This is a genomic window from Enterococcus sp. DIV0294 (genome assembly GCF_050558155.1).
In the GTDB taxonomy this organism is placed as follows: Bacteria; Bacillota; Bacilli; order Lactobacillales; family Enterococcaceae; genus Enterococcus; species Enterococcus faecalis.
In genome coordinates, this window is the sequence record NZ_CP187889.1 from 2,263,576 (window position 1) to 2,321,246 (window position 57,671).

Genomic DNA, 57,671 nt, shown 5'->3' on the forward strand with positions numbered 1-57,671 from the left:
GGTTGGTTTTTCTGAACTTTGTTATATTGTTCTTTATGAAAGAGAGGCGTTTATACTATGGGTAAAACATTAACTGGCTTTCATTTGAAAGTCATTGGGGTTATTTCAATGGTCTTTGACCATCTATTGCAATTTTTTAGTTTTTTAGGCGTACCTGGTTGGTTCGGATGGATTGGACGAATTGCTGCACCTATTTTCTTATTTGAAAGTTCTGAAGGCTTCATTCACACAAGCAATCGGCGAAAATACATGTTCCGGTTATTGTTAGGCTTCTGGATTATGGGGATTCTGAACGGCATTTTAAATGCGTATTTTTCAACAGGTGGCTTAATTATCAATAATATTTTTGGGACGTTATTTTTAGGTACGGTCTACATGCAGTCTATGGACTATTTTAAACAAAAACAAATTGGTAAAGGGCTTCTTTGGTTTATTGTGCCTTTATTAATCAGTGCTCTACCTCTCGTTGTTTTTAGTTCTCCAGACATATTAAGCAACCCTGCTATCTTAATTGGTTTCCAACTTTTCAATCTGATTGTGCCATCACTAATGATGACAGAAGGTGGGTTTTTATTTGTTCTCTTGGCCGTGGCTTTTTATTTATTCCATGGCAAAAAGTGGTTACAAATTTCAGCAATTGGCGTTGTTGCGTTGATTTCAGCAGCCAGCTATAATTTCCAAGAACTATTCGGGGTGAACCACCAATGGATGATGATTTTAGCAGCGATTCCAATTGTTCTTTATAATGGTGAAAAAGGCCGTGGCATGCGGAATTTCTTTTATATTTTCTATCCAGCTCACATTGCTATTTTTGCAATTATTAGTTTCTTCATGCAACGTTAATTATTTTCTGCTTGACGATTGCCTAAAAACTGTTTACAATGCAACATGTAAACAAATCGTACAGATAACACGCAAGTTGCGTGTCGAGAGAGAGGCGGTTTCTATTCTTATAGAAACTGCTTCTATTTTTTTACGAAAAAATGAAAACTATAGAGGTGATTAAATGGAACAAAAAAACGTACGATTATTCCCTGCCGTTTTAGCGACAGGAATTATGTCTTTTGCTGGCGTATTAATTGAAACAGCAATGAATGTAACCTTTCCGACATTAACAAAGGAATTTGGTGTTTCCACCGGTACCGTGCAGTGGGTGACAACGATTTATTTATTAGTTATTTCTATCATGGTGCCCTTATCCAATTATTTATTAAAAACCTATTCATTAAGACGCTTATTTATTGTTGCGAATCTTTTCTTTTTGATTGGTTTAGCGATTGATGTCTATTCGCCATCTTTCAGTATCTTGTTATTAGGCCGACTCTTCCAAGGGGCTAGCACTGGGATTGCTTTGCCACTGATGTTTCATATTATTTTGAACTTTACCCCGCTAGAAAAACGAGGAACGATGATGGGGGTAGGCACATTGACCACTTCAATTGCTCCAGCCATTGGTCCAACGTATGGTGGAATCTTAACATCTTCCCTATCTTGGCACGCCATCTTTTTATTCTTAATTCCTATTTTACTGCTTTCTTTGTTTATGGGATTATCTGCTATTCCAGAAATACCTGTTAAAAAAACCACCACTCTTGATTTGGTTAGTTTAATTGGTATTGCCCTGTTATTTAGTGGTTTGTTGATGTTTTTAAGTAAAATTGGTACATTGTTTGGCTGGCTTTCACTTCTGGCAGCCGTTATTGGCTTTGTTATTTTTTATAAACGAGCAACAACCGCTGAACAGCCACTAGTTCGTTTGACAATTTTAAAAAATCCCGCCTTTGTTTTATTTTTATGTGGCTTTTTAGTTTGTCAATTCTTATTGTTAGGTATTTCCTTTGTCTTACCAAACTTTGTTCAAATCGTCCTTGGAAAAAATGCGTTTGTAGCTGGGCTAGTCATGCTGCCAGGTGCTACAGTCGGGGCCATTTTGGCACCACTTTCTGGACGAGTGTTGGATCAATACGGCGCTAAAAAACCTATATTATTTGGCTTAAGTTTGGCGACAATCGGTTGGCTAGCTTTAACAATTTTACTAGAGATGCCTGTTTTATTAGGATTCGTCGCTGGACATGTTACCTATATGATTGGTCTAGGTTTTGCATACAGTAATATGATGACGACTGGTATGAGCTTGTTAGAGGAGAAAGATTTTGGCGACGGCAATACGTTATTTAATACACTTCAACAATTTTCTGGCGCTATTGCGACGGCCATTGTAGCGACGATTATTAATATCGCTCAAGACCACACAGATAATTTTGCTCAGGGGACAACGATGGGCTCCCTCATTTCTCTGATTTTCTTGTTAACCTTATTAGTAATTGTTTTAATTGCTTGCTGGAATTATTTCCGCAAAAAAGCTTAAAAAAAAAGCAGCTGGTCAGTTCCATAGTGTGTAGTGACCCCAAAAAGTTAGACTTTTTATAGAGTGGATTTTTCCACTCTATTTTTATGCAGTTTTTTGATTGAATTGTCGAAATTCTACTGGGCTTTTCCAGTTAAGTTTTTCTTTGATTCGGTGATGATTGTAATAATAAATGTAGTTCTCAATTGCTTCTCTCAATTCATTTTGACTTTGATAGATTTTTCCATAGTACACTTCTTGTTTTAGGATACTGAAGAAATTCTCCATAGGAGAATTATCTAAACAGGTTCCTTTTCGAGACATACTTTGAAAGATATTATTGTCCTTTAATGTTTGTATATAGACATTCATTTGATAAGCCCAGCCTTGATCAGAGTGAAAGGTGCGCCGATAGGGACAATCATTTGTTTGAGAAATTGCTTCTTTCAGACCTTCCATAACTGTTTTACCATTTGGTTGAGTAGAAAGGCTATAGCTTAGAATTTCACTATTATACATATCCATAAATGGATCTAAGTATAGTTTTTTCTGACGAAAGATGCCTGCGTTATCTGCTTCAAAGTACTTAAATTCAGTTGTATCAGTTGTAATTTTTTGATGAGGAACAGAGGTTTTAAATCGGCGACGAATCAAATTTTTAGCGATTTTACCAACGGTTCCTTTATAGGAATTATATTTTCTGGATTTCTTAGTAAAAGCTTTGACTTGTAACTTTAACTTTTGTATTAATCGCTGGACTTTCTTTTTATTCACTTGAAATCCACGTCGTTTCAATTCTTGGGTCATCCTTCTATAGCCATAATGTTGATGTTTTTTACGAATCGCTTGAATTTCTTCTTCGATGATTTGTGTTGAAGCTGTTCTGTCGAGGCGTTTTTGCCAGTACATGTAAGTAGATTTTGGAAACCTTAGGGTTTCCAAAATATCTTTTAATCGAAAGTGTCTTCGGAGACTGTGAATGATTCGTGCGATTCGTTCATTTTTTGTTCGTCCTCTAAACGCAGTCTCCTCAATTCTTTTAAATAGGCATTCTCAATTTTTAACATTCTATTTTCTTTTTCTAGTTTCTCTACTTGAGATCGTTCACTTGGTAGTGGTTGGGGTTCATTTCGTTTCTTTTTAGACATGGTAGGTGGACGTCCTTTCTGTTTAGAGAGTCCCTCTATACCAAACTTCTGATACGTTCTAAGCCAATTCGCAATCAATGATGGATTGTTCATTTTTAGAAGATTAACTGCTTCTTGATAGGACAACTCTGTTGTTAAATATAACTCTATCGCATCTAGCTTAAATTGAACAGAGTAATTCTTATTTTTTCGACTGCGAAGTAGGCCTTCTTCACCAAGTTCTTTATAGGCATTTATCCATTTGCTTATTTGAGAACTATCTTTAAGCCCATACTTCTTTGCGAGAAACCTTAGACCTCCTTGACCAGATAAGTAGTCATGAACAAGTTTAAGTTTAAATTCAAAACTGTATTTTGCCATACAAAAAAACCTCCAAAAGTTAGATTTCTAGGTCTAACTTTTGGGGGTCGGCTCAGTGACCAGCTGCTTTTTTTAGTTTTCTAAAGATAGTTGTTTTTTTGTTCTTCTTGCTTCCGAATATAAAGTACGAACAAGACAGCAATTAGCACGATAAAACCACCAAAAATCGATGTATATGTTACTGATAACTGATCTGTGACCACCCCACCTGTCATTGAGCCGACGGTAATCCCAATATTAAAGGCTGCAATATTAAAAGCTGAGGCCAAAGTGATATCTTCTGGAACATACTTTTCCGCTAATTCTACAACATATAGTTGTAAACCAGGTACATTCATAAAGGCAAATAGACCCAACATCAAACTTGCTAATAAGCCTAGAAGACTGTTATCCATTAAAACAGTAATGAATAAAAAGACTAAGGACAGAATTAATAAGCTAAACATTTTTACTAACGAATCTAAAGGTTTTTTATTTGCCCAGTGACCACCTACTGTATTGCCAATTGCGACCATTACGCCATAAACAACTAAAATAATCACTACCGAGTTGGCTGAAAAGCCTAAATTTTCCAATAACGGTGACAAGTACGTATATGCAGCAAACGTTCCACCATAACCAAAAGCAGTAATTAGAAAAGAGAAAACGAGGGGTTTGTTCGTAAAAATCCGCGTGATTCCTTTTAAGTCAACCTTCCCTGGTATCGGTAAATTTTTGGGAACTAAAAAATAACTAGCAATCAGTCCCACCAAGCCAATACTGGCTATAAAAAGAAATGACATATGCCAAGCTGTTTGTTGCCCAATAAACGTCCCTAAAGGTACGCCAGTCACTGTTGCAACCGTTAAGCCCGTAAACATAATAGCAATAGCGCTAGCTCGACGTGACGGCGGCACAACATCTGCGGCGATGAAAGTCGAAACAGACATGAAAATACCATGCGCCAATGCAGAAAGTATCCGCCCTACCAATAAAATAATAAACGTTGGCGCAAACGCAGCAATTAAATTTCCACTAATGAAAAGAAGCATAATCCCCAGCATTAATGAGCGACGATTCCATTTTCCTGTCAAAATTGTTAATAACGGCGCTCCAATCGTCACACCTAAAGCGTATAAAGAAACAGTCAAACCTGCTTGGGAAAGACTAATATGAAAACTTTTAACAATCATTGGTAATAAACCCACACTAATAAATTCTGTTGAACCGATTGCGAAAGCATTGATAGCTAAGGCAAAGAGCGTTAAATTTGGTGAAATTTTCTTTTCCATTCTCTTCCTCCTAAAAAACATTTGAATTTCAACAAAAATTACTATATACTAAGATTGAAATTTTGATAAGTACCTACTTTTTTGTATCATAGGTACCTTTTAGTAACTTTTGTTTATTATCAACCTATTAAGGAGGAATGTTTTTTGGAAACTCGTACATATGCGATTGGTGTCGAAGCAACGATGGATGTTATTGGCGGCAAATGGAAACCAATTATTCTGTGTAATTTACGGCACGGTGCCATGCGCCCCAGCGATTTAAAACGCGGTATTACTGGCATTAGTCAAAAAATGCTGACACAACAATTACGGGAACTCGAAGAAGACAACATTATCGAGCGGAAAGTTTACAACCAAGTTCCACCAAAAGTCGAATATTATTTAAGCGATTATGGTCAAAGCCTCTCTGCTGTCTTAGATAACTTATGTAATTGGGGAGAGTCCCACGTGGCTCATTTGCAAGAACAAGGCCAAGAAATTTATTTAAAATGTGAAGATTAGTGAATAAAACGTTTATAAACTATATCAAAAAAGAGCTTTAAGCTATTTAAGATCCTGGGGAAAAATCTAAAATGATTTTTCCCCAGGATCTTCTTATGCTTTAATAACTTGAATATCTTGCGTTAATTGGGCCCAATGATTAGTGGGTCCGTGGCCATGTCCAACAGAAATTGCTTGGCTAATGGCCCCTTGTATAAACTGTTTGCCAATCACAATCGCCGCTTCTAACGGCGTACCTTTTGCTAATTCGGCTGCGATACACGCTGAAAAAGTATCTCCTGTTCCATGAGTATTTTTCGTTACAATTCGTGGTGCACTTAGCCAAAAGCTCGAACCGTCTTCCATTAACACATAATCAGCCGCTTGTTGATTTGTGCTATGTCCGCCTTTCATAATAATATTTTTTGTGCCCAATTGTTGTAATTTTTTTGCTGCGGTCTGCATTTCTTGCTCTGTCTTGATGGTCGTCTCTAGTAAAACTTCCGCTTCTGGTAAATTAGGTGTCACGACCGTTGCTAATGGCAACAGTTGCTCTTTAATCGTTTGAACTGCCTCGGCTTCTAACAAATGATGTCCACCTTTAGCCACCATTACAGGATCGACAATCAACGGACCAAAATCAACTTTCTGCAAATTGCGAACAACAGCTTCGACACGCTCACTATCTGCTAACATCCCCGTTTTCGCTGCCCCAATTTTAAAATCAGCCGCCAGTGATTGAAATTGTGCATCAATAAATGAACTAGGAATCGGTAAGCTATCTTGCACGCCATACGTATTTTGTGCCGTCAATGCAATGACAATATTTAAGCCAAATGCCTGCCGTGCTTGAAATGTTTTTAAATCTGCTTGCATGCCAGCTCCCCCACCAGAATCAGAACCAGCAATCGTGACTACTTGTGGGGTCAAATTACATTCGGTCATTTTCTCGCCTCCAACATTCGCTCCGTTACACGCATCAACCCTTGAACTTTCTCGGTTATCTGTTCAGCCAGCATAATTTCACTGACCAGTGAAACACCAGCCACTCCCGTTCCCATAAGTTGTTCTATATTTTCTTCTTTGATCCCACCAATCGCCACAACAGGAATCGTGACTGCTGCAGCAATTTCAGAAAGTGTCTGCAAAGAAGTTAACGGACTGTCCTTAGTCGTTGTGGGAAAAATTGCGCCCACGCCTAAATAATCGGCGCCCTCGTTTTCCGCTTCAACTCCTCGTGCCACCGTTTTGGCTGAAACACCTACGATTTTTGTGGACCCAACCAGTTTTCGCACAAGAGCAACCGGTAATTCATCATCCCCTATATGCACACCTGCTGCATCCACTGCCAAGCAAATATCGACACGATCATTAATAATCAACGGAATCTGATACGCATCTGTTACCACTTTAACTTTCACTGCTAATTCGTAAAAGCGCCGTGTTGACACTTCCTTTTCGCGCAGTTGGACCAATGTCACTCCACTGCGACAAGCAGTTTCAATTCGTTTTAAAAATTCAGTATCACTAAAATCATACCGGCCTGTCACCAAATAAACTTTCAATTGCTCTCTCATAGCACTCGTCCTTTCACCGCCTCAAACCAATCCTTCTCCTTCATTAAAAGAGATAACTGATTTAACGTATTTTGGCGAAAATCGGCCAGCCCTTGGCTCTTAGTCTTGGCTTTTTCTCCGCAAAGATTAAAATAGCTCACTGCGGCTACTGCCGCAGTCATTGGCGCGTTGCCTTCACCTAATAAAGCGGCAACTAATGCGCCGACTAAATCGCCCGTGCCAGTAAAACAATCCAACTCAGGAACACCATTTTGTAAGACAATCACTTGCTCTTGGCTAACCAAAACATCTTGAATCCCTGTTGCTAAAAATACCGTCTGGGGAAACTTTTGTGTTTGTTGACGTAAAGCTTGAATCAGCTCCTCAATTGCTTCTTCACTTTGATCCAAAGGGCTGCCATCCACTCCTCGGCCATGACTCACCAACTGGCAAAAAGTCCGCATTTCTGAAAGATTCCCTTTCACAATGGTTGGCTGATTGTGCACCAGCTTTTCCCCGACTTCACTCCGAATATCACTGGCGCCATAACCGACTAAATCGACTACGGTCGGTTTATTCACTTGCCGAGCATAATCACTAGCTGCTAACAAGCTTTGCTCTCGTTCTTGTGATAAATGGCCTAAATTCAAAACCAAAGCACTGGTTTGCTGAAACAACTGCGGAAATTCCCGTGGATCATCTGCCATAATGGGCTTAGCATCAATATAAAGTAATGCATTCGCCATAGATTCACACGTAATTTCATTCGTAATGCACTGAATTAATGGTGCCGTTGTCAGTGGAAAAATCGTTTCAAACTTAACGCTTGTTTTCATAAAAGTACCCTCCCAAAAATAATTCCTGTGTTTGTTTAAATACCCGAGTTTCTTTCAGTTTTACTAAGACAAGCCAAGCAATCACTGAACCAATCAGTGTGGCACCAATAAATCGTGGTGTATAAATGAACCAATAAAAATTCTGCTTACTGCCAGTAAACCAAACCATTACAGGATAGGACAATAACGAGCCAATGATGCCTGTACCAAAAATTTCTCCTAGCATCGACCAGCCTAATTTTTGTCCCCATTGATAAAATAAACCAGCAAAAAACGCGCCAAAGACGGCACCTGTTAACGCTAATGGCGGAATACCTAAGAACGTCATACGGATTAAGCCGCAGACAAGTGCCATGAGCGTTCCGTAAAGAGGACCTAATAAAACTCCGGCAATAATGTTCATGACACTGGACATAGGGGCCATTCCCTCAATTCGCATTAACGGCGATAATACGACGTCCATCGCAATCATTAAAGCTAGTAACGTAACTCTGTGGATTCGATTTTTTTCCACGTAAAAAAACTCCTTTCTGCGAGAAGCAAAAGGAGGCGCGACTGAAAAAGACAGAAAAACCCAACCACAAATAAACGTAGTTGGGTGCAATAATCGGTCAAAATTTTAAGACATTTCCCTGCGCCAGTCCTAACTGTTTCAGGTTCCATGGGTATAATCTCAGCTAATAGCACCCCAAATGTTTCTCTTCAATTGGCTTTAGTATAGCATATTTTTTTGGAAGCGACTACTAAAATTGCCAAAGAGTTTTCCCACAAAAACAGAAAAAACGTCATGCCCAAAAAGTTCGATTTTTTGGGCATGACGTTTTTCATACTTTCGTTTGTCTTATTTTTTAGAATCCCGGCATTCCTTTGGTGTATTTACCTAAAGTTGCTTCGGTTTCTTTTTCAATTTTTACTAACGCGTCGTTGACAGCCATAATGACTAAATCTTGTAGCATATCAACGTCTTCAGGATCAACCACGTCTTCTTTAATGATCAAATCTTTCATTGTGCGATCACCAGTAAATGTCGCTGTCACAAGTTGATTGGTGGCTTCACCGATAAATTCTTTTTCATTTAGTGCTTCTTGCGCTTTGGCCATTTCTTTTTGCATTTTTTGTACTTGTTTCATCATGCCTTGCATGTTGCCCATTCCTCGCATCATAATTCCTCGACTCCTTCATATTAATCATCTAGTACTTCGACAAGCTCTTCACCAAACATAGCGATTGCTTCATCTACTACTGGATTTTCTTGTGAATGTTCATTTGTTACAGGCGGTTCGTCCGCTAGACGAGCCATTTCATTTTCAGGTTCAGAATGATTCAAACTGCCCTGATTTTGGTTAATAAAACTTTGTCTTAGTTTTGGCCAGCTTTCTCTAGTAATACAGACCATCTCTGGTGTATAGTCCAACAAACGGCTTAAATTATTATTGAAAGCTAACTGCATCTCTTCATCATCTGTTGCACGAGCACAAACAATCTCATAGTCAAATGCCACCACGATGCCCTTAGGACTCGCTGCGACAGGTTCACTAGCCTTTAGCATCGCTCGTTGAGTCACAGATAATGTTTGCAGTAAGTCTTCCCAGACATTTTTCACATTCATTAAATGTGTTCTAGTCGCTTCGTTTAAGACTTGATATACCCGTTCTGTGGGTACACGGAACGAACTTTTTGGCGCTTGTGGTCGTGCTTGTTGACGTGGCGCATCTGCTTCTTTGACAGCTACACCGTGTTTCTTTAATTCAGCCAGTTCTTTCTTCAGTTGCCCGATTTGATTTTGTAAATCTGCTAATTCTGGATTTCCCTCTGCACTACCACCTTGATTAGTTGTTTCTGGCGTGTTGTGTTTATTGGGTTGCACCGTTTTAGCTAATTTGACAGTGGCTACTTCCAGATAGATATTCGCATTGTTGGTAAAGCGGATCTCATTTTGTGTGTCACTTAAAATTTGGATTAGTTGGCAGATTTTTTCAGCTGGTGTTTGTGTAGCTAGTTCCTTAAATGCTTCTGTCAAAGTGCCTGCTTTTTCTGCTAATAACTTCGGTGCTTGCTGATACATCAGCAAATCTCGACAATATAATAACAAATCTTCTAAGAAACGGCGCGCTTCTTTGCCTTCGCCTAAAATACTTTCCAAGCCTTCTAATGCTCGTTCAACATCACCGGCGACACAACACTGAATATAATGATCCATCATTTCATAGGTTAGGCTGCCTGTCACTTGCATTGCATCTTCCAGTGTTACTTTTTCATCACTAAAGGAAATCGTTTGATCCAAGATACTCAAGGCATCTCGCATCCCACCTTCCGCAGCACGTCCAATCACATAAAGGGCTTGTTCCTCATAATCGAGAGCCATTTCCTGCATGATATGGGCCATATGATCGACGATATCTTGCGTACTAATTCGCTTAAAATCAAAGCGTTGCGTCCGTGAGATAATCGTTAACGGAATCTTGTGTGGTTCAGTCGTTGCTAAGATAAAAATAACATTTTGTGGCGGTTCTTCCAAGGTTTTTAAAAGTGCATTGAACGCGCCTGTTGATAGCATATGAACTTCATCAATAATATAAACTTTGTACTCGGCTTGTGTCGGTGCATACTTTGCTTTATCACGAATATCACGGATTTCTTCCACGCCATTATTACTCGCCGCATCAATTTCAATGACATCATTTAAACGACCTTCCGTAATGGCTACACAGGTTTCACAAACATTACAAGGTTCACCATCTTGACTATGTTTACAGTTAATCGCTTTAGCGAAAATTTTTGCGGCACTGGTTTTACCTGTACCACGAGGGCCAGTAAATAAATAGGCATGAGATGTTTTCTTTTGCACTATCGCATTTTTCAGTGTCTGAGTAATTGCTTTTTGTCCTACTACGTCATCGAAACGTTGTGAACGCCAGACCCGATAAAGTGCTTGATAAGCCATTTTTTACCCTCCCTTATTTTTCATTCTTATCTATTATACGTGATTTTTAGTCATTCGGCATCTTTTTTCTTTTAATGAGTCACTGGCGCAACCATTGCTAAAAAAGCCGCTTTTCCTTCACTTGTTTCTGCAAACGCACTGGCTTCTTTTAATCGCTGTTGATACGCTGAAGCGACAGTTTCAAGTGCCTGCGTTTTCTGGTTGTTCCAAGTCGTTAAACCTTGGACTTCTGCTAACGTTAACGAAGGCTTTGCTTGAGGTCGACTAAAAATTAAGTCCATGACATATAAAAGTTCTTTTCGTCGGGCAACGATTTGTATCTCATCCGTGGGCAGTTTTAGCATTTGCCATTGCTCAAAAATATCATTTGCGGCTTGGGCAACTTCTGACGCATTCGGTCCCTCTAGGCGAAATGTCGCAACTGGCCAATTCACCATTCCTGCGTTGATTAAAGAATAGTTAGCTAACTCAACATATTCTGAAATGCTCGCTTCGGCTAATGGAAATTGTTGCAAACCCGTTTGATAATAGACATGCTCATTTTGTTCAAAGTCAGCATCAATCCCAGCAAAATAATGAGGAAAGACCTCAACAATTTTCAATAATTGCTGAAAGGTCTTAATTGAACGTTTCACTGCCTGATGTTTTTCAAACGCAATCACACCTTGTTGCTGATATTGTGCCTGTTTTACAAAGGAAAACCCCCAGCTTTCTCCATCTAAGTTCATTCGAATCACTCGATGGTTCGTAGTCGCAGGAAATTGCTGACTTCCCTGGTAGCCTTCTGTTGCCATGCACCATTCACAGCGGGGATAGCTTTGTGCAGAGAGCGTTGCTTTTGGCGCCTCACTGTGGACCTTATTTGCTAAAAAATCACCATAGACTGTTGAAAAAACAACAGGTTTTTCCTGTTCAATGACCGTACCGTTTTTTTGACAAAGTTGGTAAAAATACTCGGTAGCCTCTTGTGGCTCTTTGGCATAATGTTGTGCAAAAAAAGCATTAACCACAGAAGGTGGCGGTGTTAACAAATCCATCAATTGCACCATGAACTGTTCTTTTTGTTGCTCTGTTTTTACAAGTTGGTTGGCACTCGCAATTTGACACAATTGTTCCGCCAAATCAGCGGCGGGTGTTGCCACAGGCCGTATGTCTACTTCGCCTAATTCTTGTTCACCAATCATTGATAATAAACGGTTCTGAAGATATAAGCGATCCAATTCCATCCAACCACCTGCTTGAATAGCAAGTGTGGTAAAATCGGCAATCATTTGACTCGTGGTCATCGATTCATTCCTCCTATTACTTTTCTTGATATCCATGTGGATGAGCTTGGTGCCATTGCCAAGCGGTGGCGATAATGTCCTTGACCTCAGTTATTTCTGGTTGCCAGCCTAAAACTCGTTTGGCTTTTTCACTAGAAGCAATTAACGTACTAGGATCCCCTGCTCGGCGTGGCGCGATTCTCGCAGGAATTTCTTGACCTGTCACTTCGCGTGCAGCATCTAACATTTCTTTAACAGAATAACCGTTGTTGCTACCCAGGTTAAAGACGTCACTTTCGCCGCCATTTTTCAAGTATTCTAAAGCCAAAATATGTGCTGCAATCAAGTCTTCAATGTAAACATAATCTCGAATGCACGTGCCATCTGGTGTATCATAATCATCCCCAAAAATACTTAGCTCTGCTCGTTGGCCCAATGCCACTTGTAAAATAATTGGCACAATATGCGTTTCTGGCGTGTGATCCTCACCAATTGAGGCATCTTTTTTTGCTCCCGCAACATTAAAATAACGCAAAGCAACATATTTCATTCCATAAGCGTTGTCGCACCATTTCATGATTTTTTCCATCATTAATTTACTTTCCCCATACGGGTTTTTAGGATTCGTTGGGGTTTCTTCTGTAATAGGCATTGCTTTTGGTTCGCCATAAGTGGCCGCTGTGGAAGAAAAAACAATATGTTTCACTCCGAATTCTTGCATGACTTCCAAGGCAATTTGAGTGCCGTGAACATTGTTATTGAAATACATTAACGGTTTCTCCACGGATTCTCCTACTAAAGAATTGGCCGCAAAGTGCAACACCCCTTCAATTGATTCCTTTTCAAAGACACTACGTAAAAAAGCTTTATCACGAATATCGCCTTCATAGAAAGTCGCTTGTTCATGAACTGCTGAACGATGTCCCGTTAATAAATTATCAACAACCACAACGGCATATCCTTTTGAAATTAATTGATCGACGGCATGTGAGCCAATGTAGCCTGCGCCACCTAATACTAAAATAGACATAAATACGCTCCTTTTTCTCTCTAATTTCTTTTTCTATTGTACCATTAAATAAGGTTTACTTCTGAATTATTTCATTTTGTAAACAGGATTTAATTTGGCCATTTCTCCTTATTCATTTTTCCTATAAAAATATAGAAAAGACTTGGTAAATTTTAACAAATCTCTAAATTAGTCGTAGAGTTTATGAAAAATCATTGTAACTATTGGATTTTTTTGCTTTTTTCCGTCATAATAGAAACAAATACAATTTGAAAGAAGGAATGAACGATGAAAAAATTTGTATCAGGTATGTTAGTCGGTACTGCTATCACAGTTGCTGCTTTAGCCGGTGTGGCTACAACTATTAAAAAAACAGTCATTGATCCAATTGAAGAAAAAGAAGATATGATTGAAGAAAACCGTAAAAAAGCGATGCGTAAACGTATTGCACGTTAAAAATAGCTGTGACGTTGAGATAAAAAATCTAACGGCAAGAAATCAACAGGAGCGCTTCTGGCTTGGTTGATTCTCTTAAGCATAACAAGTGGTCATCCATCAAAGCGATGGATGACCACTTGTTATGCTTTCTTTTTTACCAAAGGAGCTGACTATTTTTCTTAACTATTAAAAATAGTAGCAGCAATCCGATCCATATCACGCATATTCCAAGGATCCACACCAGGACGAGCTGCAGCGGCTGTTAACCAATGAATACCTTCTGTTGGAATACCACAACTAAAAAGGCCTGTCGCCACCTGTCCACCTTTTGTGATGACTTGATTCGTGGCAGGCACAATCAAGAGTGCGCCTGTTTTGACTATTTGACCATCAGCTAATGCCAGTTGATGGAGCGTAGCTAGCTTATCGGCTAACAACTGCCTCGTTAAAGGATTCAAACTTTTTTCATTATTAACTTTGGGAATGCGTGCTTCAATTAAAAAGTGACTATTATACCGATTTTCCGGAAATAAATTAGCATAAGTAATAAATTGACCCGCTTTCATTTCGACACGCATTTCTGGCCCCAGAATCGTAACCAATCCCAGTTCAACTAACGCCTGTAGCTCTTCTGTTCTTTCAACAGAAGGTCCCACTGACAAAAAGGTATTCAACGGGGTAAACCAATGCCACAACCACTTTTGACTCTCGTCATTCGTTAATAACCCTTCATCCAAAACAAAGCGAATCTGATCTCTTAAATCTTTTAAACTGTCTAAAGCAGTGGTCAAAGGACCGCTAAGATTGCCTTTCTCTGCTTCTTGAATATCCCATTTTAAATACTCTAGTAAAAACGAACGAAAACTTTCATGAGTGGTTTTCTTTGTTTCAGGATGTTCTAACGCTTGCCAATCAAACCAATCTTGTTTTTCAAAGTGGGCTAGGCTTTCCGGCGCTCCCTTGGTTTGAATAAACAGCTGTTGAAAGGCCTCTTTAGAAAGATGCGGATATTTTTCTTCGATTAAGCAAGTGTAATACACATATTCCACTTCTTTTTTTAAATACCCAAAAAACTCTGCGCCTGTAACCTGTCCTTTTTTACGACATTCAGCTAAATACGTTTCGGTTAAAAAAACAGGCTGATAGGTTTCCCCGTAGCCTTTTTGATTAATCCCTCGAGGATGAGAAGGAAAACCGCGACCAGAACCAGCAATAATAATAGGCTCTCTTCCAGAAGGTTTATAACGTAAGTGGCCATTTTGACGAGAAAAAACACCCCCGCGGCCAATCGTCAAGGCAGATAAATAGTCAAAAAATGCCAAACCTAAGCCTTTTAACACAACGGGTTGTTTTGCAGGTATATTGGCAAGTGCCAATAAAGCATCCGCCGCATTTTTAGGAGAAGAATAAAACAAACGATGCTCCTTGGCGTAGTCCGCAAGCTCTTGTTCAACAGTCGTTAATTCATTTTCTTGGTGACCCAAAGCTAAAATTACTTTGTCTGCCGTAAACTCAATGGATTGGGTGTACACATAATAGTTATCCTCTCCTACCCGTACAGCAGTTACTGGCTCTTTAAAAAACGTCAGCGATGTTTGTTCGTTACACCGCGTGGCTAAATACGTATAAAACCATTTTTGGTACATGCCATAAAAAGCCCTTGAGCAGTGATCATTCGGTCCAAGGCGATGACATTCTTTCAACAACTCAAGATAATTATAGGGTTGTTGCTGTTGAATGTACTGCGCAGCTTCTGTTTGGGTCCATTCATAGAGAGTGGGTCCCTTGACAATTGGTCCTTCGCCACTAAAAGATTCATCTGTAAATAAAGTGACTTGACTAATCACGGTGTTCATTAATAAATAATTAGGTTGCTCTGCTCGCCAAATTTTCCCACCTGGACCGTATGGATCAAACAACGTGAGCTGAACATTTATTTCCGTTTTACGAGCCCATTCAATGACTCGTTCTGCAGCTGATAAGCCTCTGGGTCCAGCACCTACAATTGCAATTTTCATCCAATCACCTACTCTATTTTTCTAATAATTCTTTTAAGACAACCGCTTGATTATGCACTGTATCTTTCGCCCCATAGACCAGCGTGACTACTGGCTGATTTTTTACAATCGTCTGTAACTGCTTAAACGCTGTGGCAGTTGGCTCATGTTTCAATTCTTCTTGGTATTTTTGTTTAAACTCAGGATATTTATTTGCTTCATGATTAAACCATTTCCGTAGCTCTGTACTTGGGGCCACTTCTTTGAGCCATTCATCTAACTTTTCAGATTCCTTGGATTTTCCTCGTGGCCAAACACGGTCAACTAAAACACGGTAGCCATCTTGCTCTGTCGGTGCTTCATATGCTCGCTTGATTTGAATCATCTGCCTTCACCTCTTCTCTTTATTGTAGCTCAAAAAGTGAGGACTGACAAAAAGCAACATCTCTATTAAGCTTTCCTATACAAAAAGAGTTGGTCTCAATGAAGACCAACTCTTTTTGTTATTAACTATTTCTCTTTTTCACTTTCCCAGTCCAGCCATCATAGCCGCCTTTTAAAATATAAATATCAGTATAGCCATTTTTGCGTAATAAATTAGCTGCTCGGATACTTAAAGCTTTCTTCTGATCATAAAGATAAACAGGTTGATCCTTACGAAGAGAACCAATTGTTGTTTTTAACATGCTGTATGGCATGCTGCGCGCCCCTAAAATATGCCCAGCATCAAATGTATCTTTCTCACGAACGTCAATCACTTGTGCTTTACGCATTGTTTCTTTAAATTCTTCTTCCGTCAGCATTTTTGCTGAACGTTTCACCATAATTTTCAAATATAATTCATTGAATACCATCGCTAGTACAATAACTAGCAAAATGCCATTGATTACCCATAAAATACTCATTCTAAAAAGCCCTCTCTATTTCTCTTTTGAAAATTGTAATGCTAGTGAAGCGGCACCAATGACGCCGGCCTCATTACCTAGCTCTGCTAATTTGATTTTTGTACTATTTCGAACTTGCGGGAAGGTAAATTCTTGGAAATATTTTTCGACACGACTACGTAAAAATTCTCCTGCTGCAGAAACACCTCCACCGATAACCACGCTATCTGGATTTAACGTGTTACCTAAGTTCCCTGTGGCTAAGCCTAAATAGAAACAAACACGATCCACAACCATTAAAGCAAAATGATCGCCTTTTTCAGCAAATTCAAAAACATCTTTACTCGAAACATCTTGTCCATCATCAATCGCTTGTTTCAGTTCAGAGTCACCTGCAAACTCTTCTGATAAATGACGTGCAACACGAACGACACCAGTGGCACTAGAAACAGTTTCTAAACAGCCACGTTTCCCACAGGTACAGTCAAAGCCGTTAGGATCAACCGTCACATGCCCAACTTCACCAGCACAGCCAGCAACACCGTGGAGCAATTCTCCCGCTGCAACAATGCCTCCGCCGACACCTGTTCCTAAAGTAATAAAAATCACGTCGGGATTGTTTTCCCCCGCGCCTTTCCAACGCTCACCTAAAGCGGCAACATTGGCATCATTATCTAAGGCAAACGGAATTCCTAAAGCAGATTCGATTTGTTCTTTGACAGGCTGTACAGTCGTCCAGTTTAAATTATAGGCACCTACAACAGTTCCTTTTTCAATGTCGACACTTCCTGGTGTTCCCATACCAATTCCCACAAAATCTTCTTTTTTCATATTATAAAGATCTATACGGTGACGAATACTTTCAATAATTGATGGCACAATATGCTTGCCATCTTCTAAAATATTCGTTTCAATACTCCATTTTTGTTGAACAACGCCATCGGTTGTTAAAATAGCAAATTTGATGGTCGTTCCACCTAAATCAATCCCAATAATCTTCTTATCCATTTAGTCGATTCCTTTCTGCTTCCCTCTAGATTCTTCTATTCGATGCTCTCTTTGCAAAATATGCCGGGCCTGTAAATACGTATCTCGGTCTACCAATTGACCTTCATACAATTTTTTTAATTCAATCATCATTAACTCAATATCATAAATCCGTGCACCGACATAAATATACATCCCAAACTGTTTAAAAAGTTGTTGTACATCATATAACGTTTCCATACGAAAACACTTCCTTATTATACAGGTAAACCGTATTTTTTAAAACCCAATAACAGACAAATTACGACAAGAAAAATAAAAATTAACGTGGCCATAATTCGCTCGTGCTTATTAAATGCTTCTTCACGATTTGGAACAGCAAAAGTCGTCGCTACTAATAGTCCACCAATTAGACCGCCAACATGACCCATCATATCTACAGAGCTACTAAACAAGTTAAATAACAAATTAATCACAATAAACATTGAATAGCGTTGCACCATATACATAATCGCTGGATTGTCTCTAAAATGGCGTCCTAAAATAACAAATGCGCCAAACAAACCAAAAAGCGCTGTACTAGCACCCGCTGAGACACTGTTGGGTGTCCCAAAGGCAAAACTGGCGATATTTCCAGCAATCCCACTCAATAAATAAATTCCCAAATAGCGCCAATGCCCATAAATTGCCTCAACCTGTGCGCCGATATAATAAAGAGTAACCATATTCAAAATAATATGCATAAACCCAATGTGAAGAAACATTGGCGTGATAAACCGCCAGTATTCATGATTTTGAGCTACCAGTGGACGAACCATTGCTCCCCAATTAACTAAGTTTAAAATATTTTCTGATCCTCCAGTTAATTCCAATCCAAGGAAAACAATGATTGAAATACCTAAAAGGGCATACGTAATGAACGGCTGATTTTTTAGCCGTTTCAATTTCATTTCTGTTTGATAATTCATTCCATTCCTCCTATTGTATAAATAATTGTTCGATTGGCTGATCAAACGCTTCTGGTTGCCATTGCTCATGGAGTTGTTCACTAAAAACTAAACTACATGAATGGCCCGAAAAATGTTCCAAATAACGATCATAAAAACCACCGCCGAAGCCTATTCGATAGCCAGCACGATTGAAAACAATCCCTGGCACAATCAATAAATCAATCGCTGTAGCTGTTATTTCTGCCGCTGTTAACGGAGGTTCTTCCACGCCAAATGCACTGGTGTCATAAACCGTCTCTGGAAAGACTTGATAAAAGTGCATTTTGCCTCCTTTAAATGTTCGCGGCACCGCCACTTGCTTGCCCTCTTGCATGGCCCGTTCGAAAATTGGCTGTGTTGATAATTCTAGCGGTAACGACCGAATCATTCCGATCGTTTGTGCTTGTTGCCATTGCTGACTAGCAAACAACTGTTCATAGAGACTTGATTCTTTATGTTGTTTAATTTCTGGATGTTGTTTTAGCCATTCCAGGGCAGTTAAGCCCACTTTTCTCAACTTGTTTTTCTCCATGTACACCTTCAACCCCTTTTCTGTTAAGTTTATAGAAAGTGTTCTTAAAAAACAAGCTGATTCCCCTTTTCTCTTTGAAAAATCCCGTTATTTTTCTAACGTTTTTGACGCTTCTTTAAAAAAGTCAACAACCAAATCCATTGTTTCTCCTTTCACTAAATGCCGCTCACCGATTTCCGTTATAAATTGCGTATTTCTCGCATACGTTTTCCCAGACACTAATTGTTCAAAATCATCCATGTCTTCATAAGGAATTTTTTCATCTTCCGTTCCATGCCAAAACAGCATCGGTCGTTCTTGTAGTCTTTCTGGCGTTTGTGATAAATCGTATTGATGCACCCAACTTAGCAACAGTGGCAAGTCTTTAGGTACAAAAATAGCAAATTCTTTCGCCCGTTGAATCACTCGCTGAATATAGCGCGCCGGATAGGGTGTTCCCATTAAGCAAGCAGCAGCTTGAATCTCAGGATGTTGGGTCATAAGAGCGCTAGTAGTAATACCGCCCATGGATACACCACCCACGCCAATCCAATTTTCTTTAATCAACCCTAATTTATGAAAATGATGGATAATTACTGGAAATTCAATCAAATTATATTGAATGCTACTCCAAAATGTAATCGATGGAATCGTGGAAATAGGTCCTGTTTTTCTTTCTCCGTGGTTCATGGCATCTGGTAAAATGACCCGAAACCCCTCGTGTGCTAATTTTCTCGCTTGTGTTAAAGATAATTCTTTAGCTGATTGCCAACCATGATAGTAAACAATTAAAGGTAATGCTTCGTTTTTTTGCTCTTCTGTTGTCACTTCTAATGCTGGAATTTTTGCTATGTAGCGATGTCTAATACTGATTTTCATTCATGATTCCTCCATTATAAAATATCTTCTCTTATTTTACCGTTTTTTGATAAAACCTGCTCTTTATATGATTTATCAAAAAAACACAAAATATGCGAATTCGCATTTTCCTATTTTATTACTTTCCGTTATAATCATTTTATTAAATACAAAGGGGTGTTTTTATGGTTAAAATTGAGGAAAAAGGCAAAGTAACATTTGGACAAGCTTTTAAAGATTATTTTCGTGGCTATGTTGATTTTAAAGGTCGGACCACACGTGCTGGTTATTGGTGGATGACATTGGTATTAAGCATTTTAGCACTTATTTTTTATATTGCCATTGTCGGCAAAGCCGTGTCAGCAATTTTAGCAGCTGAATATTTTGAAACCTATGATTTTGGAAACTTATTACCGTTGATGCTTTTTGCACTTGTTTTATGGTTAGCTTTATTATTACCAACGTGGGCAATGTGTGTACGTCGGTATCGTGATGCTGGGATGACAGGTTGGGGCGTGCTTGTTTTATATCTACTTTCTATTGCCTGTAGCTATACACAAGTTTTCTCTGTTATGTCAACACTGAAATATGACGTTCAAACAGATACTGTGATAACAGGTGGCAGTCCCGTCTTCTTATTTTTCACTCTTGTGATTAGTCTGTTTTTCTTCTTACTAACAGTCTTACCGACAGATAAACTAACAACAACTAGCCAAAATAGCGTCTTACGCTTCTTCTTCCGTTACAAAGAAGTGAAGTAAGGAAAAGTTTTAAGCCTTTCTTTTAAAAGAAGGGCTTTTTTCTTATTTTAAAATCTTTATGATAAAATAAGAACTAGTCTAGTTAAAAAAATGGAAGGAGAAAATATGGCTACTTTTAAACGGATTCTGAATCTAGAAAATTATATTTTTACTTTTTTTATTTTATTTGTCTTTTACGGCGCAATTAACTCTCCCTATTCGCTGGTGAAAATTCTTTGGGAAAAGCCTAAGCACTTGCTTGTTTTACTTCCTCTATTAATTATTCTATTGTTGATTATTTATAAAAACAAAAAATTTCTTTACACTAAGATTCAAGCGCTCTGGCACTTAATAAAAACCCATGATCGTGTGGTTATTATTGGTAGTTTGATCAGTTTATTTTTACTGCAACTTTTACTCCTGATGCAGATTACTGTGCCGATTGGCTGGGATGTTTTTGACAACTTTCATAGTATTACCACTGAAAATAAGGATTATTCAAAAATCGTACTTTCTTTAAACCCCAATAACGAATTTTTCTTTTTCATGATGTATTACCTGAATAAATTTTTGCGTTTCATTGATGTAACAGGGAGCTGGAGCAATACTTGGTTTAGTTGGCAAGTGGTTAATTGCTTGTTTATTAATAGCAGTTTATTTCTCTTTTATCATGCCTCTAAACGTGTCTTTAATCCATTAACGGCCTTCGTTGCTTATAGTTTATTTTTTCTTTCTTTCGGATTGTCTCCATGGTTACTCACGCCTTATACAGATACGGCCGTCTTATTGTTCATCAACCTAGTCTTTTTTGCATATAGCCTTTTTGAGCAAGTTTCCCCTCCCTTCGTAAAATATTGTTTATTACTGTTTATTGGGATTGGCTTAGCTTGGTGTTTTTTAATGAAACCTTCGTCTATTATCTTTTTTATTGCATTTAGTTGTATCAAAGTGCTGCAACTTCTTTTAGTAAATCGGAACAAACAGTCTATCGTAAAATTAACCGTGGTTGCTCTCTTTTTACTGACTGGTTTCGCCAGCGCATATTATAGTTTTCAATTTTTTGTGGAAAAACAAACGATTACGGAAATCGATAAAGAACAAGCCAAGCCTTGGACACTTTTTGTAATGATGGGTTTGACGGGAACTGGCGGTTACAATGATGCAGATACACAAGCAGTAAATCAGTTGCCTACACAAGAAGCCAAAAAAGCTTATACCATAAAAATGATTCAAGACCGTTTAAAAAATAAAGGATTCTTCGGTTATCTCCGTTTTCTGGCTCAAAAAAATCGTCATAATACTGCCAATGGTGATTTTGACTGGGGTTGGGATGGCGGTGATTTAATCCCAGAAACACCTTCTAAAAATCGTTGGCAAGAACACTTGCGGTCACTGTATTATCCGCAAAATCAAAAAAGTAACTATCTACGAATTTATATGCATTTTTTCTATTTACTCACATTACTAGGTCTATTGTTCAGTATCCCTCTAAAAGATTCAAAAAATAACTACGCGATTTTAAAATTAGCTTTCATTGGAGCTATTCTGTATTTATTGCTCTTTGAAGGCGGCCGCTCTCGCTATTTAATCCAGTTTATGCCGTTTTGGTACTTGTTATCAGCGAGTGGTTGGCTGGGGTTGAGAGAGATTCGAAGATACAAAAAAATAGTAAAATAGAAAAGAGGATTGAGTTAAAAATGAAAAAAAGTTTACTGGGGTTGATTGTTTTTTTATCCTTACTGACCCTTACTTCTTGCAGAAATAAAGTGACCACAAAAGAGCTAATGGCAAACGAGTGGGCCGTAAACTCCAACGTTGATGAAGTAGTAATGATTGTATCATTCAGCGAAGATACCGCTACTTTCAAAATCAATACAGATGAACACACATCAACTGCAAAAAATGATTTGGAAAAAGCAGGCGAAGAATTAGGTAAACAAATTGCAAATAAAATAGAATACAAAGTCAAATACCATCTAAAAAACAATCAAATTCGTTGGGAAAATGAAGGAAAAGAAGTAGCTTACAAGATAAAAAAAGAAAAGCAAAATCTACTTTTCACTCCTACTAAGACAAACAATTCTGATAACCAAACAAAACTAGTTTTGAAACCTTACACAAAGAAAAGTATTGATTCTTCCACTCAAAAAGATAAAACGGAAGAAACCAGCTCTAATTATCAAAACGTCTCATCTGAAACAAACCAATCTACCTCTTCATCTACTACTAAAGAACCGCTACCACAAGTTAGCTTAGCTGATTTTATAGGCGGTTGGGGTATTCCTCAAAGTGATAACTTATTTTTTATAAATGCTGACGGAACACTCACTAGCATAACTCAATCGAATGTTCCTCTTCAAAATGTAAGTTTTTCTGTGGATGAGAATGGTAATCAAACAATGACGTTTCTTTTGAATAATACGCCCCGAACAGTAACGAAAAATAATGATGGTACTTTAACTGTTAATGGACAAATATACACTTATCTAGGTAATATTACGTTGGAACAATTAATTGAAAGAAATAATCAAACTCAACAAGTTTTTGAACAATCTGAACAGCAACCACCACAAAACTCTGATTCTCGTGAACAAATACAAAATTCTAAATCAGACCAACCTATATACGATACGGTACGAAGTGGTGAAGGTGGGCGACAGTTAGCCGAAAGAAATGGTTTAACCTTAGAAGAATTATTAGCATTAAATCCAGGCATTGAAACTTCTGTTTTTTATCCTGGTCAGTCATTACGAATTAAATAGAAATTTAGGTATACTAATAGATAATAGTCTATAAAAGTAGAACTGGACCATCTACCATTTACTTTGGGATACCAGTTGATGGCAATCAGTTTGACGAAGTGGAACTAGACCTTGTACCGACTGACTCAGCAAAAATTGCGACATTGGATATAGCAGTTGGTCATTGATTAATAGCATATATGGAATATACACAAAAATGTCTAAGGAGCCTAACATTCTTTCAAGAAAGAATGTTAGGCTCCTTTTATTCAGACAATTTCAGCCACTCTTTGCGATTGCAATAGGACATAGTTTTTACAAAGACAAAATGATAAAGCAAACCGTAAGCTAGCCCCAACATATTTAACAAAATTCTTAAGTAAAAACTTGTTTCTAGCCCAAATATCATAGAAGCTGCCATGATAGCACCAACACAATTGAAAATCGTTTTACTTTTATAAGATGTGCATAAGCCTAAACAAAGTCCTCCTAAAATACCAAGTAGGTTCGTTGGTATATAAAATAACAAGATAGCCGATACTAGAGAACCAATAACGACCCCTATTATTCGTTCTTTTGCTCGTTCAGACAATTTAAACGTATCATACCCAGAAAATAATGACGAACTAGCAAATGTTGCCCACATAAAGCGGTCAATCTGAAGGTGCGTTCCTATAAAAAGTAATAAGCTAATGCCTAAAGCGTAATAACCAAACCAAATATTTCTTTGATTAAAAAAACCATTTTCTGTAACCATCTGTATAAAAGTAATCTCTTGATCCAACTTTTTATGTTTCACATGATAAACAAAAGCTAAAAGTAGATAAGCAAACACTAATACAAAGAAAGTTTGTTCTAATTGCTGAAACGATTGATAGTGAACCGTGCCAACTAAATATAAGTAGGAGAACGTATACAAGCCAGGATTACCCATTTTAGGGTTTTTACCAGTTAAGAAAAACAATGCCAGCAAGCAGATAAAATGAAGACCCCATTGTAAAAATGATACAGAAATCAGTGAAATTAGTGGACTAACTCCTAGAATTGTTAACACGATTCCTAAACTAAGCAAGGCCTGTTTTTCCCTGTAGCCATATGAGACGAAGCGGATACTCAACAGCAAACAAAATAATACAATTGAAAAAGGCGCTACAGCTTTTCCAAAGAAAAAAGTAATCGTCGACACCCATAAAATCGCAAACGAAACTAATAAGATATCCCTTATTAACAAGGCGCGCCAAAAATATCTCCGCTGTTTTTTAGTGTCCGCTTGATGAATTTTTTGTTTTAAAATAAATGGATCTAACTGCAATAATTGATAAAAAGTCACCTAAAATCATCTCCTAAAAATCGACTCTTCTCAATTCATTATTCCAACTTTTCCTTCTATGAAATCATAAGAAAAGTAGTTGTGACGAACATTTTACTACAACTTTTTTTCTGAATCAATACATGCTTTATTTCTTAATTCAATACCTCTCCCGATACGATTTGCTTACTTCATAAAAAATAAGCCTAGAAAAAATCAAAACGATTAATTCTAGACTCAAAATTAAATAACTGTTGAACAAAAGCTAGCACTTTTTTACATAAACTTTTCCAACAGATCCATTTCTTTTTCTAATTCTTTTTCATCATACTTATCATACTTACCAGCTTCGTGTGCAATTTTTTTAATCTCATGAATGGCTTTTTTCTCAACAATCCATTTCTTCATACTATGTTTTTTTGTATCCTCATCTAGCGAGCTCAACTCTTCTAAACTTGCATCCAATTTGTTCAAAACGTCGGCAATTTTTGCTAATGCTTGCGCTTCTTTTTCTTCATAGTTTGACATAATAGACACCTCTTCTTAAGTATTTTTCTACTTTAAGTGTACGTCTCTGTCGTTTTATTTGCAACTAATAACTCAACTGCTTCTCGGTACGGAGGATAAGGGATTCGAACCCTTGCACGATGTTACTCGCCTAACGGTTTTCGAGACCGTCCCCTTCAGCCAAACTTGGGTAATCCTCCCTCTACATTCCATCTACAAATGAACATGTAATGAATCAATAGATAAAAAGCCTAGACCCTTACACAACAAGGATTCTAGGCTCTGTCTAACTAAATTATTTAGTTTCACGGTGTAAAGTAACTTTTCTTTCACGTGGGCAATATTTTTGTTTTTCTAAACGATCAGGATTGTTACGTTTATTTTTATTTGTTAAGTAGTTACGTTCTTTACAAGAAGTACACTCTAAAGTAATGTTTACGCGCATGTTTTCCCCTCCTACTAATAATTGATCTTTCCAAGAGATTTCTTAGACTTGAATATCATACCATTTTTTTTGTCATTTGACTACCCTTTTGGGAAAATTTGTAAAGTAGAACTACTTTACAAATTTTATTTTTTGTACATTTCCATATACGCTTCTAAAACTTCTTTGGCAATCGTTTGATTTGGTTTGGAAGATTCATCATTTAAGTGTGGTAAAACAACGCTAATTGCAATTTCAGGATTTTCGTACGGCGCATAAGCCACCAAGTTACTATTAACCGTTGTATGGTTTACTCCATTAGCATCTGTTGCTTGCGTTTCGGCGGTCCCTGTTTTAGCAGCAATCGAAAACTTGTCTGATTTTAAACCACGTGCAGTTGTAAAAGGACTAGTTCCATTTACCACATTATAGAAACCTTGTTGAAGAATTCCTATCTGGTCTTCAGAAATATTCACCTTATTCAAAACTTTTGGTTCAATTTCTTTTAAAATTTTTCCTAAAGCTCCATTTTCATCATTGCCATAGATTCCTTCTACCACATGGGGTTGTACGCGGATGCCATTATTTGCGACAGTGGAAACGTACTGTGCTAATTGTAAGGCGCTATAGGTATCATATTGCCCAAAAGATAGGTCAAGAAGATTACCGCCTTGTGGCGCAGAAGACGAATCCTTAAAGTCCTTGTTTTGAATTCCTGTTGTTTCTCCTGGTATATCAATTCCAGTTTTCGTTCCCATACCATATTCTGCAAAAGCTTTTCTTAATTCTTTAAAGACAGTGTCATCTCCTACTTCATAAGGGAAAATCATATTGGGATAATAATTCACACCCATCATTTTAAAGACTAATTTCATCATATAAGCATTCGAAGAATATTCTAACGCTTGCTCCGCAGTTAATTGCATGGTTGTTCCGCCAGAAGCATTCCACCAAGAAGCTTTTGGATTACTACCTGCTAGTAAAATAGCTTCATCTGTTAAAACGTCATTGCCTTTAATGACGCCTGTTTCATAACCAGCTGTTAAAGTACCTGCTTTCACAACTGATCCAGGAACTTCAGAATTCAAAATAGGTGCTAAAGGATTAGGTGTGACTTCTCCAGTTGCTAAATCATGATGAAATCCGGACATCGCTAAAATAGCACCTGTTTGAGGGTTCATAGCAACGACATATGCATTTTCTGAGTATGGTCCAATGGTTTTGACTATTTGTGAATAGTTTCGTTGTAAAATTTCATCAACTTTGTTTTGGAAATTTGAATCAATCGTTAATTTTAAGTTGGAGCCTTTTTCCTCTTTGGAAATTGGGGTTTGTGAAACAATCTTTCCGTTATTGTCTAAAACGACTTCTGATTTTGCTTTTTTACCTTGTAGAACGTCTTCATATTGTTTTTCTAAATAGCTAGTTCCAACACGGTCATTTCGTGCATAGCCTTTTTTCAAATATTCATCGACTTCTTCGGCTGGCAATCCTTGTTTTTCAGTTGAAACGGTGCCCAACAGGCTACGTAATGCGCCACTTTGAGAATAATCACGCGTCCAATCAGTCCCTGTTGAAACACCAGATATTTCCGCTGTGTGTTCACCAATTGTCGCAATTTCACCTTCTGTTACCCCTTCATTCTTGATGAAGACCGTGTTCATTTGTGACGCTGCATTCATTCGTTTAAAAATCGTCACTGCTTGTAAGGTTCGGTCATCAAACGCAATTTCTTCAGGGGTGACTTTTTCAACGGCTTTGGCATATAATGTGCCTTCGTCCGTAATTTTGTTGCCTTTTTCATCTTCTTTATCTTGATCGGTTAAGCGGGCTTGGGCTGCTTTTAAATTTTCAGGATTCGCTAACCAATAATCTTTTTTGTCACGATCCGTTAAGTTTGGATCAACTGGAACGTTAATAAGTTCGTTGACTTTATTCGCAATCGGTAAAATATCTTTTCCTTCAATATTTTTTCCTCGTGTGTAAGTGATTGCTAAATTGGCTTTGTTAGAAACCAAGACTTTTCCTTGTGAATCATAAATTTGTCCTCGAGGGGATGGTGTCGTGATTTGTAGTGAAGAATTGGCAGTGATTTTTTTGTTAAACTCTTCTCCTTCTACAATCTGTAAATACCCTAAACGGACAATTAATGAAACAAATAAAGTGAATATCACAAAAAATAATAAGTTCAATCGAAAAGGAATATGTGGCTTTCTACCTCGTTGACTCTTTGCTGCGGCATCTGTTTTTTTTATTTTATCTATAAATGAGTTTTTCTTCATACCTCTAGTCCCTTCACTAAAAAGTTTCGCATTCTCATTGTAACAAAAAATAGTCAAAAAATCAGGATTATTCCCAGCTCTAAGGAAATATTTAATTATTTTGTTGTTGAAAAAAGTCAAAAGGACTTCTGAATTCAGAAGTCCTTTTGACTTTTTCTCTTTTTTTAACGGCTGTAATTGTGAACTTCAGCAGCCATGCTGTCAATGAAAATTGATAAATCTTCGACAGACGTTTCTTTGCTTCCATAACGACGGACGTTCACCGTTGCGTCTTCCATTTCTTTGTCCCCGACCACTAATTGATAAGGTACTTTTTGTGTTTGAGAGGCCCGAATTTTGTAGCCCATTTTTTCGTTACGATCATCGACTTCAACACGTAAGCCTTGTGCTTGTAAACGTTCTTTGATTTCATAAGCATACTCAGAATGCGCTTCTACAGAAACTGGGATAATAGTTGCTTGAATTGGTGCTAACCAAGTAGGGAAAGCGCCTTTGTAAACTTCTGTTAAGTAAGCCACAAATCGCTCCATTGTTGAGACAATACCACGGTGGATAACAACTGGGCGATGTGTATTTTCACCATCTTCGCCAACATAAGTTAAGTCAAAACGTTCTGGTAATAAGAAGTCTAATTGGATGGTTGATAATGTTTCTTCCATTCCTAAAGCTGTTTTTACTTGAACATCTAACTTCGGACCGTAAAAGGCAGCTTCGCCTTCTGCTTCAAAGTAATCTAATTCTAATTCATCCATGGCAGCTTTTAACATCGCTTGCGCTTTTTCCCACATCGCATCATCATCAAAATATTTGTCTGTATTATTTGGATCACGATAGCTTAAGCGGAAACGATAATCTGTAATGTTAAAGTCAGCATAGACTGCCACCATTAACTCCAAAGTACGTTTAAATTCGTCTTTAATTTGGTCAGGACGAACAAAAGTATGGCCATCGTTTAAAGTCATTTCACGAACACGTTGTAACCCTGATAATGCGCCAGATTTTTCATAGCGGTGCATCATCCCTAATTCAGCGATTCGAATTGGCAATTCGCGGTAACTATGAATGTCATTTTTATAAACCATCATATGGTGTGGACAGTTCATTGGACGTAATACCAGCATTTCGCCATCGCCCATATCCATTGGTGGGAACATATCTTCATGGTAATGATCCCAGTGACCAGATGTTTTGTATAATTCCACATCTGCCATAATTGGTGTATACACATGTTGGTAACCTAAGCTAATTTCTTTGTCCACAATATAACGTTCAATTGTACGACGAATGGTTGCGCCTTTTGGTAACCAGAAAGGTAACCCTGAACCAACTTCTTGTGAAACCATAAATAAATCTAATTCTTTTCCTAATTTACGGTGGTCACGTTCTTTGGCTTCCTCGCGCATTTTGATAAATTCTTTTAAATCTTTTTTATCGAAAAAGGCAGTGCCATAAATCCGTTGCATCATATGATTGTCAGAGTTTCCGCGCCAATAAGCACCAGCTACTGAAAGTAGTTTAAAGACTTGAATCCGTCCTGTTGAAGGGACGTGAACGCCTCGACATAAATCGACAAAATCGCCTTGATCATAGACAGTGATGATTTCATCTTCTGGCAAATCTGTAATTAATTCAACTTTGTAAGGATCATCAGCAAATAATTCTAACGCTTCTGCACGTGAGATTTCTTTACGAACGATTGGGTTATTTTCCTTCACAATTTTCATCATTTCGGCTTCAATTGCAGGTAAATCTTCCGCTGTCACAGGAGATTCCCCATTATCTGTATCATAGTAGAACCCAGAATCAATCGCAGGACCTACGCCAAATTTAATGTTAGGGAAAAGACGACGTAAGGCATTAGCCATTAAATGAGCTGATGAATGACGTAAAATTCCTAAAGCATCTTCATGATCAGGTGTCACGATTTCAAGCGAACCATCTTCTACGATAGGACGATCTAAATCGATTAAAACACCATTGAATTTACCAGCTAAAGCTTTTTTGGCTAAACTGTTGCTAATACTTTTAGCAACATCAAATGTTGTAATCCCAGAATCAAACGGTTTAACAGCCCCATCTGGAAAAGTAATGTGAATAGACATAATAAAATTCTCTCCTTTTAATTTTTTTGATTTGAAGCGTTTCATTGTGTTCCTGTTTTTCACAATGAAACGAAACAGCCACCTGTTCCCCTTGTTAAAAAACAAAAAGTCCTAGTATTCTAACGAATACTAGGACGAAAATATCGTGGTTCCACCTAATTTTGAACACAAATAATCTGTGTTCCTCTAGCGTGTTAACGGTGCGACCGCCTTTGTTTCAACAAAGGTTTCGAAAGTGGTCATCCCTTGTGCCAATCTGGAAAATTTTCAGCCAAGATTTTCCTCTCTAATAGATCGCGGGCAAGTTCAGTTGTCTTTCTCATCAATCATTTATGCACTTATTTAACCACTTATTTTCAGAAAAAGCAAGTGATTCAACAGAAATTCTCTGAAAACTTATTTTTTCCATTCGCCGCCTTGTGCATAGCGGTCTTTTTTCAATTCATTGACAATCACATGGATATTCTCTTTTGGTGCACCAGCGTTTTTTGACACAGCTTCTGTAATATCTTTGACCATATTAGTTAACTGTTCTTCTGTGCGGCCTTCAATTAATTCTACATGTACAAATGGCATCTTCGTTCCCCCAATTTAAATTGCTTGTTCTGTTTGTATCATAGAGCGGGTTATGACGCTTGTCAATAAAAAATTGGAGACGTCAGTCGTTACGGTTGACGTCTCCAATTTTTACTTTTCAGATACACAGCTGGACCAAAGTACGGTCTTGCCTAATATCTCTTTTTATACTTCTTCGCCGTAATCTACAGGTTTATCAAATTCACCTGGTGCATCATCATAGATATGTCCATAAATAATTACCGGCATTCCGTCATAGGATACATCAAAGATTTTTGAAACTTCTGTTCCTGGCGTATTGATACAGCCATTACTACCAGCATCGGTTTTAAAGGCTTCTTTATCGCCATACTTATCCAATTTATGGTCGGAGTCATGAATCCCGATTTGTGTGACAACGCCACCTTGACTTAATAACGGCATCCAATATTTTACTGGCACACTGTATCGAGAACCATCAAGCATTTGACCTTCTAAATTCACATCGGTTGTCCGATATAAAATTGTATGGAATCCTGGTACTGTTGCGGTTCCTTTGTTATATCTGCCAGTAATGACATCTGTGGTGACTATTTTTTTGCCATCAATGAAACAATACATTTTTTGATCTTTTAAATCAATTTCAATGTAATTATTGGCAATTTTACTATTTTCTTTGGTATCGCCAACCAACGGAGCAGTGATTGCATTCGTTTGTTCTTGGCTATTCAGCGCGTTTACTAGTAGTTCTTGCGTTTTGGCCCCATCAATCGACCAGCCATAACTTCCATTGTTTTTAAAACGACGTGTCGTACCGTGAACATCTGTAAATAAAACTGGTTGATTAGCAGAACCATATGTTGTTTCTAATTGTGTCACCCAAGTAGTTAGTTTTTCTTTGTTGATTGTGCCATCATCATTCAGCACGTTTTGAATTTGTGTTTTATCAAAGGCTACTTTTTCACCATTAATATCAACTGTAATTGTTTTATTTAACTTGTTATTGAGCGTTGTCAATGTCGCCTTTAACGTTTGATCCTCTTTTGTAATTTCAGGGGCTTTATAAAAATCTTTGGCATTATATTGATAGTTGCCTTTTCCCGCTTCAACATCCGCAATAATCTGCTGATTTAAGCGCTGTGTGTCCACTACTGTGCCTTGTTCTTCAGGAACAATTTCAAAAGTGCCATTGCCTCGACGGATACTCGCATTTTTGCTTGGTTTCCCCTCTGGAAAACTCAAAGTTGCTAATTTGGCTTCTAGTTCTTTTTTGAATGCCTCGTTTAACGGTAGCTTCACCTTGCTACTGTGTAAATGGTCTTTTAAAAATTTTTGATCCAATTGGTATTTTTTAGGAAGTTGAATTTTTTCTTCTTTTGTCCCCGTTTGAACCACAACTTCTTCGGTTTGATTAACTTGCGCTAATTTTTCTTCTGCAGCATTTACATTTAACCAGCCTACAGAAACTCCATTTACTTTTGTGGTTGGTAAAAAGTGACTTTGAAAATAAACATAGCTGCCCCCAGCAACCAGAGCTAGTCCAACCAAAGAAGTAATAATTACTTTCTTTTTATTATTTTTTCCTGATTTTTGACGACGTGTATTACGCATTTGCATTTCTTCTTTTTTCATTTGTTCATCCTTTATATCAATAATTTTAGGTTTATTTCTTAGAGACTAGGCAACAAACAACTGCGGTGATCTACAATCAAAAAAGGTTCCCTTTCTCTCGCAGATTAATTTTTTCAATTATACACTATTTTTATGTTGTTTTCAGCTTATTTTCCTTGTAAATCCTTTAATCTTAAAGAATTTGTATACTCTGTGACTTTTTTTGCTTCTTGTAAATGATACGTAAACTGGGCCATTTTAGCAAAATCCTGAGCGACGACGTCAAAAAAGGCTTGTGTCTTTATTAAGCTGTTCCAACAAGCTTCTTTACTAGAAAAATCCAGCAACGATGCTAATTGATCCATCGTGTCAGGAGTGACATAATTTTTCAGATACTTAAATTGTTTCCCAACAGAAATTGGCTCCGGTTCCTGCCAAGCCGCTTGCCAAGAAAGCAAGCGCAACAGTTCCTGCTGACAATATTCATAGAGATGTGTGACAGCGTAAAATAGTTCATTCCGACAAAGCCCCTTAACTACATACGTACTAACCCACCAAAATTCATTGCAACAATCGTTAAATTGCTGCTGATCCGGAACTGTTACTGTATAATTTTTATCAGATGCTACAGGTAAAGGCGGCAAATTTTCATCTTTGTCTAACAAGATAATTGCTAAAGAATCGCCTTCATGCCAATTATCTTTTTCTGCGAGAGGACACAACGTTAAATCGATACGTTGGCCATCTTCAAATAACATTAAAAATGTTTCCCGCGTCTTCGGTTCTGTGGGAAATAAGGTCATTTCCTTGGGACGTTGCATAATTAATGGTTGTCCAAATTTTGCTATCCACGTTGCTGTTTCAAAAAACTCAGCACATGGTTCTACAATATAAACAATGTCGAAATCTTGAAAACTATCTTTTGGCGCTTTCACATTCGTGCGAGAACCCACCATTCCCACAGCTCGAATGTGTTCTTCTTGTTTTGCTACATCCATAATAAGTTGAAACATTTCTTCTTCTGTACGCATGCATTCGCTCCCTCTCTTCAAAAGTTTCTATTAAAACATAGATTTTTTTATAAGTCTTTTGTTTTCTATCGCTTTTTCTATGGTACTTCGTATACACTAACATTACAAGGAGGGATGTTTCATGCATTGGTTAAAAATAACAAGTTTATCCATTGTCAGTTTTGGCTTTTGTATTCTTTTGATTTTAGGTCTACTTATTTTTACTGGCAAAAATACGCAACCCACCGATAAACCAGATGCTATTTTAATTTTAGGGGCCCGTGTTTTAGGGACGTCTAAAGAAACCGCACTGCCCAGCCGTGTTTTGCAAGCTCGGTTAGATGTTGCTATCCCCTATATTAAACAACACCCCGAGACACCCGTTATTGTTAGCGGAGGGCAAGGAGCAGATGAGCCGGCTACGGAAGCCGCGGTTATGAAACAATACTTGCTAAATAAAGGTGTTCCAGAAAAACAGATTCTCTTAGAAAATCGTGCCACACGCACCAAAGAAAATATTGTCAATTCACAAAAACTCTTTTCTTTTAAACGGTTAGTGATTGTTACTAGTGACTTTCACATGTACCGCTCGCAACTTTTAGCCAAGCGAGCAGGCATCTCAAATGTTTCAGGCATCACTGCGGCTTCTTCTTTTCCAAAAGATATCAAAAATTTTGGTCGAGAGCTGCTTTCTTTAGGCTATGCCTTACTCTTTGATTGGTAAAAGAGCGTCCTTCGCAAGACCATTTTGCGAAGGATGCTTTTATATTCTGTGGATTTGCTCACTTTTGTTCTCTTCTTCTTGTGTTTAAATTATAAAAATGATAACATATCTTTGTTAGCGCTTACAAATAGTATTTATTTTATAGGAGGAGAAAGTTATGGGGCATCAATTGAGCACTCATTTTTTTAACAAGAAAACAGGGATTATTTCAACTTTTTTAAGTTTGATACTTTTAGTCGGTGGGTTACTGTTTGCACTACCTGCATTTGAAGTACAAGCAGCATCAACTGTTACACCTAAAACAGTCATGTATGTAGAAGTAAACAACCACGATTTTAACAATGTGGGAAAATATACTTTAGCTGGAACCAATCAACCTGCTTTTGATATGGGGATTATTTTTGCAGCCAATATTAATTATGACACGGTCAATAAAAAACCTTACTTATATCTAAATGAACGGGTCCAACAAACTTTAAACGAAGCTGAAACACAAATTCGTCCAGTTCAAGCACGCGGCACTAAAGTCCTATTGTCTATTTTAGGCAACCATGAAGGTGCTGGCTTTGCTAATTTCCCAACTTACGAAAGTGCGGATGCCTTTGCAGCTCAATTAGAACAAGTCGTTAATACGTATCATTTAGATGGTATTGATTTTGATGATGAGTATGCTGAATACGGAAAAAATGGGACGCCTCAACCAAATAATTCTTCGTTCATTTGGTTACTTCAAGCCTTAAGAAATCGCTTAGGCAATGATAAATTAATTACTTTTTATAATATTGGACCAGCGGCTGCGAACTCTTCAGCTAATCCTCAAATGAGTTCTTTAATTGATTATGCTTGGAATCCTTATTATAGTACCTGGAATCCGCCACAAATTGCGGGGATGCCTGCTTCTCGTTTAGGTGCTTCTGCCGTTGAAGTTGGTGTCAATCAAAATCTAGCTGCGCAATATGCTAAACGTACAAAAGCGGAGCAATATGGTATTTATCTAATGTATAACCTCCCAGGAAAAGATTCATCTGCGTATATCTCGGCGGCGACACAAGAACTTTATGGTCGAAAAACGAACTATTCACCAACTGTTCCAACACCTTAATTATTATCTCGTGTCTACAAGCGCCAACATGTAAAGAGTTAAAAGCCAGCTTACTACAAGCTGGCTTTTTGGTATCTTGAGCGAATAGTTTTACACAAAAAAAGACCCGCCCTTTGGGTAAGGACGGGAAAGGAGTTAAAAATGAAAAAGTGTTTTGTGTTGTTAAGGTTGTTTGTTGATATGCTTATATCTTACAAACTAAATGTGAAGATTTTGTGATCATTTCATTTTTATTTTGCTACTTTTATAGGAATTAAATAGATTGCCACTAGACTATCTTTAGTTGCCTCGTGCATCCGTTATTCTGACTGCTCCTTGTGGTGATACTCTGTAAAAACCGACAGTCCCTGTCCCTCCATTTGCAACCATCTGTTTCGATTGGGCTCTAAAAAAGAAGTCATTTCCATTCATACCCAAAAATCCAAGGTTCGTATCATTATTTTCTGCATCAGTCAGTGTCTTTCTAATATATGTCTCTGCTTTTTCTTGTGTATCGATGATTTTTGCCTCTTCATTTTGGTCTTGATTTTCCTCTTCAGAAGAACGATAGTAATACTCTTCCGCAGGATAATTTCCACTATCTTGAGTAATTAACAATCGTGGTTTCGTCTTATCCGATTGGTCGCCGTTAGGATTTTCAACACCAATTTTATATAATAATAACGCAGCACCAGTAGGCCCCCACCTAATACTTAAGCTTGTAATTGGTCGCGACTCATCAGTAGGTGAATCCTTCGTAATCATTCCTCCGGTATTTGTACTACCATCAGGATGAATGATCAAACTCTCTCCTTTACCATTTTTCCATGTTCCAACTAAAGTAGTAAAATCGCCAGCATTAATCGCTGTAGTATCTAAATCAGCTGTGGTTAGCTGACTGTTGTTTTCATCAGCTGCAGACTCTTCACTTTTCACTGATTCGTTAGACTCGATACTGCTACTCGCTTGTTCATTTGTCTTATCAATTGTTTCACTCGTTTTTTCATTCGTCTCTTCAACTTTAGAGGATGCCTCCGTTGAAGCGGTTACTTTCTTTTCTTTTGGTTCCCGACAAGCAGTTAATGATAAAACCGCTAGCCCGACAAAAAACGCTAGCATTCCCTTTTTCACGCCTATTCACCCCGTTCAATGATCTATCTTACTAGACTATTGTACTATTAATTCAACTGTTTAGACAAATATTTATGGAACAGACAAAAGTTAATCCTGTCATTGAATGCTTTGTGTCACATGGACCTATCAATCAACTTTCTTTTTTCTATGTATTATATGAAAAAAAGTGAGCCATCAGTCAAAATGACCGATGGCTCACTTTCTAAATCTTCAAATAAATGAACAAATGGATTATTCAGGTAAATCTACATTATGATGGACTTTTTGAACATCTTCTAAATCTTCTAAAACGTCTAACATTTTTTCAAAGTTCGCTAAATCGTCGCCTTCTAATGTTACTTCGTTTTGTGGAACCATTTCTAACTCAGTAACCGTGAATTCTTCAATGCCTTTTTCTTTTAACGCTTCTTGTGCATGGTGGAAATCTTCTGGTTCTGTGTAAACGATAATTTGACCGTCTTCTTCAACAACATCGCGAACATCAATGTCTTTTTCCATTAAGTATTCTAAAATTTCATCCGCATCGTCACCAGCAAAGCCAATGATACCTGTATTATCAAACATGTAGGAAACAGCACCGCTGACACCCATGTTTCCGCCGTTTTTACCAAATGCGGCCCGCACATCTGCTGCTGTTCGGTTCACGTTGTTCGTTAAAGCATCAACAATGACCATTGAACCATTTGGCCCAAATCCTTCATAGCGTAATTCAGAATATTGTTCATCTGCTGAACCTTTTGCTTTTTCAATAGCGCGATCAATAATATGTTTTGGTACATTGTATGTTTTGGCGCGTTCGATTACAAACCGTAATTTTTGGTTTGCATGAGGATCAGGGTCTCCTGACTTCGCTGCTACGTAAATTTCAATCCCGAATTTTGCATAAACACGGCTATTGTTTGCGTCTTTGGCAGCTTTTTTCTCTTTAATATTTGCCCATTTACGGCCCATATTCTCACTTCGCTTTCTCTGATTTGTTGTTAGTATCTTATCCCTTGTTTATTATACTGGGGAAACTGATTTTTGTTAAGTATTTTTTAGGTATCTGGCGAAAATCGTAAGGGAAACCGACCAAAATTTTGTTCTTTTAAAGAAGAATCTCCCATCTGGTATAGTTGATTGGCGCGAATATCTAACGAAAGCATTGCGCGGTTTTCTTTAGATACTTTAGAAATTACCGGCAATTGAATCTGTGCTTTGGTTTCTTTTAGATAAGCTTGTCCCTTTGGCGTAAATCCTAGCACATGGAGATAACTGTTTTGCCAAACAGTTTCAACTTCTTCTTTGGTCATATTTAACAATATATAAGTTGCTAATCGTTGCAACCTTGTCCAAGTATAACGCTTCGTTTTCATACGTTCCATTAATTCGTGAAAAGAACCTGCTGCTTGGATTTGATCTTTTAGTCGATATTCAAGTCCTTCCGTCATTTGGTAAATGGCTTGTAACTCTTCTAACGAGGATTGAACAATTTTATACTTTAGGAAGGGCCAATAATTTTCCCATGAAATCATTGTCTGTGTTTGTAAATGTTGTGCGGTTATAGAAGGAACCGTTGGCAGCACTTGCGTTATTTCTTGTTGAAAAACACTTTGCCTAATCGCCGTGGCGCTAGCAACTTTCCCAGAAATCGTTGCATCATGAAAGCCCGCTTGTTTTCTAGCAATTGGGTAGAGCGTCATCGGGGTTGGATACGTGGCATTTTCCTTTGCATAACTCATCCCCAAAATATGATTAGGCGAAGAAAAATCAAACCTGCTTTCAGGATATACTTGACGAAAAACAGCAGTCATTTTTTGTGGATAACTCAATTGTTTGTCTGTCAATGCGTGGAACGTTTGATCAATTAAGGATTGATTTTCTTGGACAAACTGGCCGAAAGCCGCATAATCAATTGCGCTTGTACTATCTGTTCCAAAACATAAGCTCTCACATTGCAACGCCTGCAATAACTTTATACCGCCTTTGGCAAAGTAATCCGCAGACTGTACCGACCAAGCTGTCGGCAATTCAATGACTAAATCCACACCATTTTGCAAAGCTTCTTCTGCTCTGGCCCACTTATCTAGTAAGGCTGGTTCTCCTCTTTGTAAAAAATTTCCACTCATTATAGCAATCACTACTTCAGCTCCGCTTTGTTGGCGAGCTTGTTGGGCATGATAGCGATGTCCATTATGAAAGGGATTATATTCCACGATAATGCCACAGGCTTTCACTCTAGCCACCTCCGTTATAAAAAAATGGACTTATCAGCAAAGAGACCAACGTTTTTAAGCGCTGTCCCAAGCTCATAAGCCAAATCTTATTAATCTCTTTGACAAACAAAGAACCAGCGTTCACTTGTTTCAGTTGGTGCTTCATCTGTAAAATCTGCATAAACTTTGACGTTCATGAAACCAGCACTTTCTAACATTCGTAAATAGTTATCTAACGAATAAGTTCGTTCTTGATGCAATTCATCATACCGAACAAAGTGCTCATCTGTTTCCTGTTCTTTCACAAAAAATGTTAAGAAATGTTCGATGCTGTGTTCTTTTTCACCAGCGTAACTATCCCATAGAAAAGCAAATTCTTCTGTTTGATAATGATAGCTATATTCTGGAAAAACTGAATCAATTTTGTAAGTAGAATGAACATCAAAAATGAACGTTCCTTCCTCTTCTAACGCTTGATAAACTTCATCGAACACTTGTTGTACTTCTTGGCGGTTAGCCATGTAGCACAGTGAATCAGAAAAACAAGTGATGGCTTGGTATTGTCCCACTTCAGATAAATCTAGCATATTTCCCTGAACAAATTGAACTGGCACTTCTTCTTCAAAGGCTCGTTCACTAGCAATCATCAACATTTCTTCTGATAAGTCTAAGGCCGTCACATCATAACCACTTTTCGCAAAATCAACTGCTAAAGCGCCTGTACCACAAGCCATTTCAAGAATTTGTTGGGTTCCCTGTGGGAGATGACGATTGGAAAAATCCAACCATTTTTGGTATAGGCTTTCGTCCATCACTTCGTCATAGACGAAAGCAAACGTTTCATAGGCCATTTTAGTCGACCCAAGCGCTTAGATCAACCATTGGGGCATCTGACCATAATTTTTCTAAGTTGTAAAAGGCACGTTCTGAAGATTGGAATACGTGGACAATAACATCGCCTAAATCGATTAAAATCCATTTTCCGCCTTCTTTACCTTCCACACGTTTGACTTCTACTTGATTTTTGGCTTCTTGTTCGTTAATTTCATCAACAATCGCATTGATTTGACGTTCACTATTAGCTTGGCAAATTAAAAAATAATCTGCTAATAATGAAATTTCTCTTACGTCTAATGCGACAATTTCTTCTGCTCGTTTTGAATCTGCTGCTTTGACAGCAATTTCTAAAATTTTCTGGCTATCTATGATAGTTCCCTCCTAGTAATTCTTTCTTCTTTTATTTTTGATTAACGACCCATTGATTGTAGGTCTCTAACGTTTTTGGATAAATTTTATGTTCTTGTTCAATCAAATGTAACAAGGTATGTTTCGTTTCATAAGCAACCGCTGCATCTAAGTCAACAAGGGCAATTTCACGGGCTTCTTTCACACCTGGAAAATCACGTCCTGGTTCAATGTAATCTGCGACATAAATAATTTTATCTAGCAAGCTCATCTTAGCAGCCCCAGTTGTATGCACACGAATTGCCTGCAAGATTTCTTCGTCATCAATGGCTAATTCCCGTTGAACAATATCCGCCCCAACTAAGCCATGCCAAATTTCATTGCCATAGTTTAATAAAGCCAAATCAAAACCATCTCGGCGAATAATCAACTCGAATTCATCGTTTGGACGTTCTTTGGCGTAATCATGCGTCAAAGCAGCAATACTGGCTTTGGCTTCATCGGCACCATATTTCGCTGCCAAGGCCACAGCTGTTTCCTCGACTCCTAACACATGGCGAAAGCGACGTTCACTCATTTGCATTTGAACTTTTTGCATTAATAATTCACGTTGTGCAGCATCATAATTTGTTATCCAGCTCATCTTGATACAGTCCCTTCTCTTGAATATAGTTTATCACATTCTCTGGAAGAAGATAGCGTGTTGAGCAACCACTTTTGACTTTTTGCCTAATCAAAGTGGAACTAATCGCCATCTGCGGAACATCGACCCAAATAATTGGATAGGTAGATTCCGTTGGATAATTAGGACGCCGAATGCCGACAAATTGAACTAAATGGAGTAAGTCATCAATCCGATGCCATTTGGGCAAGTATTCCACCATATCTCCACCAATTATAAAATAATAATCAGTATCTGGATTGGCTTCTTTTAAAGCTTTCATCGTATCATACGTGTAACTTTTGCCTTTGCGAATTAACTCAATTGGCTCAATATCTAAGCAGGGATTATCAGCCACTGCTAGTTCTAACATCGCTAACCGATGTTCACTGCTAATTGTTTTCTTTTCGTCTACATGTGGTGGTAAGTACGTAGGCATTAAGTAAACTTTGTCCAAACCTAGTTGATTTTGAACTTGATCGGCCATGACAAGATGTGCTAAATGAACGGGATTAAAATTACCACCTAACAAGCCGACTTGCTTTCTTGTTTGAAAACGTAACGGTTCCTCTTGCAAGAGAACGTCCGCTCCTTGACGCGCTTGTCTTTTTTCTCCCATTGTTCATCCCTCCAATATTAAATCTCTTTGACTGCTGCTGAAATTTTTTGATATTTTTCTTTACTTGATGGCTTGAATAAGACCAACACGCGACCAATAATTTGTACCACATCGCAATGAATGGCTGCTGTTAGTTCTTCTGCAACCTCTTCTGCTACTTCATCTGTATTTTGTAATAACGTAATTTTAATCAATTCACGTTTTTCCAACGCTTCATCAATTTGTGTAATCATTGCGTCATTCAAACCACCTTTGCCTACTTGAAAAATAGGTTGTAAATGGTGTGCCTGACTACGTAAATAACGTTTTTGTTTTCCTCTAAGTTTCAAATTGTTTGCCTTCTCTCTAAAATTTAAATTAATGCTTTTCTACGTAAAACATCGACACCTTTAGGCGCCCAACCAGCGACTACACCAGGTTCTGTGACAGTAATCCAACCTAGACCAGCAAACACAATATCCGTTTTTTCTTTCACGGAAAATTCAAAGCGCACTAATTCAGGAAACTCAGCGACTTCATCGGCACGTGGAGGCTGCAATAAGCCACCAACATGTTTTTCATAAAAAGCATCGGCGGTTGCTGTTTTTGTTCGGTGTAAATTTAAGTCATTGGAAACGTAGGCAATGAAGGAACTTTTAGCACCTTGGACATAATCAAAGCGAGCCAAGCCACCTAAAAACAAGGTTTGTTCAGCATTTAATTGGTAAACTTTCGGTTTGATTTCTTTTTGCGGTGCAATAATTTTCAAGTCTTTTTTACCTAGGTAATGTGCCATTTGATGACGGTGAATAATTCCGGGCGTATCGATTAAGAAGTGGCCATCGTCTAATGGAATTTCAATTTTATCTAGCGTTGTTCCAGGAAATTGTGATGTCGTAATCACATCTTGAACACCCACTGTTTGTTGAATGATTTGATTGATTAATGTTGATTTTCCAACATTGGTCACACCTACGACATAAACGTCTCGGCCTTCACGATATTTTTCGATCGTATCTAATAACTCTTGCATTTCTTGTGGTTTCTTGCCACTTGTTAGTAAAACATCAACAGGGCGTAATCCTGCTTCATGGGCCCGTTCTCTCATCCATTGAACCATTTTAGGTTTTTTTAATGATTTAGGCAAAATATCCACTTTATTGCCAACTAATAACACAGGATTATCTCCGATAAAACGATGTAGTCCTGGAATAAGAGAGCCATTAAAGTCAAAAATATCCACTACGTTCACAATCAGTGCATCTTCTGTTCCTAAACCATTCAATAAACGTAAAAAGTCATCATCTGTTAATTGGACATCTTGAATGTCATTATAATGTCTTAAGCGAAAACAACGTTGGCAATAAACTTCCCCTGTTTCCATTCCTTTTTCGAAAGCTGTTTTTGGTGTATAGCCTAATTCATGAGGATTTTCCGTTTGGATAATCGCACCACAGCCAATACAATGAATTGCCTCTGTCATTCTAATCCGCCTCTCCATGTCATTTCTGGATGTTTTTTTGATAAGTATTTCATAATTTTCCGTTCAAAGAACCGATTGATTCTAGTATTCCAGCCATCTGTATCGACAATCGGTTGAACTAAAACATTGCGTATACCCGCTGCGTTAGCTCCCCGAATATCTGTCATAATCTGATCGCCGACCATTAACATTTCAGAAGGCTTCAAGCCTAATTTTTTTTCTGCTAATTTGAAGCCACGTGCGGTTGGTTTCAAGGCACGTGCTACATAATCTAAGTCAAACTTTTCAACAACGCGTTTAATCCGGCTGTCTTTGTTGTTTGAAACAACGAGGACAGTAATTCCTGCATTTTTCATTTCTAATAACCAAGTTTTTAATTCTTCTGTTCCATCGGGATTATTCCAAGCAATTAACGTATTATCTAAGTCAGTTAGTACTGCCTTAATCCCCAGTTTTTTTAATTGTGCGGGGGTAATTTTATAAATCGCATCAATCATCCATGTCGGTTTATATTTTGAAAACATCGTGACTCCTCTCACTGACACTATGTAGTTTCTTCGATTTTAAGAGACTGAAACATAACTAAACAATTATGCTTCAGTCTCTACCTATTGTATTATACTGCATTTTACTGAAAATTTCTATAAAGGACGGTCGTTCCTTGTAAAAGAACAAGTAAAATAAAAGAAAAAATAAAAAAAGCCACCCATCAACCCCTGAAAAGTTCGTTGATGAGTAGTAACTTCTAATATTTGCGAAAACGTTGGTATCTTTTTTCTAGTAACGTTTCCGTATCTAATTTAGCTAATTCAGTTAATTTTGAAATGAACGCTTTTTGTAACATCCGATTAATTTTTGTTTGTTTCAGAGGCTGACCGTTCATAACTTCTGGAATTACTTTATCTACAATAGCTAATTCCTTCAGCTCTGTCGCTGTGATTTTCATCAATTCTGCTGCTTCTTTCGCACGACTGCCATCTTTCCACAAAATAGAGGCGAAACCTTCTGGCGAAAGAACCGCATAAATCGTGTGTTCCAACATCCAAACTTCATCTGCGACTGCTAAAGCTAAAGCACCGCCACTGCCACCCTCACCAATGATGACTGAAATGATTGGCACTTTCAAATCAGACATCTCTAACAGGTTTTGCGCAATGGCTTCCCCTTCTCCCCGCTCTTCGGCACCAATCCCACAATAGGCACCAGCAGTGTTCACAAAGGTAATGACTGGGCGATTAAATTTTTCCGCTTGTTTCATTAAACGTAACGCTTTGCGATACCCTTCAGGATTAGGTGAACCAAAATTACGTTCAATATTTTCTGGTAGATTTCGGCCTTTTTGGATACCTACCACTGTAACTGGTTTACCTTGCAAAGTAGCAACACCACCGACTACAGCTAAATCATCGGCAAAGTAACGATCCCCATGAAATTCTAAAAAGTCCTCAAAAATTGCTTCTATATATTCTAAAGTTGTCAAACGATCTTGGGCTCTTGCCAAGGTAACAACATCATTGGCTGTTTTCTTTTCCATGTTAGCGCCACCCTTCCAAAGAATGTAAACGTAACAAGTCGCTCAATCGTTGACGCAAAAGATTTCTTGGCACAATCTGATCTACAAAACCATGTTCTAAAAGAAACTCGGCCTTTTGAAAATCATCTGGCAACTCTTGACGAATCGTTTGTTCAATTACACGGCGGCCAGCAAAACCGATTAAACTCTGAGGCTCTGCCAAAATAATATCGCCATCCATCGCAAAACTTGCGGTAACACCGCCAGTCGTTGGATCAGTCAATACCGTAAGATACAGCAAGCCTGCTTTGTTATGCCGTTGCAAAGCGGCCGAAATTTTCGCCATTTGCATCAATGAAAAAATTCCTTCTTGCATACGGGCACCACCAGATGCAGTGAAAATCACTACTGGTAAATGCTTTTCTGTCGCCCGCTCAAACAAGCGTGTGATTTTTTCACCAACAATCGTTCCCATACTGCCCATGATAAAATTAGCATCCATGATTCCAATTGCAACAGCTTGTCCTTCAATTGTTGCTTCTCCCGTTAAGACAGCTTCATCTAGTCCAGTTTTTTCTTGCATTTTTTTAATTTTTTCAAGATAACCAGGAAAATTTAGTGGATCTTTTGTCACTAATTCACTGTCCCAATTGTGGAAACTCTTTTCATCAACGGTTATCGCTAATCGTTCCCATGCACCAATCCGAAAACTATAGCCACAATGCGGACAGATTTTTTCTGCACCCATTTCTTTTGTATACAGTGTTCGCTTACAAGAAGGGCATTTTGCCCACATATTATCTGGAACAGAAGGCTTCTTTGATGCATCATTTGCATCAGCACGATTTGGATTAATGCGAATGTAATTTTTCTTTTTAAATAATGCCATTTGCTTACTCCTCGTATTTTAGCGGCAAGAGCTCAGCTCCTTTCAAAAGATCACTGATCTTTCCAAGCAAGAGAGCTCTTGCGGCGTTCTTTCTTTAATGATTGCTTTCTGGCTCCCAATTTGGTAGAAATGTTTCTTGTAAAAAGCTTGTGTCATAGTCACCTGTCAAAACATTGTCATGTGTAATTAAATCCAATTGGAATTCGGCATTCGTAATAATACCTTCTGTTACAATTTCATTTAAAGCCCTTTGCATTTTCATCAAGGCATCAAAACGATTTTCACCATGTACGATGACTTTCGCAATCATTGAATCATAATAAGGCGGAATTGAATACCCTGAATACATAGCGCTGTCTACACGCAAGCCCATTCCACCACTAGGCAACAAGAGATTTTGAATTTTACCTGGTGAAGGAGCAAAATTAAAGGCAGGATTTTCAGCGTTAATTCGGCACTCAATCGCATGCCCAGTCATGGTAACATCCTCTTGGGTATAGCCTAAAGGTTCACCTGAAGCAATTTCTAATTGTGCTTTGACTAAATCAATCCCTGTTACCATTTCCGTAACTGGATGTTCGACTTGGATGCGGGTATTCATTTCCATGAAATAAAAGTCGCCAGCTGGATCCATCAAAAATTCAATGGTTCCGGCATTTTCATAATGCACAGCTTGTGCCGCTCGAACGGCCGTTTCGCCTAACATCTGACGCTTTTCTTCAGAAATAGCAATCGATGGTGATTCTTCTAACACTTTTTGATTATTTCTTTGTAGTGAGCAATCACGTTCCCCTAAGTGAATCACATGCCCATATTGATCACCTAGAATTTGCACTTCGATATGACGTGCTGGATAAATAATTTTTTCTAAATACATATCATCATTACCAAATGCGGCTTTGGCTTCTTGCTGCGCTGAAGTAAAGTGTTTCGGTAACTCTTCTTTTGAAAGAACTTTACGGATTCCTTTTCCGCCACCACCAGCAGCTGCCTTTAACATCACTGGGTAACCAATTTCTTCAGCAATCGTCAACGCTTCTTCGACAGAATCAATGACGCCATCACTCCCAGGAATAACAGGTACCTTAGCTTTTTGCATCAGTTGACGTGCGTTTATTTTATTGCCCATCGCATCAATCGTTTCTGCTTTAGGACCGATAAAAGTAATGTTGCATTCTTCGCACATTGAAGCAAATTGACTATTTTCAGATAAGAAACCAAACCCTGGATGAATCGCTTCAGCATTGGTAACAATCGCTGCACTTAAAACAGCTTGAACATTTAAATAAGAATCAGTTGCTTTCGCCGGTCCAATACAAATGGCTTCATCTGCTAACTGTGTGTGTAACGCTTCTTGATCCGCTTCAGAGTAAACAGCAACTGTTTGAACGCCTAATTCGCGACAGGCACGAATAATACGAACAGCGATTTCTCCGCGGTTTGCGATTAATACTTTCGAAAACATTTTTCACCTATCCAATCATAAAGGTTAATTCAGCCTCGGCAACTTTTTTTCCATTAACTTTTGCCACACCTTTACCCATTCCAGCAGAAGCGCGGACTTTTAAAAGTTCAACCTCTAAAATTAATGTGTCGCCTGGTGTTACCTTTTGTCTAAATTTTGCTTTATCTAATCCACCAAAGTATGCCGTTTTCCCTTTGAATTCAGGCATTGAAAGTAATGCCACGGCGCCTGCTTGAGCCAACGATTCAATAATTAAAACTCCTGGCAAAACAGGATTCCCAGGAAAATGACCTTGAAAAACTTGCTCATTAACCGTTACATTCTTTTTCGCTACAACGCGTTCCCCAGGAATGACTTCTTCAACACTATCTAATAATAAAAAGGGATAGCGATGTGGTAAAATTTCTTGAATTTCTGTAATTGTTAATTTCATGTTTTATTCTCCTTTAGCAACTCGGAATAGCGGCTGACCAAATTCAACCACATCTTCATTGTTGACTAACACTTCCGTAATCACACCGTCAACTGTCGCCGTAATTTCATTCATTAATTTCATCGCTTCAACGATACACACAACGTCACCCGTTTTAACAGTGTCTCCTACTTTGACAAAGTTCTCTTTATCTGGTGCTGGTTGTAAATAAACGATTCCTACAATAGGTGACGTAATTTCTTCTGTCTTTTCATTGGCTGTCGGTGTATTGGTTGGCGTTTCTTCAACGACAGAAACTGTTTCAACAGGCACTGACACACCACTAGCGGCTACTGGTGTTTCTTGTGGTTGCGCCACTGGTTCTACGGCACTTCGTCCAGAAACTGTATTTTTATTCATATATAATTCAAACGAGCCTTCTCGTAAATCAAATTCGGTTAAAGTTGATTGATCAAATTGTGTTAATAATGCTTTTACTTCTTCTAACTGCATGTTAATCCTCCCAGCGTTTTAAGCAAATAACTGCATTGTGGCCACCAAAGCCTAGCGAGTTACTTAAAGCATAATCAAATTTATGCTCTTTGCTTTCGTTTAAAACAACGTTCACCGTAATTGCTTCATCTTGATTTTCCACATTAATGGTTGGCGGAATAAATTGATGTTGTAAAGCATTTAGGGTAGCAATTCCTTCAATTCCACCAGCGGCGCCTAAGAGATGTCCCGTCATACTCTTTGTACTACTTACATACGCCGTTTTTGCGGCATCACCTAAAGCCAATTCAATTGCTTTAGATTCTGCACTGTCATTGGCTTGTGTGCTTGTTCCATGGGCGTTAATATAGCCAATTTTTTCTGGAGAAATCCCAGCTTCTTCCATTGCTAGTACCATGGCTTTCGCTGCGCCGCTCCCATCTGGTGTTGGTGATGTCATATGATAGGCATCGCAATTAGCACCATAGCCAACCACTTCACCTAAAATAGTTGCGCCTCGTTCTAGAGCATGATCTAATGATTCTAAAATAAAGACACCCGCTCCTTCTCCCATCACAAATCCACTACGTTCTTTATCAAAGGGAATTGAGGCTTTTTCTGGGTCAGTCGCCTTTGTTAAAGCGGTCAAGGAAGCAAATCCTGAAATACCGATTTCTGTAATAGGCGCTTCTGCTCCACCAGCAATAATGACATCGGAGTAGCCATGTTTGATATTGCGGAACGCTTCCCCAATTGAATGGGTTGCACTAGCACAAGCCGTCACTGTTGAAGTACAAATTCCTTTGGCACCAACACGTAAAGCAATATTTCCCGCCACCATGTTTCCAATCGCCATTGGAATAAATAACGGTGCCACACGTTCAGGTCCTTTGTCGTGCATCCGAATTACTTGATTTTGAATTGTTTCCAAACCACCAATCCCGGAACCCACCATAACGCCAAACCGATCCACATCTAGTTGACTGGTATCCAAGCCACTCATAGCCATTGCTTCTAAGGCCGCATAAATGCCAAATAACGAAAACTTATCCATGCGTTTGCCATCTTTTTTAACAAAATATTTTTCCATTGGAAAGTCTTTCACTTCAGCTGCTAAGGTGACACCTGTTTCACTAACATCAAATTTACTAATCGGTCCGATACCATTTTTCCCTGTTTTCAAACTTTCTAAAAAAGTCTCAGGTTCATTGCCAATCGGCGAGGTGACACCGTAACCGGTAATAACTACTCGATTCATCCTTTTGACTCCTTTCGTTTATCCGTGCATGACTAAGCCGCCATCAACATTCACGACTTGCCCAGTAATATAGGGACTTTTAGCTAAGAATATCGCTGTAGCTGCGACATCTTCGACTTGCCCAAACGTTTGTAAGGGAATTTGCGCATTCATTTGTGTTTTAACTTTTTCCGATAAAACATCCGTCATTTCTGTTTGGATAAACCCTGGTGCAATCGCATTGCAGGTAATACCGCGCGGCGCAACTTCTCGTGCCACCGATTTAGTAAAACCAACGACACCCGCTTTACTCGCAGCGTAGTTTGCTTGACCAACATTTCCCATTAAACCAGAAACGCTAGCCATATTAATAATCCGACCACTTCGTTGTTTCATCATACGTTTAACCGCTTGTTGGGTCATGTTAAAAGTTCCTACCAAGTTAATATCTAAACAGGCATTAAAATCCTCTTTTGTCATTCGTAATAATAATTTATCATTCGTAATCCCAGCGTTATTCACCAGAATATCAATCGAGCCTAATTGGTCAACGGTTGCTTGAATCATCTCACCTGCTGCATCAAAATCGGAAATATCTCCAGAAAGGCCAATACATTTTACCCCAAAGGCTTCAATTTCTTGTCGTTGTTCTGGCGTAATCTCACTCCGACCGTTTAAAACAATATTGGCGCCCTCTTTCGCAAAAGCCAACGCAACTGCTTTGCCAATCCCACGAGTGCTTCCAGTAATAAATACGTTTTTCCCTGTTAATTCCATTTTTTACCTCCCAGTAAGTGCTGTTAACGTTTCTGTTAATGTTGCAACATCTTCCACACGGTGCATTTCAATTGTTTTGTCAATTTTTTTAACAAAACCAGTTAATGTTTTCCCTGGACCAACTTCAATCATCGTTCCCACGTTCATAGCCTTCATCGTTTCGATACTGTCTTCAAAACGTACCGCAGACATGACTTGCTTTTCCAATAACGCTTGAATTGCCTCTTGGGGCATAATTTTGGCAGTCGTATTACTAATGACAGGAATTTGCATCGTTTGAAAGTTCAATTTTGCTAAATCCTGAGCCAATTTTTTTGATGCTGGTTGTAACAGTGCCGTATGGAAAGGGCCACTCACATTTAACGGAATCATTCGCTTCACACCAGCTTCTTTGAGAAGTGTCATCGCTTGATCAACAGCAGCAACCTCACCACCAATCACGATTTGTTGTGGTGTATTATAATTTGCTGGAGCCACAATTCCGAAAGCACTGGCTTCTTGGCAGGCTTTCTCAATTACTTCACGCTCAGCATTCATGACAGCAACCATTTTGCCAGTTCCTTGTGGTGCTGCTTCTGTCATGTACTGACCGCGCTTTTGGACCAAGGCCACTGCTTCTGAAAAGCGCAAAGCCCCGCTGGCAACCAAAGCGCTATATTCCCCTAAGCTTAAACCCGCTACGACATCAGGCGTTAGTCCTTTTTGTTGCAAAAGACGGTAAAATGCGACACTGACTGTTAAAATAGCAGGTTGCGTATATTCTGTTTCATTTAAACGTTCATTTTCAGTAAAACAAAGTTCTGCCATCTCATAACCTAAGATATGACTTGCTTCATCGAAGGTTTCCCGAACAATCGTTTCTTGGTGATATAATTCTTCACCCATCCCTTGATACTGGGCTCCTTGTCCACTAAATAAAATCGCTGTTTTCATACGACACCTCATTTTTTGTTAAAATTATTCACTTAGCCCCAACGCTGATTCATCTTATGTACAATCGCTTTGCATTCAGACATGAGTGAATCAATGATTTCTTGGGCTGTTTCTTCTTTTTTTATTAATCCAGCAATTTGTCCCGCCATGACGGAACCGTAATCCATATCCCCGTCAACGACAGCTTTGCGCAAAGCGCCCTGACCAATTTTTTCAAACATTTCTAAATCAGGCACTTCTTTTTGGAGTTCTTGCTTTTCTAATTGATTATATTGAGCGGTTAATTTATTTTTTAAAGTACGCACTGGATGGCCAAAATGTTGACAGGTAATTACTGCATCTAAATCACGTGCCTTTAAAACTTTCTGTTTATAATCTGGATGAACGTTGCATTCTTTGGCAATTAAAAAGCGTGTACCTAGCTGGACTGCTTCAGCACCTAACATAAAGGCCGCAGCCATACCACGACCATCACCAATCCCACCTGCTGCAATCACAGGAATTGACACGGCGTCAACGATTTGCGGTAAGCCACTCATAGTGGTTAATTTGCCAATATGTCCACCAGCTTCCATTCCTTCAAAAATGACAGCATCGGCACCAATTTTTTTCCATTCTTTTTGCTAAAGCAACTGAAGGAACTACTGGGATTACTTTAATGTTATGTTCTTTAAAACGAGCCATGTATTTGGCTGGATTGCCCGCACCTGTCGTTACGACAGGAACCTGTTCTTCACAAACCAAATCGACAATTTCATCGGCAAAAGGTGAAAGTAACATGATATTGACACCAAAGGGTTGCTCCGTTAATTCTTTAACTTTTTTAATTTCTTTTTTTACGACTTCTTTTGGGGCATTGCCGCCAGCAATAATCCCTAATCCACCAGCGTTTGACACGGCACTTGCTAATGAAGCATCGGCTACCCAAGCCATACCGCCTTGAAAAATGGGATAATTAATTCCAAGCAACTCACATAACTGTTGATTCATTGATTTTATACGTCCTTTAGTTCTAAGATAAGTACACTTCATTCAAGTAAAAAAGGATTTTTCCGGCTTATTTACTTGTTTTTTTAGGGACTGGGTCATTTAGCAATTAAATGTCCCAGCCCCCTATTTTCATGTATTAGTTTGCTTGTTGTTTTTCTACATATGTTACTAAATCTTGAACGGTTTGGATGCCATCTTCTGTTTCGATTTTCACATCAAATTCATCTTCGATTTCGTTAATGATTTGGAATAAATCTAAGCTATCCGCGTCTAATTCTTCTTGAATGTTTGTAGTTAATTGTACCTCTTCAGCATCTTTTCCTAATTCTTCTACGATAATTGCTTGAATTTTTTCAAATACCATGTGTATATTCCTCCAAAATAGTCATTTTCTTCATTTATATGTGAACAGTTTTTTACAGCGTTAGGAGCAGTGAGCCCCATGTTAAGCCGCCGCCAAATCCTGTTAGCACCACGCGTTGTTGGGAACCTAAAATTAAGGTCCCATTTTCAACTGCTTCATCCAACAAAATAGGAATGCTAGCAGCTGAGGTATTGCCATATTTATCCATATTCGTTAAAAACTTCTCGCGGGAAATCTTCGTCTTACGTGCAATTTTATCGATAATGCGCACATTTGCTTGATGTAGTAGAAGATAATCCACGGTTTCGTCCGTCACGAGGGATAAAATATTTTGTGAAACATCTTTAATCGCAAAATCAAAAATACTACGTCCTTCCATCTGTAGCGTCTTACTAGCCTGCTCATGCCCCTGATAAAAAGGACTTTCGTTGATCGTGTAGCCTGACGTTAAAGCCGCCCACCGTTGTCCATCTGCTTGTAATTTTTCATCTAGAAAATGCGGTGTCTCAGCCGCTTCAATCAAGACGCCGGCAGCCCCATCACCGAAAAGCACCGCTGTGGAACGATCGGTCCAATCCAACATTTTGGAAAATGTTTCGCCACCAATTACTAGACCTGTTTGATAACGACCACTTAAGACTAGTTTTTCTGCCATGCTTAAGGCATAGACAAAACCAGAACACGCTGCACTGATGTCAAAAGCAAAAGCCTCAGTAGCGCCAATTGCGCCTTGCACTTGGCAAGCAACAGAAGGCATATTGAAATCTGGTGTCACTGTTGCAACTAAAATAAAGTCAATCTCACTTGCTTGCTTTCCAGATTTTTCCAATAACTGTTTTGCGACTTGATGACATAAATCAGACGTATTTTCTTGCGTAACGATGCGACGTTCACTAATGCCTGTTCGCGAATGTATCCATTCATCAGAGGTATCCATCATTTCACTCAGTTGGTGATTCGTGACACAATTCTCTGGAACATAACGGCTTGTACAACTAATTCGTGCATAATTCTTCATGGGGATCCTCACTTTTTATTTGTATTCTTGCAAGAAATCATGAAGATTTTTTAGTGCTCTTAACAGCGCTTGTTCTTCTTCTTGCTCCATGCCTTTCAAAATGTTTTTAACCATTTCACGATGAAAATGCTGATGGACTCTAAAAAGTAATTTTCCTTTTTTAGTTAAGCCAAGCTTTACTACACGTCGATCATCTTCACTACGCAAACGTTCAACATAGCCTTTTTTAACTAAGTTGTTAATCGCTACAGTAAGTGTTCCGACGGTAATTGACAGTTCCTTGGCTACTTCTGAAGACGTTTTTTTCTTGTACATACCAATTGCTTCGATTGTGTGCATCTCCGTAATGGATAAATCATTAAATTGTGATTTTTTCAATTCAGATTCTTCAATCGTTAAGATGTCATTAAAGACACTGACTAAGTAATCGTTGACTGTTTCTAAATTAGGTTCCATTCTGTGCACCATCCATATACTTTGATTATCAAAACATTTGATGTTCAAACTATATCGTAAATAAGCAAAGAATGCAAGAGAATTTTCTATATTTTTAATGAAATATTCTTCAAACATTTCAAAAAAGGCGCATTTTCAAGGGACGAGGCTTTTAAAAAAAGGATCAATTACTTTGATACCCAAACTATTTTCACAGAAAAAGGAAAGAAGTGCAACTAAAAAGCATCACTGGCACTCCCCTGATTGAGAAGTGCCAGTGATTTTTGTTATATAATTCTTAAACTCCCACTAAGCTATTGCTACAACTTGACTGGATAATACGAGAAGAGAGTGAACCAGAAGCTTTGGTGCTTCTACTCCACTCCCTTATTAAAATGTAGGACGATTAATTATTGAATTAAGTCGTAAATTTCCATTGCTACAATATCGATGTTATCGAATTGATAGCTTTGGTGCGTATCAGATTCTGTTAATTCAAATGTTTCTGTTGATTTATCAAAACTTACAATACATTTCTCTACGCCTTCACGTTCAAAGCGGCGTACTTGTACTTCATTATCTGCTGCTTCGATCATTGCTTCCAGTCTCTTAATAATCGCCACAAGTTGTGAATGTTTCATCAGTGGGCCTCCTTTTGCAAACTAGTTCTGTACCATTGTAACAAAACATTGCCTAACTTGCATGATTTTTCGTCATTTTTTTTGATTTTTTTGTTGTTCTTTAATTTTTATTCGTTGGTTGCTTGCCATCTGTCCACCAAAGCTTAATTAAGGCCTGTGTGCCATCATTTTCAAACCCTTTATCTGCAAGGCTTTCATATAATTCTGTCGCTTTTTGCGTCGCTGGCAATGGAAGGTCAAGTTTTTTTGCTTCATCTAACGCAATCTTTAAATCTTTGATAAAATGTTTAACAAAAAAGCCTGGCGTATAATCTTCTTTTAAAATACGCGGACCATAATTACTTAATGACCAGTTTGCAGCACTACCACCACCGACTGTTTCCAGAACTTTTTCTAAAGTTAATCCTGTCGCATTTGCGTAAACGAGCATTTCAGTCAACCCGGTCATTGTGCCTGCAATCATTAACTGATTCGCCATCTTAGTATGTTGCCCTTTTCCAGCTGAGCCGTGTAGCATAAACGTTTTACCAAATGTTTTGAAAATTGGTAAGACGGTCTCATAACTTTCTTGATCGCCACCAACCATAATTGTTAAAGTACCATTTTTAGCACCTAAGTCACCACCAGAAACTGGCGCATCCAACGCATGAGCACCCACTTCTGCTGCTTTTTTGGCAATCTTTTCAGCCAAGGTCGGCGTACTTGTGGTTAAATCTACTACTATTTTACCTGTAAGATCTGCTTGAAAAATCCCTGTTTCATTAAAATACACGCCTTCAACATCTGAAGGAAAGCCAACCATTGTAAAAATGATATCACTCGCTTCCGCAATTGCTTTTGGCGTACCATACCAAACTGCTCCTTCAGCAACTAAATCATCTGTTTTACTTTTTGTTCGATTGTAAACATTGACAGATAAATTGTTTTTCATCATGTTACGAATAATTGATTTCCCCATGACACCCGTTCCAATAAAGCCGATTTTAGACATAGTAGCTTCCTCCGTTCTTAAAATAAAAAACTTTCCTCCTTCAGTATAAACGAAGGAGGAAAGTTTTGCAGTTTATTTTCTTAAAGATGTAAATTTTACTTTAATTTTTTTTATTGAGTCCGCATTTTCTTTTTCCATTTGAAGTTGATCAAAGTAAATCAATGTGTCTTGATAAAATTCAATCATTTTGTTGCCAAAGTTTGTAGAAGAAATTTCAAATAATTTTTCATCTAAAATAGTTTGGTCCATTTTAATATTTGCTTGTATATAGTCAATCAATGTTGGGGCAAAATCACTGTCTGTCTTAAAAGTTTTGCCTAAGCTTTCATGATCAAATAAATTATTTAAATAGGCGTTCCCTTCTGCAACACATTGAACGCCAGCAGCCATAGCTTCTGTATAAGTTAAGCCTTGTGTTTCTGACGTTGAGGCGCTGACAAAATAGTCAGCAGCTTTATAATAAATCGCGACTTCTTCATTTGGCACTTCACCCGTAAATTGAACGTATTCACTGACTTCTAGTTCTTCTGCTAATTCTTTTAAATCCTCTAAATAGGGACCATTTCCAACTATTACTAAACGAGTTTGTGGTAATTTTTCAATAATTTGTGGTAACCCTTGAATAATTGCTTGAATATTTTTTTCATAAGAAATTCGACTTAACGATAACAACATAATCTGTTGCTCTTCAATACCTAATTGTTGACGCATTCCAGCGATCATTTCTTCAGTAATATCGGGACGTAAAAACTTATCAATTTCGATCCCTGTTGGAATAATTCTCATTGGTGCGGTCACTCCATAATCCCGTAATTTTTCAATTACACGTTCACTGGGACAAACAACACCTGTCGTATGATTTGTAAACACTCTTGAAAAGAATTTAACATGTGATGGACGGACAACTTTTCCTTTAGCAATATAATGTAAGTAATCTTCATACATCGTATGATACGTATGGATGACAGGGATTTTCATTTTTTTCCCAACCATTTTCCCTAAAATACCCGCACCAAATTCAGTATGTGTATGAATTAAATCTAATTCCAATTCTTTGGCAATTAAATAGGCATACCACATACCGCGAACCACTACTCGGCGATCTTTAAAAGACACGAATGGCACACTAGGCATTCGTATGACATCTTCTTCAAAATCAGTCGCGTTAGGATCGGTTGTCGTAAAAATATACACTTCATGGCCGTGCTTTTCTAATTCATCTTTTAAGGTCTTAATAGAAGTCGCTACCCCACTCACTTGCGGGAAATACGTATCAGTAAAAAAACCAATTTTCACTCTCATTACCTCCATTTCATCTAACAATAACTGCCTTCAATATTTGTTAAGATAAGACTGTTTCGTAGACTTCTTTTAACTCGTAACCAATTTGCTTGATACTTCTTTGCTCTGCTACTTGATAGCCTGTTTCTCTAGTGCTAGGTATTTTCCCTTCTAATAAGCCTTCAATATATTTTTTAAATTCTTCAATAGACTGACCCATATAACAATTTTCATTAGCTACTAGCCAGCCTTGGTAAACTGGAATATCACGCACTAAAACTTGTTGCTGACTAGCTAATGCTTCTAAGACAACAATTCCTTCCGTTTCTTCACGAGAAGGGAAAAAGAAGAGATTCGCTGCCGCATAGGCCCCTTCGATGACATCTCCTTTAATATAACCTGGGAAAATAACATTTTCTGGATGATCTTCTTTTACTAATTGTCGGATATTTTTTGGGATAGAATACATTGGTGTATCACCAAACCAAATAAATTGATACTCTGGTAACTGTCGCGCAACTTCAATAAAATCAGTGATTCCTTTGCGTTCAAAAAATAATCCCACACAAATAATTACTTTTTTCTCTTCATCTATTTTAAAATATTCTCGGAATTTTTGTTCCTTTTCTTCTGAAGGATAAAAGCGTGATAAATCAATACCATTTGAGATCGCCGAAATAGGCACTTTAATGCCATATCCTTCTAGCAATGTTTTAGAATACGGTGTTGGTGTAATTAAATGATCCGCTTTGGAATACAAACTGATAAGATATTTTTTTACTAATGGTGCCAGTTGATTAGACCCAATAAAGGAATTACGAAAATCTTCTTCTGTCGAATGGGCATGATAAATAACTTTTTTTCCTAGTTTACGTGCTTTTCTGACCATACGATGGCTATTTATGCCATATGTATTAATATGCAATATATCATAGTCACTGCAATCAGCATCTAATGTATATTCTATTCCAACTTCAGAGAGCGCTCGTTTCTGGTGATCTAATGCTCGACCAATACCTGATTTGGCTAAGATTTTCTCACCTTCAAAATATAACAATATTTTCAAACCCGCTCCTCCTTTTCTGCTTTACTAACTATAATAAACACATTATACCATAGCTAAAATTTGATGTATTCATTCTTCGGTAGGATCCTTTTAATCTTATAAATGTTTTTAAGGTCCCTTCTTCAAGCTTATCAAAAAATAGTGAATAAAACAAAAAAAGCAAAAACCAAGTTGGTTTTTGCTTTTGCTCAACTCCGGCAGTAGGACTCGAACCTACGACATCATGATTAACAGTCATGCGCTACTACCAACTGAGCTATGCCGGAATAATCGCGTGGCGACGTCCTACTCTCACAAAGGGAAACCCTTCACTACAATCGGCGCTAAGAAGCTTAACTTCTGTGTTCGGCATGGGAACAGGTGTATCCTTCTCGCTATCGCCACCACACTGGGTGTTGTTTCTTATTGAGTTGAATCTTCATTCACTCAAAACTGGATTGAAGTTTGAATCAAAATAACCAAGTTGCTTTTACTTATCCATTCTTTGGTTAAGTCCTCGACCGATTAGTATTGGTCCGCTCCAACTATCACTAGCCTTCCACTTCCAACCTATCTACCTGATCATCTCTCAGGGGTCTTACTTTCTTAAAGAAATGGGAAATCTCATCTTGAGGTGGGCTTCACACTTAGATGCTTTCAGCGTTTATCCCTTCCCTACATAGCTACCCAGCAATGCCCTTGGCAGAACAACTGGTACACCAGCGGTAAGTCCATCCCGGTCCTCTCGTACTAAGGACAGCTCCTCTCAAATTTCCAACGCCCGCGACGGATAGGGACCGAACTGTCTCACGACGTTCTGAACCCAGCTCGCGTGCCGCTTTAATGGGCGAACAGCCCAACCCTTGGGACCGACTACAGCCCCAGGATGCGACGAGCCGACATCGAGGTGCCAAACCTCCCCGTCGATGTGGACTCTTGGGGGAGATAAGCCTGTTATCCCCAGGG

At 38.3% G+C, this 57,671-nt stretch carries 61 protein-coding genes, 2 tRNA genes, 2 rRNA genes, 1 pseudogene and 1 riboswitch (1 of these 67 running past the window's edge); of the genes and pseudogenes, 9 read left to right on the top strand and 57 right to left on the bottom strand.

Features of this window, described 5'->3' with window-relative positions; translation table 11 throughout:
- The first annotated feature begins 57 nt into the window (after positions 1-57).
- Positions 58-843: a TraX family protein gene (locus tag IGJ20_RS10990; RefSeq protein ID WP_002362333.1), complete on the top strand. Its 786-nt coding sequence runs from the start codon at positions 58-60 to the stop codon at positions 841-843.
- 163 nt (positions 844-1,006) lie between these two features.
- The gene (locus IGJ20_RS10995) at positions 1,007-2,368 is read left to right on the top strand and encodes an MFS transporter (RefSeq protein WP_126254685.1); all 1,362 of its coding nucleotides are present in this window, start codon (positions 1,007-1,009) and stop codon (positions 2,366-2,368) included.
- Positions 2,369-2,452: 84 nt separating this feature from the next.
- Here the strand turns inward: IGJ20_RS10995 and IGJ20_RS11000 are convergent, their stop codons facing one another.
- The 3 genes from IGJ20_RS11000 to IGJ20_RS11010 form a co-directional block, all read right to left on the bottom strand.
- A complete protein-coding gene (locus IGJ20_RS11000; protein ID WP_104856821.1) occupies positions 2,453-3,382 on the bottom strand; it encodes an IS3 family transposase in 930 nt (309 codons plus the stop codon).
- Positions 3,298-3,855, bottom strand: a complete 558-nt coding sequence (locus tag IGJ20_RS11005) for a helix-turn-helix domain-containing protein (RefSeq protein WP_233701273.1) — start codon at positions 3,853-3,855, stop codon at positions 3,298-3,300. Before IGJ20_RS11005 ends, IGJ20_RS11000 begins: the two co-directional genes overlap by 85 nt.
- Before the next feature lie 80 nt (positions 3,856-3,935).
- Positions 3,936-5,126, bottom strand: coding sequence for an MFS transporter (locus tag IGJ20_RS11010; protein ID WP_430605217.1), 1,191 nt, complete (start codon positions 5,124-5,126; stop codon positions 3,936-3,938).
- Positions 5,127-5,270: 144 nt separating this feature from the next.
- On the opposite strand from IGJ20_RS11010, the gene IGJ20_RS11015 reads away from it, so the two are divergent.
- Positions 5,271-5,627, top strand: coding sequence for a winged helix-turn-helix transcriptional regulator (locus IGJ20_RS11015; RefSeq protein WP_002356348.1), 357 nt, complete (start codon positions 5,271-5,273; stop codon positions 5,625-5,627).
- A 93-nt stretch (positions 5,628-5,720) separates the two neighbouring features.
- Here the strand turns inward: IGJ20_RS11015 and thiD are convergent, their stop codons facing one another.
- From thiD to galE, 8 genes are all read right to left on the bottom strand, one after another.
- Positions 5,721-6,551 (bottom strand): bifunctional hydroxymethylpyrimidine kinase/phosphomethylpyrimidine kinase, encoded by an 831-nt coding sequence (gene thiD / locus IGJ20_RS11020; RefSeq protein WP_010712777.1) that lies wholly within the window; start codon positions 6,549-6,551, stop codon positions 5,721-5,723.
- On the bottom strand, positions 6,548-7,183 hold the full coding sequence (thiE, locus tag IGJ20_RS11025; protein ID WP_002387208.1) for a thiamine phosphate synthase: 636 nt from the start codon (positions 7,181-7,183) through the stop codon (positions 6,548-6,550). The genes thiD and thiE overlap by 4 nt, the downstream gene beginning before the upstream one ends.
- Positions 7,180-7,998, bottom strand: a complete 819-nt coding sequence (locus IGJ20_RS11030; RefSeq protein WP_126254892.1) for a hydroxyethylthiazole kinase — start codon at positions 7,996-7,998, stop codon at positions 7,180-7,182. Before IGJ20_RS11030 ends, thiE begins: the two co-directional genes overlap by 4 nt.
- Positions 7,982-8,470, bottom strand: a complete 489-nt coding sequence (thiW, locus tag IGJ20_RS11035; RefSeq protein WP_002356342.1) for an energy coupling factor transporter S component ThiW — start codon at positions 8,468-8,470, stop codon at positions 7,982-7,984. Before thiW ends, IGJ20_RS11030 begins: the two co-directional genes overlap by 17 nt.
- 140 nt (positions 8,471-8,610) lie before the next feature.
- A riboswitch (TPP riboswitch) is annotated at positions 8,611-8,699 on the bottom strand.
- A gap of 147 nt (positions 8,700-8,846) precedes the next feature.
- Positions 8,847-9,161, bottom strand: a complete 315-nt coding sequence (locus IGJ20_RS11040; protein WP_002384048.1) for a YbaB/EbfC family nucleoid-associated protein — start codon at positions 9,159-9,161, stop codon at positions 8,847-8,849.
- A gap of 20 nt (positions 9,162-9,181) precedes the next feature.
- A complete protein-coding gene (gene dnaX, locus IGJ20_RS11045; RefSeq protein ID WP_126254891.1) occupies positions 9,182-10,942 on the bottom strand; it encodes a DNA polymerase III subunit gamma/tau in 1,761 nt (586 codons plus the stop codon).
- Positions 10,943-11,013: 71 nt separating this feature from the next.
- Positions 11,014-12,264 (bottom strand): UDP-glucose--hexose-1-phosphate uridylyltransferase, encoded by a 1,251-nt coding sequence (locus IGJ20_RS11050; protein WP_161970882.1) that lies wholly within the window; start codon positions 12,262-12,264, stop codon positions 11,014-11,016.
- Positions 12,245-13,237, bottom strand: a complete 993-nt coding sequence (galE, locus tag IGJ20_RS11055; RefSeq protein WP_128720829.1) for a UDP-glucose 4-epimerase GalE — start codon at positions 13,235-13,237, stop codon at positions 12,245-12,247. Before galE ends, IGJ20_RS11050 begins: the two co-directional genes overlap by 20 nt.
- Before the next feature lie 267 nt (positions 13,238-13,504).
- Between galE and IGJ20_RS11060 the strand changes: the two genes are divergently transcribed.
- Positions 13,505-13,672 (top strand): DUF3042 family protein, encoded by a 168-nt coding sequence (locus IGJ20_RS11060; protein WP_002356337.1) that lies wholly within the window; start codon positions 13,505-13,507, stop codon positions 13,670-13,672.
- Between the two features lie 161 nt (positions 13,673-13,833).
- Here IGJ20_RS11060 and IGJ20_RS11065 read toward each other — a convergent pair whose 3' ends face one another.
- The 8 genes from IGJ20_RS11065 to IGJ20_RS11100 form a co-directional block, all read right to left on the bottom strand.
- Entirely contained in the window at positions 13,834-15,672 is a 1,839-nt protein-coding gene (locus tag IGJ20_RS11065) for an FAD/NAD(P)-binding protein (protein ID WP_126254865.1), read from the bottom strand.
- 13 nt (positions 15,673-15,685) lie between these two features.
- Positions 15,686-16,036, bottom strand: coding sequence for a DUF488 domain-containing protein (locus tag IGJ20_RS11070; RefSeq protein ID WP_002362343.1), 351 nt, complete (start codon positions 16,034-16,036; stop codon positions 15,686-15,688).
- Positions 16,037-16,157: 121 nt separating this feature from the next.
- Positions 16,158-16,556: a rhodanese-like domain-containing protein gene (locus tag IGJ20_RS11075; RefSeq protein WP_002356334.1), complete on the bottom strand. Its 399-nt coding sequence runs from the start codon at positions 16,554-16,556 to the stop codon at positions 16,158-16,160.
- A gap of 15 nt (positions 16,557-16,571) precedes the next feature.
- Positions 16,572-17,543: an ROK family glucokinase gene (locus tag IGJ20_RS11080; RefSeq protein ID WP_002356333.1), complete on the bottom strand. Its 972-nt coding sequence runs from the start codon at positions 17,541-17,543 to the stop codon at positions 16,572-16,574.
- Positions 17,544-17,762 carry a YqgQ family protein gene (locus IGJ20_RS11085; RefSeq protein WP_002356332.1) on the bottom strand — a complete coding sequence of 73 codons (219 nt, stop codon included), beginning with the start codon at positions 17,760-17,762 and terminating at the stop codon, positions 17,544-17,546. It abuts the gene before it with no gap.
- A 17-nt stretch (positions 17,763-17,779) separates the two neighbouring features.
- Entirely contained in the window at positions 17,780-18,490 is a 711-nt protein-coding gene (locus IGJ20_RS11090; protein ID WP_126254866.1) for a rhomboid family intramembrane serine protease, read from the bottom strand.
- Between the two features lie 10 nt (positions 18,491-18,500).
- Positions 18,501-19,043 carry a 5-formyltetrahydrofolate cyclo-ligase gene (locus IGJ20_RS11095; protein WP_002394065.1) on the bottom strand — a complete coding sequence of 181 codons (543 nt, stop codon included), beginning with the start codon at positions 19,041-19,043 and terminating at the stop codon, positions 18,501-18,503.
- A gap of 87 nt (positions 19,044-19,130) precedes the next feature.
- Entirely contained in the window at positions 19,131-19,901 is a 771-nt protein-coding gene (locus IGJ20_RS11100; RefSeq protein WP_010815263.1) for an alpha/beta fold hydrolase, read from the bottom strand.
- Between the two features lie 164 nt (positions 19,902-20,065).
- Between IGJ20_RS11100 and IGJ20_RS11105 the strand changes: the two genes are divergently transcribed.
- The 3 genes from IGJ20_RS11105 to IGJ20_RS11115 all read left to right on the top strand — a co-directional run bounded on the left by IGJ20_RS11105 (position 20,066) and on the right by IGJ20_RS11115 (position 23,382).
- Positions 20,066-20,641: a DUF805 domain-containing protein gene (locus IGJ20_RS11105; RefSeq protein ID WP_002356327.1), complete on the top strand. Its 576-nt coding sequence runs from the start codon at positions 20,066-20,068 to the stop codon at positions 20,639-20,641.
- 90 nt (positions 20,642-20,731) lie between these two features.
- Positions 20,732-22,297: a hypothetical protein gene (locus IGJ20_RS11110; RefSeq protein WP_161970881.1), complete on the top strand. Its 1,566-nt coding sequence runs from the start codon at positions 20,732-20,734 to the stop codon at positions 22,295-22,297.
- Entirely contained in the window at positions 22,249-23,382 is a 1,134-nt protein-coding gene (locus tag IGJ20_RS11115; RefSeq protein ID WP_029656607.1) for a DUF4950 domain-containing protein, read from the top strand. The genes IGJ20_RS11110 and IGJ20_RS11115 overlap by 49 nt, the downstream gene beginning before the upstream one ends.
- A gap of 244 nt (positions 23,383-23,626) precedes the next feature.
- On the opposite strand, the gene IGJ20_RS11120 is transcribed toward IGJ20_RS11115, so the two are convergent.
- The 9 genes from IGJ20_RS11120 to IGJ20_RS11160 form a co-directional block, all read right to left on the bottom strand.
- A complete protein-coding gene (locus IGJ20_RS11120; RefSeq protein WP_126254868.1) occupies positions 23,627-24,691 on the bottom strand; it encodes an FUSC family protein in 1,065 nt (354 codons plus the stop codon).
- A 255-nt stretch (positions 24,692-24,946) separates the two neighbouring features.
- Positions 24,947-25,198 carry a hypothetical protein gene (locus tag IGJ20_RS11125; RefSeq protein ID WP_002403006.1) on the bottom strand — a complete coding sequence of 84 codons (252 nt, stop codon included), beginning with the start codon at positions 25,196-25,198 and terminating at the stop codon, positions 24,947-24,949.
- A gap of 89 nt (positions 25,199-25,287) precedes the next feature.
- Positions 25,288-25,377 (bottom strand) — tRNA-Ser (locus IGJ20_RS11130).
- Positions 25,378-25,472: 95 nt separating this feature from the next.
- Positions 25,473-25,622, bottom strand: a complete 150-nt coding sequence (rpmG, locus tag IGJ20_RS11135) for a 50S ribosomal protein L33 (RefSeq protein ID WP_002356321.1) — start codon at positions 25,620-25,622, stop codon at positions 25,473-25,475.
- Positions 25,623-25,747: 125 nt separating this feature from the next.
- Positions 25,748-27,883, bottom strand: coding sequence for a peptidoglycan D,D-transpeptidase FtsI family protein (locus tag IGJ20_RS11140; RefSeq protein WP_430605223.1), 2,136 nt, complete (start codon positions 27,881-27,883; stop codon positions 25,748-25,750).
- Between the two features lie 164 nt (positions 27,884-28,047).
- The gene (gene thrS, locus IGJ20_RS11145; RefSeq protein WP_002356319.1) at positions 28,048-29,985 is read right to left on the bottom strand and encodes a threonine--tRNA ligase; all 1,938 of its coding nucleotides are present in this window, start codon (positions 29,983-29,985) and stop codon (positions 28,048-28,050) included.
- A gap of 396 nt (positions 29,986-30,381) precedes the next feature.
- Positions 30,382-30,561, bottom strand: coding sequence for a 2-hydroxymuconate tautomerase (locus IGJ20_RS11150; protein ID WP_002356318.1), 180 nt, complete (start codon positions 30,559-30,561; stop codon positions 30,382-30,384).
- Between the two features lie 165 nt (positions 30,562-30,726).
- The gene (locus tag IGJ20_RS11155) at positions 30,727-32,172 is read right to left on the bottom strand and encodes a L,D-transpeptidase family protein (RefSeq protein WP_002370561.1); all 1,446 of its coding nucleotides are present in this window, start codon (positions 32,170-32,172) and stop codon (positions 30,727-30,729) included.
- A gap of 146 nt (positions 32,173-32,318) precedes the next feature.
- A complete protein-coding gene (locus tag IGJ20_RS11160) occupies positions 32,319-33,182 on the bottom strand; it encodes an aminoglycoside 6-adenylyltransferase (RefSeq protein WP_002381386.1) in 864 nt (287 codons plus the stop codon).
- Positions 33,183-33,303: 121 nt separating this feature from the next.
- Here IGJ20_RS11160 and IGJ20_RS11165 point away from each other — a divergent pair, with 121 nt between their 5' ends.
- Both IGJ20_RS11165 and IGJ20_RS11170 read left to right on the top strand, forming a co-directional pair.
- Positions 33,304-33,885, top strand: a complete 582-nt coding sequence (locus IGJ20_RS11165) for a YdcF family protein (protein ID WP_002384033.1) — start codon at positions 33,304-33,306, stop codon at positions 33,883-33,885.
- Between the two features lie 157 nt (positions 33,886-34,042).
- Entirely contained in the window at positions 34,043-34,987 is a 945-nt protein-coding gene (locus IGJ20_RS11170) for an endo-beta-N-acetylglucosaminidase (RefSeq protein WP_002382461.1), read from the top strand.
- A 279-nt stretch (positions 34,988-35,266) separates the two neighbouring features.
- Here the strand turns inward: IGJ20_RS11170 and IGJ20_RS11175 are convergent, their stop codons facing one another.
- The 29 genes and pseudogenes from IGJ20_RS11175 to IGJ20_RS11315 form a co-directional block, all read right to left on the bottom strand.
- Positions 35,267-36,097: a DUF6287 domain-containing protein gene (locus IGJ20_RS11175; protein WP_002425459.1), complete on the bottom strand. Its 831-nt coding sequence runs from the start codon at positions 36,095-36,097 to the stop codon at positions 35,267-35,269.
- 234 nt (positions 36,098-36,331) lie between these two features.
- Positions 36,332-37,051, bottom strand: coding sequence for a YebC/PmpR family DNA-binding transcriptional regulator (locus IGJ20_RS11180; protein ID WP_002356305.1), 720 nt, complete (start codon positions 37,049-37,051; stop codon positions 36,332-36,334).
- Positions 37,052-37,137: 86 nt separating this feature from the next.
- Complete coding sequence (locus tag IGJ20_RS11185) at positions 37,138-38,325, bottom strand: nucleotidyltransferase (RefSeq protein WP_002362361.1); 1,188 nt, start codon at positions 38,323-38,325, stop codon at positions 37,138-37,140.
- Between the two features lie 80 nt (positions 38,326-38,405).
- Positions 38,406-39,146 carry a class I SAM-dependent DNA methyltransferase gene (locus IGJ20_RS11190; protein ID WP_002356302.1) on the bottom strand — a complete coding sequence of 247 codons (741 nt, stop codon included), beginning with the start codon at positions 39,144-39,146 and terminating at the stop codon, positions 38,406-38,408.
- A gap of 1 nt (position 39,147) precedes the next feature.
- Complete coding sequence (gene rsfS, locus IGJ20_RS11195) at positions 39,148-39,486, bottom strand: ribosome silencing factor (protein WP_033072556.1); 339 nt, start codon at positions 39,484-39,486, stop codon at positions 39,148-39,150.
- A 46-nt stretch (positions 39,487-39,532) separates the two neighbouring features.
- Positions 39,533-40,123, bottom strand: coding sequence for a bis(5'-nucleosyl)-tetraphosphatase (symmetrical) YqeK (gene yqeK / locus IGJ20_RS11200; RefSeq protein WP_002356300.1), 591 nt, complete (start codon positions 40,121-40,123; stop codon positions 39,533-39,535).
- Positions 40,101-40,760, bottom strand: coding sequence for a nicotinate-nucleotide adenylyltransferase (locus IGJ20_RS11205; protein ID WP_002365150.1), 660 nt, complete (start codon positions 40,758-40,760; stop codon positions 40,101-40,103). Before IGJ20_RS11205 ends, yqeK begins: the two co-directional genes overlap by 23 nt.
- Positions 40,761-40,777: 17 nt before the next feature.
- Positions 40,778-41,089 carry a ribosome assembly RNA-binding protein YhbY gene (gene yhbY / locus IGJ20_RS11210; protein ID WP_002356298.1) on the bottom strand — a complete coding sequence of 104 codons (312 nt, stop codon included), beginning with the start codon at positions 41,087-41,089 and terminating at the stop codon, positions 40,778-40,780.
- 23 nt (positions 41,090-41,112) lie between these two features.
- Positions 41,113-42,222: a ribosome biogenesis GTPase YqeH gene (gene yqeH / locus IGJ20_RS11215; RefSeq protein ID WP_002381381.1), complete on the bottom strand. Its 1,110-nt coding sequence runs from the start codon at positions 42,220-42,222 to the stop codon at positions 41,113-41,115.
- Positions 42,219-42,746, bottom strand: a complete 528-nt coding sequence (locus IGJ20_RS11220; RefSeq protein WP_002356296.1) for a YqeG family HAD IIIA-type phosphatase — start codon at positions 42,744-42,746, stop codon at positions 42,219-42,221. The genes yqeH and IGJ20_RS11220 overlap by 4 nt, the downstream gene beginning before the upstream one ends.
- A 221-nt stretch (positions 42,747-42,967) precedes the next feature.
- Entirely contained in the window at positions 42,968-43,756 is a 789-nt protein-coding gene (locus IGJ20_RS11225; protein ID WP_002368763.1) for an acetyl-CoA carboxylase carboxyl transferase subunit alpha, read from the bottom strand.
- 1 nt (position 43,757) lies between these two features.
- Positions 43,758-44,624 (bottom strand): acetyl-CoA carboxylase, carboxyltransferase subunit beta, encoded by an 867-nt coding sequence (gene accD / locus IGJ20_RS11230; protein WP_126254870.1) that lies wholly within the window; start codon positions 44,622-44,624, stop codon positions 43,758-43,760.
- 94 nt (positions 44,625-44,718) lie between these two features.
- Positions 44,719-46,089, bottom strand: a complete 1,371-nt coding sequence (locus IGJ20_RS11235; RefSeq protein ID WP_002367303.1) for an acetyl-CoA carboxylase biotin carboxylase subunit — start codon at positions 46,087-46,089, stop codon at positions 44,719-44,721.
- 7 nt (positions 46,090-46,096) lie between these two features.
- On the bottom strand, positions 46,097-46,522 hold the full coding sequence (fabZ, locus tag IGJ20_RS11240; RefSeq protein WP_002356286.1) for a 3-hydroxyacyl-ACP dehydratase FabZ: 426 nt from the start codon (positions 46,520-46,522) through the stop codon (positions 46,097-46,099).
- 3 nt (positions 46,523-46,525) lie between these two features.
- Positions 46,526-47,014 (bottom strand): acetyl-CoA carboxylase biotin carboxyl carrier protein, encoded by a 489-nt coding sequence (accB, locus tag IGJ20_RS11245; protein WP_002397489.1) that lies wholly within the window; start codon positions 47,012-47,014, stop codon positions 46,526-46,528.
- A gap of 1 nt (position 47,015) precedes the next feature.
- Complete coding sequence (gene fabF, locus IGJ20_RS11250) at positions 47,016-48,251, bottom strand: beta-ketoacyl-ACP synthase II (protein ID WP_002356284.1); 1,236 nt, start codon at positions 48,249-48,251, stop codon at positions 47,016-47,018.
- 18 nt (positions 48,252-48,269) lie between these two features.
- Positions 48,270-49,007: a 3-oxoacyl-[acyl-carrier-protein] reductase gene (gene fabG, locus IGJ20_RS11255; protein WP_002356283.1), complete on the bottom strand. Its 738-nt coding sequence runs from the start codon at positions 49,005-49,007 to the stop codon at positions 48,270-48,272.
- Positions 49,008-49,010: 3 nt separating this feature from the next.
- Entirely contained in the window at positions 49,011-49,940 is a 930-nt protein-coding gene (gene fabD / locus IGJ20_RS11260) for an ACP S-malonyltransferase (RefSeq protein ID WP_010825501.1), read from the bottom strand.
- 32 nt (positions 49,941-49,972) lie between these two features.
- Positions 49,973-50,930: pseudogene (gene fabK, locus IGJ20_RS11265) on the bottom strand (enoyl-[acyl-carrier-protein] reductase FabK).
- A 136-nt stretch (positions 50,931-51,066) separates the two neighbouring features.
- A complete protein-coding gene (locus IGJ20_RS11270; RefSeq protein ID WP_002356278.1) occupies positions 51,067-51,294 on the bottom strand; it encodes an acyl carrier protein in 228 nt (75 codons plus the stop codon).
- A 52-nt stretch (positions 51,295-51,346) separates the two neighbouring features.
- The gene (locus IGJ20_RS11275; RefSeq protein WP_002362374.1) at positions 51,347-52,312 is read right to left on the bottom strand and encodes a beta-ketoacyl-ACP synthase III; all 966 of its coding nucleotides are present in this window, start codon (positions 52,310-52,312) and stop codon (positions 51,347-51,349) included.
- Between the two features lie 15 nt (positions 52,313-52,327).
- Positions 52,328-52,768 (bottom strand): fatty acid biosynthesis transcriptional regulator FabT, encoded by a 441-nt coding sequence (fabT, locus tag IGJ20_RS11280; protein ID WP_002362455.1) that lies wholly within the window; start codon positions 52,766-52,768, stop codon positions 52,328-52,330.
- Between the two features lie 389 nt (positions 52,769-53,157).
- Entirely contained in the window at positions 53,158-53,388 is a 231-nt protein-coding gene (locus IGJ20_RS11285; protein ID WP_002379802.1) for a YkuJ family protein, read from the bottom strand.
- 100 nt (positions 53,389-53,488) lie between these two features.
- Positions 53,489-54,379, bottom strand: a complete 891-nt coding sequence (locus IGJ20_RS11290) for an NAD(P)-dependent oxidoreductase (RefSeq protein WP_126254871.1) — start codon at positions 54,377-54,379, stop codon at positions 53,489-53,491.
- A gap of 72 nt (positions 54,380-54,451) precedes the next feature.
- Entirely contained in the window at positions 54,452-55,675 is a 1,224-nt protein-coding gene (gene bgsB, locus IGJ20_RS11295) for a cell wall glycolipid biosynthesis glucosyltransferase BgsB (protein ID WP_002389260.1), read from the bottom strand.
- 46 nt (positions 55,676-55,721) lie between these two features.
- Positions 55,722-56,726, bottom strand: coding sequence for a cell wall glycolipid biosynthesis glucosyltransferase BgsA (gene bgsA / locus IGJ20_RS11300; RefSeq protein WP_126254872.1), 1,005 nt, complete (start codon positions 56,724-56,726; stop codon positions 55,722-55,724).
- 192 nt (positions 56,727-56,918) lie between these two features.
- A tRNA-Asn gene (locus tag IGJ20_RS11305) sits at positions 56,919-56,992 on the bottom strand.
- A 6-nt stretch (positions 56,993-56,998) separates the two neighbouring features.
- A 5S ribosomal RNA gene (gene rrf, locus IGJ20_RS11310) occupies positions 56,999-57,114 on the bottom strand.
- Positions 57,115-57,210: 96 nt separating this feature from the next.
- A 23S ribosomal RNA gene (locus IGJ20_RS11315) occupies positions 57,211-57,671 on the bottom strand; it runs 2,452 nt beyond the window's last position.

Coding starts and splice junctions, on each gene's coding strand:
- IGJ20_RS10990 (WP_002362333.1), top strand. CDS start 58: ATGGGTAAAACATTAACTGGCTTTCATTTGAAAGTCATTGGGGTTATT.
- IGJ20_RS10995 (WP_126254685.1), top strand. CDS start 1,007: ATGGAACAAAAAAACGTACGATTATTCCCTGCCGTTTTAGCGACAGGA.
- IGJ20_RS11005 (WP_233701273.1), bottom strand. CDS start 3,855: ATGGCAAAATACAGTTTTGAATTTAAACTTAAACTTGTTCATGACTAC.
- IGJ20_RS11010 (WP_430605217.1), bottom strand. CDS start 5,126: ATGGAAAAGAAAATTTCACCAAATTTAACGCTCTTTGCCTTAGCTATC.
- thiD (WP_010712777.1), bottom strand. CDS start 6,551: ATGACCGAATGTAATTTGACCCCACAAGTAGTCACGATTGCTGGTTCT.
- thiE (WP_002387208.1), bottom strand. CDS start 7,183: ATGAGAGAGCAATTGAAAGTTTATTTGGTGACAGGCCGGTATGATTTT.
- IGJ20_RS11030 (WP_126254892.1), bottom strand. CDS start 7,998: ATGAAAACAAGCGTTAAGTTTGAAACGATTTTTCCACTGACAACGGCA.
- thiW (WP_002356342.1), bottom strand. CDS start 8,470: ATGATTGCGATGGACGTCGTATTATCGCCGTTAATGCGAATTGAGGGA.
- IGJ20_RS11040 (WP_002384048.1), bottom strand. CDS start 9,161: ATGATGCGAGGAATGGGCAACATGCAAGGCATGATGAAACAAGTACAA.
- dnaX (WP_126254891.1), bottom strand. CDS start 10,942: ATGGCTTATCAAGCACTTTATCGGGTCTGGCGTTCACAACGTTTCGAT.
- IGJ20_RS11050 (WP_161970882.1), bottom strand. CDS start 12,264: ATGGATATCAAGAAAAGTAATAGGAGGAATGAATCGATGACCACGAGT.
- galE (WP_128720829.1), bottom strand. CDS start 13,237: ATGTCTATTTTAGTATTAGGTGGCGCAGGCTACATTGGCTCACATGCC.
- IGJ20_RS11060 (WP_002356337.1), top strand. CDS start 13,505: ATGAAAAAATTTGTATCAGGTATGTTAGTCGGTACTGCTATCACAGTT.
- IGJ20_RS11065 (WP_126254865.1), bottom strand. CDS start 15,672: ATGAAAATTGCAATTGTAGGTGCTGGACCCAGAGGCTTATCAGCTGCA.
- IGJ20_RS11070 (WP_002362343.1), bottom strand. CDS start 16,036: ATGATTCAAATCAAGCGAGCATATGAAGCACCGACAGAGCAAGATGGC.
- IGJ20_RS11075 (WP_002356334.1), bottom strand. CDS start 16,556: ATGAGTATTTTATGGGTAATCAATGGCATTTTGCTAGTTATTGTACTA.
- IGJ20_RS11080 (WP_002356333.1), bottom strand. CDS start 17,543: ATGGATAAGAAGATTATTGGGATTGATTTAGGTGGAACGACCATCAAA.
- IGJ20_RS11085 (WP_002356332.1), bottom strand. CDS start 17,762: ATGGAAACGTTATATGATGTACAACAACTTTTTAAACAGTTTGGGATG.
- IGJ20_RS11090 (WP_126254866.1), bottom strand. CDS start 18,490: ATGAATTATCAAACAGAAATGAAATTGAAACGGCTAAAAAATCAGCCG.
- IGJ20_RS11095 (WP_002394065.1), bottom strand. CDS start 19,043: ATGGAGAAAAACAAGTTGAGAAAAGTGGGCTTAACTGCCCTGGAATGG.
- IGJ20_RS11100 (WP_010815263.1), bottom strand. CDS start 19,901: ATGAAAATCAGTATTAGACATCGCTACATAGCAAAAATTCCAGCATTA.
- IGJ20_RS11105 (WP_002356327.1), top strand. CDS start 20,066: ATGGTTAAAATTGAGGAAAAAGGCAAAGTAACATTTGGACAAGCTTTT.
- IGJ20_RS11110 (WP_161970881.1), top strand. CDS start 20,732: ATGGAAGGAGAAAATATGGCTACTTTTAAACGGATTCTGAATCTAGAA.
- IGJ20_RS11125 (WP_002403006.1), bottom strand. CDS start 25,198: ATGTCAAACTATGAAGAAAAAGAAGCGCAAGCATTAGCAAAAATTGCC.
- rpmG (WP_002356321.1), bottom strand. CDS start 25,622: ATGCGCGTAAACATTACTTTAGAGTGTACTTCTTGTAAAGAACGTAAC.
- IGJ20_RS11140 (WP_430605223.1), bottom strand. CDS start 27,883: ATGAAGAAAAACTCATTTATAGATAAAATAAAAAAAACAGATGCCGCA.
- thrS (WP_002356319.1), bottom strand. CDS start 29,985: ATGTCTATTCACATTACTTTTCCAGATGGGGCTGTTAAACCGTTTGAT.
- IGJ20_RS11150 (WP_002356318.1), bottom strand. CDS start 30,561: ATGCCATTTGTACATGTAGAATTAATTGAAGGCCGCACAGAAGAACAG.
- IGJ20_RS11155 (WP_002370561.1), bottom strand. CDS start 32,172: ATGAAAAAAGAAGAAATGCAAATGCGTAATACACGTCGTCAAAAATCA.
- IGJ20_RS11160 (WP_002381386.1), bottom strand. CDS start 33,182: ATGCGTACAGAAGAAGAAATGTTTCAACTTATTATGGATGTAGCAAAA.
- IGJ20_RS11165 (WP_002384033.1), top strand. CDS start 33,304: ATGCATTGGTTAAAAATAACAAGTTTATCCATTGTCAGTTTTGGCTTT.
- IGJ20_RS11170 (WP_002382461.1), top strand. CDS start 34,043: ATGGGGCATCAATTGAGCACTCATTTTTTTAACAAGAAAACAGGGATT.
- IGJ20_RS11180 (WP_002356305.1), bottom strand. CDS start 37,051: ATGGGCCGTAAATGGGCAAATATTAAAGAGAAAAAAGCTGCCAAAGAC.
- IGJ20_RS11190 (WP_002356302.1), bottom strand. CDS start 39,146: ATGGCCTATGAAACGTTTGCTTTCGTCTATGACGAAGTGATGGACGAA.
- yqeK (WP_002356300.1), bottom strand. CDS start 40,123: ATGAGCTGGATAACAAATTATGATGCTGCACAACGTGAATTATTAATG.
- IGJ20_RS11205 (WP_002365150.1), bottom strand. CDS start 40,760: ATGGGAGAAAAAAGACAAGCGCGTCAAGGAGCGGACGTTCTCTTGCAA.
- yqeH (WP_002381381.1), bottom strand. CDS start 42,222: ATGACAGAGGCAATTCATTGTATTGGCTGTGGTGCGATTATCCAAACG.
- IGJ20_RS11220 (WP_002356296.1), bottom strand. CDS start 42,746: ATGTTTTCAAAATATAAACCGACATGGATGATTGATGCGATTTATAAA.
- IGJ20_RS11225 (WP_002368763.1), bottom strand. CDS start 43,756: ATGGAAAAGAAAACAGCCAATGATGTTGTTACCTTGGCAAGAGCCCAA.
- accD (WP_126254870.1), bottom strand. CDS start 44,624: ATGGCATTATTTAAAAAGAAAAATTACATTCGCATTAATCCAAATCGT.
- IGJ20_RS11235 (WP_002367303.1), bottom strand. CDS start 46,089: ATGTTTTCGAAAGTATTAATCGCAAACCGCGGAGAAATCGCTGTTCGT.
- fabZ (WP_002356286.1), bottom strand. CDS start 46,522: ATGAAATTAACAATTACAGAAATTCAAGAAATTTTACCACATCGCTAT.
- accB (WP_002397489.1), bottom strand. CDS start 47,014: ATGCAGTTAGAAGAAGTAAAAGCATTATTAACACAATTTGATCAATCA.
- fabF (WP_002356284.1), bottom strand. CDS start 48,251: ATGAATCGAGTAGTTATTACCGGTTACGGTGTCACCTCGCCGATTGGC.
- fabG (WP_002356283.1), bottom strand. CDS start 49,007: ATGGAATTAACAGGGAAAAACGTATTTATTACTGGAAGCACTCGTGGG.
- fabD (WP_010825501.1), bottom strand. CDS start 49,940: ATGAAAACAGCGATTTTATTTAGTGGACAAGGAGCCCAGTATCAAGGG.
- IGJ20_RS11270 (WP_002356278.1), bottom strand. CDS start 51,294: ATGGTATTTGAAAAAATTCAAGCAATTATCGTAGAAGAATTAGGAAAA.
- IGJ20_RS11275 (WP_002362374.1), bottom strand. CDS start 52,312: ATGAAGAATTATGCACGAATTAGTTGTACAAGCCGTTATGTTCCAGAG.
- fabT (WP_002362455.1), bottom strand. CDS start 52,768: ATGGAACCTAATTTAGAAACAGTCAACGATTACTTAGTCAGTGTCTTT.
- IGJ20_RS11285 (WP_002379802.1), bottom strand. CDS start 53,388: ATGAAACATTCACAACTTGTGGCGATTATTAAGAGACTGGAAGCAATG.
- IGJ20_RS11290 (WP_126254871.1), bottom strand. CDS start 54,379: ATGTCTAAAATCGGCTTTATTGGAACGGGTGTCATGGGGAAATCAATT.